We start from the raw sequence: 57,671 nt of genomic DNA on the forward strand, positions 1-57,671 counted from the left end.
ACATCTTGAATCCTCTTAAAGGGAAGTTGGTTCCGGTGGGCCTCGGTTCATCCGCGTGGCCGTTCTCAAGGGCTCGAATCAAGCTCCTATTTTATACCACTTTTGATTATATTTCAAAGCGTTAAATGTGACGAAGTAGAAGTAGTCGCCATCCGGGATCTTCTGCGGCGCCAGGCGCTTGGCGGCAAGGTCGGTCGGGAGCAGGCTGGTGCCCAAACCAGTCCCGGCCCAGGTGCCCAGGTCCGCGATGGTGGAGTACATGCCGCCGCCAGCCTGACCCCAGCTGACTGTCCAGTCGGAGACGTCCGTGCCGGGCGCGACGGTAGCCCCGATCGCCTCCATTTCCTTGGTGCCCGTGGCGGCCACATAGCCGCGTGAGGCGGGATCGGGCATCGTCGTGACGTCGGGCGCCTGGAGCGCGGACTGGGTCAGCCCGGCGCGCTTGGCGACATCGGTCACGATCTGATCGATGGGTTTGCCGGTGAGCTTCTCGAGCATCTTGCCCAGGATGATAGTGTTGGTCGTGGAGTAGCCGCCCGTGCCGGGGGCAGAGAGCGGCAGGGTCATCGCCGCGTCGATCAGGTCGTCCGCGGTCCAGACCTTGGTCGGGTCGGCGGCGACGCCCTTGATGGCGATGCCCGTGTTGCCATAGTCCTGGATGCCGCTGCGCATCCCCGCGAGCTGATCGACCCTGATGCCCGCGATCACGGGGTACTTGGTGGCGAGGTCCGGCAGGATCTCATCGATCCGGGACTCGAGCTTCAGCCGGCCCGCGGCGATCTGCTCCAGGACGGCGACGACCGTGAAAGTCTTGGTCACGCTGCCGATGCGGCCGTGGTCGCTGATCGTCGCCTTCGCGCCACCCTTGACCGCTTCGCCGTAGGCCTGCGTATAGAAGCCCTTGGCCGGCTCCCAGACCCCGATCCACAGGCCCGGCAGGTCCGGGCTCTGCGCCAGCGCGTTCTGCGCCAGCGTGTCGATCGCGGCGGCGTCCGCGGCACCCATGGGCGTGGTGGTGAGTCTGGGGCCGCTCCAAGATGCCGTCGCGCGCAGCGCGGGCGGGGACGGCTCGGCCGCGATAGCGGACGAAGCGGCGGTGGCGGCGAGGAGGCCGACGGCCATGGCGAGGGCGACGGCCCGCAAGGCTCGTGGTCTGCGCATCTTGTAGGTTCCCCAATTCCGAGATGGTGCTACGGCCAGCCAGGCTGGATCTGGCAAAAGCGTCTGAGAATTCTATCAAAAGACGGATCGCAGAATCCGAACGGCTATTTCCGTGAAGGGGAGTGGACGCGCGCCTTCCGCAGGTAGTTGCGCGGCCGGCCCAAAGCCCTTAGCCTGACACCCCTTGAAGCGGCAGCCACCCATCTCCCGGAGACCCTCAGCGTGGACCTAAACAGCAAGATCGCACGTTTCAACATGATCCAGCAGCAGATCCGCCCCTGGGATGTGCTCGACGATCGGGTGCTCGACGTCATGGGCGGGCTCCCGCGTGAGGGTTTTGTCCCGGACGCCTACCGCGGCCTGGCCTACGCCGATGTGGAGGTTCCGATCGGTGAGGGGCAGGCGATGCTGGCGCCGAAGGTGGTCGCCCGCCTGTTGCAGGCCCTGGATGTGCAACCCGGCGAACGCGTACTGGAGGTCGGCACCGGCAGCGGCTACCTGACCGCGTGCCTGCGCCGGCTGGGTGCCAGCGTGGTCAGCCTGGAACTCGACCCCGCCCTGGCCGCTGCCGCCCGGGAGCGTCTCGCCCGCTTGGGGCTCGACGAGATCGAGGTCCGCACCGCGGACGCCCTGGCCGGACCGGCCGCGGGTGGTCCGTTCGATGTCATCGCGGTGACGGGCTCGGTGCCCGGGACTGAGGTCCTGTGGGTGTTGGAGGATCAACTGGCCTTGGCCGGGCGCCTCTTCTGTGTGCTCGGCGAGCCGCCGCTCATGGAGGCCTGGCTGATGACCCGGGCGGCCGATGGGTCCATGCGCCGTACCGCGCTGTTCGAGACCAGTATCCCGGCGCTGGCCAATTGCCCCGAGCCGCGGGTCTTCGTGTTCTGAAGTCGCTGGGCCCCCGGCCTAAGCACAATAAAAGCTGAGTCAATCAGCAACAACAAAAATCGGAGGACATCCCTTGAGCATTCAACCAGTCCAGATGCCGCTGTGTCAGCGGGACTCTTCGCAGTTACTCATCATCGACGCCCAGGAGCGGCTGGCCAAGGCCATGCAGCCCCACGAGCTGGAGCAGATCGTCACCAACATCAACCGGCTGCTCGCGGCCGCCAAGGTCTTCGGTATCCCGGTGATCGCCACTCAGCACAACTCGCCGGGCTTGGGGCCGATCATCGCCTCGATCGCCCGGAATCTGCCGGCGGACACCCAGCCGACTGAAAAAACTGCCTATTCCTGCTGTACGGCCCCGGGGTTCGAGCGCAATATCTCGGCCCATCCGCAGCGGCGCCAATTGATCGTGGTCGGCATGGAGGCCCACATCTGCATCTCCCAGACGGTTTCCGGGCTCCAGCGCTGGGCTTATCAGGTTTTCGTCCCGGCCGATGCCATCATTTCGCGCAAGAGCGAGTGTAAGACCAACGTGTTGGACCGCATGCGCAACGGCGGGGTCCAGGTGTCGTGCACCGAGTCGGTCGCCTTCGAGTGGATCGGTGACTCGACCAACGAGCACTTCCGTGACGTGTGGTCCTTGTTCCGCAATCAGTGATCTGATGCGGGTGCTCCGGCGGCGCCGGTGGTGCTATAGCTGGCACCGCGAAACGCCGCTTCTGGTATCACTCAGGCCACCGGGTCGCCAGCAAGAAATTCGACAGGATTAACAGGATTTTTGGCTGTGACGTGCGGTAAGGATACATCCTGTAAATCCTGAAAAATCCTGTGAATCCTGTCCATTTTTTGATCTCACGCTGACTCCCGGATGATATCGGGATCTGTGCTTCGCTCTACTAAGCCCTGCGGCCGCCACTGCCGGTGGGGGGCGGCGGCCGATAAATTTGATCGAATCACGGTTGACGCATCGATCCCGATACACTACTTTTCTTCTTGTATCCATTGCGACTAGCATCCAGGGTTCCGATCGACCGACACGACCACACGCCAGCGCCCTCCGGCCTTCCCCCCAGGGGACTGTTTTCGGGACCCGAACCGTCTGCGCGCCCAGCTGACCACCTGCCCGGGTGGCGCTGCGCGGCTGTCGGCACCCTCCCGATCCATTCCCAGGCATGCAGCCGACCCTGGTCTGCGGCGGCTGGTCTCCTGTCGTTTGCGTACCCCGGATGTCACAGGTCAGGCGCTGCCAGACCCCGGCCGCACGTAGATTCTTTCCGGCGAGCGGACTTGTGTGTTGGTCGCTCGCTGGGCTCCCTACGATCAATACACAAGAGCGTGAGAGACAGCGATGAGGATCTACGTAGGCAACTTGACCTATAGCGTCACCGACGATGATTTGCGTGATATCTTCGGCGAGTATGGTGAACTCGCAAGCGCCGAGGTCATCAAAGACAAGTTTTCCGGACAATCCAAGGGCTTCGGGTTTGTGGACATGCCCGACAACGGCGCGGCCGACACCGCCATCAAGGAACTGAACGAGTCCGTGTTCAAGGGGCGCAAGCTGACCGTCAACGAGGCGCGCCCGCGTGACCAGCAAAGCCGTCCGCGTGGCGGTGGCGGTGGCGGTGGCGGTGGTGGTGGTTGGGGAGGGGGCGGCGGTCGCGACCGTGATCGCGACGGCGGCGGCCGGGAGGGCGGCGGCCGGTACTGATCCGGGGTCCGGTATAGACCGACCGGCGGCACGGGGGCACTTGCCCTCGCGCGGCCAGTCGATCCCGAATGCGGGGAGCCCTGTCCACCGGTGCGGCGTTGCCGTCGTGCCGTGCCGTGACGCCGCCCTATGCATCGGTCAGGGATGGCGCGAGAGCGGCTGTTGCTTGAGGATCACCCCAACCGCAGGGTCTTCTTGTAGAAGCGCGGGACCTCGTCGGGATCGCAGCTCATCAGGATATTGTCGAGCAGCCATCCGGGGGTGCGCCCAGCGCGGACCATGCGTTCGAGTTGGGTCTTGAGTCCTTCCCAGTAAAAGTCACCCCCCGAGCTGTCGAGGAAAACGACCGGGCTTGCCTCAATGACGCCGAGCTTCATGTCGGTGAGGGTGAGCCCGATCTCCTCCAGGGTGCCGACACCGCCGATCAGAAAGATGTGGAAACTGGCGATCTCGAACCAGCGCTGCCGCGATTGGCGGCTGCGCGCCTGAAAGGTCTGGTAGAAATCGGCGGTCTTGTTCTGCTCCTGGTCCATGGTCTCGATGAAGCTGGAGCCGACCAGCAGGCCGCGCCGGTGGGCGGTATCGGTGACCTGCTGCATAGACCCGGGGCCGCCGCCGGTGAGGATGGCGATATCGCTGCCGAACAGCCCCTGGAGGTTCTCGATCAGCCGTTCGGTGTCAACGATCTCTTGATTATTCAGCGGCTTGACCGAGCCATAGATGGCGAATACCAGGGCGGAGCGGAAGCGATCCACCGTGTCTGAGGTGGTGAAATAACCCCGCATGCCGCGCAAGACGTGCCGCACGATGTGGCCGCGGGCCTCGTTACACCAATACACCTCGAGCCCCAGACCCTCATAGTCGGCCAGGCGGGCATGGTCGCGCTCCGAGAGGAAGACCCCATGTTCGAAGGAGGTACGCCGGAAGCACAGGCGGGCGACCTTGCGGCGGAGCGCCGCGGCACAGATCTCCGCGTGTTCGATGAGATTGGGAAAGTAGCCGAGCAGCAGCGTCGCCGCGGCGTCGTCCGGGAGTTGGTCGAGTGGGGTGGGGCAGGCGCCGCCGTGGGGTGCGGGGTTCTGCGCGCTGGCATCCTCTTCGCTGTGGGGCGGCTCGGGGCTGTCCGGGCGGGCGCACAGCAGGTCCGGCGTGCCGCCGTGCAGCAGGGCCGCTGGGTCGGTCGTCGCGGCCATCAGCCGGTGACAGTCCTCGACCATGAGCGGCGAGGACTCCAGCCGGTCGAATACCTGGATCAGCGCGCGGTACTCGGACTCGGCCGCGCTCGCTTGGGGTTGCGGTCCGCCGTGCCAGTAGTGGTGCTGCGGTTCCCGGCGGGTGGCCGGATGGACGGTGGCGGCCACCGTGGGGTTGACGATGAGCTGATCGGAGCGGTTGATGAACTCCAGATAGATGTTGGTGCCGCGGGTGGACACAGGGTCGAGCACCGTGGCCTGGAGGTGCACGCCGAGTGCCTCGTCGAGGTTGCGCAGGACCACGCAGTGTCGGTGCAGGAACATCGAACAGGCGGTCACCAGGCCGTCCATCGGGGCCAGTTCGATATTGGCGACCTGGGTGCGGACCTGGAGTCGGTTGAGCAGCTCCTTCCCGTCCGCGTGGTAGGCGACCGCGTGGACCTCCTCATAGGTCAGTGGGGTGCGAAAGCGAAAGACCTGTTGTTCGGGCCGCAGGATCAGGTAACCGTGGGCGTCCAGTGAAAAACCGCTCGGCACCTGGATCTGGTTGTCGCGGATCAGCGCGTGGATCTCGGTGGAGCTCAGGCGCGTGTCCCGCGGGCAGAAGACCAACCGGCCGACCCGCATCCCGGCGACCACCAAGCGCTCCAGATGCTCGGCCATCCCGTAGGCACGGATGGCGGCGACCACCTCCAGGCGCAGGTCGCAGGAACAGGCGTCGAGGACCGGCTCGGCCAGCGCCGTGATGTTGATCCCGAGCCGCGCCAGCCGGCTGCGGGCCGCGAACAGCAGTTCGGACTCACGCCCCCGCACCAGTTCGCGGAAACCCAGCGGGAGCGCAAAGTGTGCATCCACCACCAAGGCCTCGCCTTGGCGCCCTTGCACGCGCGTGATCCAGCCGTCGTCGGTTTGGGGTGTCGCGTACATGGCGCTGACTTGAGGCATCCGCCCTCACAAGAGTTTTTCGATCGCCTCCGCCACCTTTTTGCTGTCCGGCGAGGTGAGACTCGCGAAATAGTCGACATAGTTGCCGTTGCGGTCGATCAGATATTTGTAGAAATTCCACTTGGGGTAGGGGGCGCCGGCGGCTGCGAGGCGCTCGAACAGCGGTGTGGCGCTGCCCTTGGTCACGCTGACCTTCTCGAACATCGGGAACTCGACCGAGTAGGTGAGTCGGCAGAACTTCGCAATCTCCTCCTCGCTGCCGGGTTCCTGCTTCAGGAAGTCATTGGACGGGAAGCCGAGCACCACCAGACCGCGGTCGCGATACTTGCGATAGAGCGCCTCCAGCCCCTCGTACTGCGGGGTGAAGCCGCACTTGCTGGCGGTGTTGACCACCAGGATCACCTGGCCGCGATAGGCTTCGCAGAGGTTGACGACCTCCTCCCCGGCCAGCCGACGAACGCTCAGATCGAGCAGCGGCGGGCAGGCCGTCGCCGGGTCGGCGGCGACGGCGCCGCTGATGGCGGTCAGACCGAGGGCGAACAGTGTGGATTTCACGATAGGTGCTCCGCAGTGGATAGTCATTTCTCTGAATGAACATGGTGCGCACCCCGGAAATTGCAATCGCGCGGCGTCCCCGGGGCGCCGCCGGGCACCGGGCGCTTTGAATGCGCCTTGGTCGGACCAATCTCCGCTTCACTCGGGGACTCGGGGACCGCTGCGGCCCCCAGTGCCCTATTTCGGAAATTCTTTTAAATCAGGAATAAGGCGATGGCGAGCGAATGGGTCAAAGGCACGGTGGTCGGCAAGCACACCTGGGCGGAGGGTCTCTACAGCATCCAAGTGGAGGCCCCGGTGGCCGACTTCAGGGCGGGCCAGTTCGTCAAGATCGCGCTGGATATCGCGGGCGAGCGGGTGGGGCGGCCCTACTCGCTGGTCAATCCGCCGTCCGAGCGCCCCCTGGAGTTCCTCTTCAACGAGATGCCGGGGGGGCCGCTCACCCCGAGTCTCTCGGTCCTCAACCCCGGTGACGCGGTGTGGGTCTCGGCCCAGGCCGGGGGCATCTTCACCCTGGAGGCGGTGGCGCCCGCCGCGAACCTGTGGCTGCTGGCCACCGGGACGGGCATCGGGGTCTATCTCTCCATCCTGCGCACCCCCGACCCCTGGGAGCGCTTTGAGCGGGTGATCCTGGTTCACGGTGTGCGCAGCGGCGCCGATCTGGTCTACGGCGAGACCATCGCCGCGCTGGCTGCGCGCTGGGGGGAGCGCTTTACCTTCGTCCCCGTGGTGAGTCGCGAATTCTGTCCCCAGGCCTTGGGCGGGCGCATCACCGATGCGCTCACCGGCGGTGAGTTGGAGGCGCGGGTGGGGGCGCGCATCGAGTCTGCCTTCAGTCATGTGATGTTGTGTGGTAACGCCTCCATGATCAAGGACGTCAAACAGATCCTGGAGGCCCGCGGGATGGTGCGCCATCGTCGCAATGCCCCGGGGCAATACAGCACCGAGCATTACCATTGAGTGCATGCAAATGATGCCGCGGGGCATTCGCGGCCATTGGAAAACCCGTTGTCAACGAACAGTGGAGAACTCCAGGTCGCCCCGCTGCCCGATCGCCCGAATGACGGCCCCCAGCGTCAGGCCCTGCACCACGATGGAGAAGACCACCACGATATAGGTCACTGAGACCAGCACGTCGCGGACCTCGCCGTGCGGCAGTGAGAGCGCCATCGCCACCGAGATGCCGCCGCGCAGTCCGCCCCAGGTCAGGATCGCGACCGCCCGCGGCGACCAGCTACGGAAACGGCGCAGCGCCGCCAGCGGCAGCCCCGTGCTGACCGCCCGGGCCAGCAGCACCAAGGGGATGGCCAGCAGGCCGGCGAGCAGTATGGCCCCACTGATGGTCAGCACGATCACCTCCAGCCCAATCAGCACGAACAGCACCGCGTTCAGGACCTCGTCGATCAACTCCCAGAAGGCGTCCACGTATCGCATCGTCTCGGCCGACCACACCCCTTCGCGGGCCAGGTTGCCGATCAAGAGCCCGGCGACGACAACGGTAATCGGCGCCGAGACCTGCCAATGCTCGGCCACGGCATAGGCGCCGCTTGCCACGGCCAGGGTAATCAGCACCTCCACTTGATAGTTATCGCTGCCGCGCATCATCAGATAGGCCAGGCCACCGCTGACGAGCCCCAAGGCCAAGCCGCCGAACGCCTCCGTCAGGAAGGCTTGCACGAACAGGCCGGGGTGGGCCACCTCGGCGCCAGTCGCGATCTTCGCCAGCACCAGGAAGAGCACCACGGCCGCCCCGTCGTTAAACAGGGATTCGCCCGTGATCTTGTTCTCCAGGCTCTTGGGCACGGCGGCTTGCTTCAGGATACTGAGCACCGCGATGGGGTCGGTCGGCGAGATCAGGGCGCCGAACAGCAGGCAGTAGATCAGCGGGACCTTGAGCCCGACCAGAAAAAACAGCAGCCAGGCGCCGCCGCCGACCAGCACGGCGGAGATCACCACGCCGACACTCGCCAGCAACAGGATCGACCACTTGTACCGGGCGAGATCGGCGACCCTCACATGCAGCGCCCCGGCGAAGAGCAGAAAGCCCAACAGGCCGTGCAGTACGGTCTCGTTGAAGTCGATGCCGGCGAGCAATCGCCGTATGTCATGTTCCAAGGGATCGTTGCCCGGGATCAGCAGCAGCGCCGTCAGCGAGGCGAGCAGTGCGATCAGCATCAACCCGATCGCGGTCGGCAGCTTCAGGAAGCGGTCGTTGAACCAACTGAACAGCGCCGACAGCGTGATCAGTGCGGCAATGATGTCGAACAGTCTCATGGCGTGGGTCGGTCCCGGGGCGGTGCGCGAAAGGGTCTTAGCGTAATGCTATCGCGAAAACCAGGAAACCGCCTGCGGGATTGTGCGGCAACGGCGCGACACGATGGCGCCATGGCACGGTTGCCCTGGGCCAGTGAACCCGTTAGCCTATTGGCACACAGACATGACGGGGATCGCGCTGATGGCAACTCCGACACCCAGGCGCGCGACCTGCTCTACCGCTTCGACACCGTCGGCCGCTTCCACGCGAGCCAAACCGAGGGCCGCGCGGCCGACCCGCGGCGCTTCATCTCATTCGAGGCCCTGGGGCGCGCACTGCTTCACGCCAAGTCCCAGGCGTATGGCCGCGACGACCTGCGCCTGCCCGATGCCGCGGTGGGGCACCCCGGCCGCCCGACGCGCACCGTGGTCCTGATCGACGAGATCGACAAGGCCCCGCGCGACGTGCCCAACGACCTGCTGGTGGAGATCGAGCGCCTGCGCTTCCCCATCCCGGAGCTGGCGAGCGACACCGACCCCCTGCCGACGGTGGAGCTGACGCTCGCCGAGCGTGCCTAGCGGCCCATCGTGGTGATCACCAGCAACTCCGAGAAGGCCCTGCCGGAACCCTTCCTGCGCCGGTGCGTTTACCATCATCTGGAACTGCCCCCCTTCGACCAGGACCTGGAGGGTCAGGACCGGGCCGGCGAGGTCACGATCGAGGACATCGTCAAGGCCCGTCTCGGTACCCGCTTCGTGGGCGGTACGCTCTTCGCTGACTTGCTGGACTTCTACCGCTTCCTGCGCCGGGACGCCCAGGGTCTGGGCCACAAGCCGTCGCTGACGGAGCTGCTCAACTGGCTCGACGCGCTGGTGCCCGAGGCCCGCCGCGGCGCACCCCCGGGCGGTGTCGCCGACCTGGACCCGGCGGACCTGCTCGCCAAGACCCGCGGACTGCTATTCAAGAACCAGTCCGATCAGGCCCAGGCCAAGGCCCTGCTGGACCGGTGGCGGGAGTCGCCGCGTCCGGGCCTGCGGGGCCGTTGAGAAACGCGTGACGCGCCGGTCATGAGCGTGCCCGAGCCCGCCCCGGCCCCCCTCGAGCCCGACTTGGGTCCCTGGTCCGAGCCCTGGTCCCGGCTGCGGGAGCTGGACCGGCTGCTGCAAGGCGCCGGCCTGCCCACCGGCCCCGACCGCTGGCAGAACGCCCAGGACCTGCTCGCCTCGCTCGCGGCCGGCCACCGCTTGCCGGCCGACCCACAACGGGTGCGTGCGCTTTTGGCGCCGCTCTTCTGCCGCTCCCCGGACGAGCAGCGGCGTTTTGCCCAGGTCTTCGACCAATGGTTGGGCCAGGCCGGCGCGCCCACGGCCGATGCCGCGCCCACGCCGGTGCGGCGCGCCGCGAAGCCCCGCAAACCACCGCCGCAGACCCGGCTGCGGCCCATCCTCCTGGGTCTCGGCGTGCTGGTCATGGCCCTGGCCTTCGGGCTCTACCGCTGGCTCCAGCCCGTGGCGGAGCCGCCGGGTCCCGGGCAGACGCCGCCCACGATCCAGCCGATCGACCCGGCACCCATCAAGGGCTCCAGCGACGGTTATCTGAAGCTGCCGCTTGAGCCGATCCGCCCCCGGACCCCGCCGGAGTCGTTGGGTCCGGGCCCGGACGCCCGCCGCTGGCTCGCGGTCGGCGACTGGCTGTTGCCGGCGCTGCCGGGGCTGGCCCTCCTCGCCTGGGTCGCCTGGCGCGCCTTGCGCCGCCGCGACGTGCTGCGCTATCGCAAGGGCGATGCGGATTCACCCCTGCGCCACCTCACCCTGGCCGGGGAGGACGACGAGCTCTTTACCGACCCCGCCCTGCGCAGCGCGCTGCGCCGGCTACACACCCCGGTGCGTGTGCCCACCACCCGCCTGGACGAGCGCGCCACCGTGGAGCGCACCGCCCGCCGTCAGGGGCTCTTCGCCCCTGTCTACCGCGACCTGCCGCGGGTGCCCGACCTGGTGGTCCTGGTGGACTTCCAGCACCGCGCCGACCACCTCGCGGGGCTCGCAGAAACGCTGGTGCTGCGCCTGCGCGAGGCCGGCATCGAGGTCCACCGCTACCCCTTCCAACGCCATCCCGCCCGGGTGCTGGGGCCGCGCGGGCAGGGGATCGGCCTCGCGGAACTGGCCGCCCGCCATGCCGGCGCCCGGCTCCTGATCGTCGGCGACCCCGCCGCCTTCGTCGACCCCTGGCGCGGGTCCGCTGCCGACTGGACCCAGGTCCTGGCCCTGTGGCCGCGGCGCGCACTGCTCGCCACCCGCGCCGTGCCGGACCCCTGGCGCGCCGCCCTTGAGGGCGCGGGGCTGGCGCTTGCCCCCTTCGGCGAGGCCGGGCTGATCCGTCTGGCCGGCCACCTGACCCAGGCCCCGGCCACGGCCGGCGGTCTGCCGGAGTCGACGCTGCCGGGCGCACTCGGGACCAGCGCCGCCGCCTTTGACCCGGCCCCGGACGTGTCGGACCGGCGCGCCCTCTTGGCGGACCTGGACGCCTGGCTCGGCCCCCACGGCGGCCTGCTGCTCGCTGCCGCGGCCGTCTACCCCGAGGTGCACCCGGGACTGACCCGGTTGCTGGACCAGGCACTGTTCCCGGCCGACCCCGCCGCGACCCGCGCCCAGCGCCTGCTGCGCCTGGCCCGGTTGCCCTGGCTGCGCGCCGGCCACCTGCCGGACTGGCTGCGCCTGGCCCTCTCCGACCGGACCGGGCGCGCCGAGGCCCGGCGCATCGGCGCCATTTACCGGGAGCTCCTGGCGCGCGCCAGCGTGGACGGCGATGAGGCCCTGCGCCTGCCGGTGGCGGTCTCCGGTTCACCTCGGTCCTGGCTGGCGCGTCTGCGTACCGCGTGGCGCGAGCGGGGCTGGCGCCTGGGGCGCTGGGTCCATGACCTGGCGGCGCTCGCCGGTCCGGACGCCCCGCTACAGGACCGCAACTTTCTGGATGCCGTGCTGCGCCCGCGTCTGCTCGACTTTCTGTTGCCGCGGCGGCTGGCCCGGCGGTTGCCCCGGCGGCCGGGCGGATTCAGCGGTTTCTTGGCAGCAACGGCCCTGGCCCTGTTGCTCGGGCTCGGGTTGCATCTGGCCTGGCGGGGGGGCGACGGGTTCGGTCAGCCGGGGCTGCGGGCCGTCGCCGCGCAGGCGGCGCAGGCCGCCGAGGCCCTGTCGCGCCGGGGAGTCCGGGTCGAGATCATCCACACACCGGGCACGGCCGGTTTGGCGGCGGGGTTGGCCGGGGTGCTGACGCAGGGCGGCTTCCCGGCGCCGGGACTCGTTGAGCTTTCCGCGCCGGCGGCGGACGCACCCGGTCCGGACCAGCCGGCCGCGGCGGTGCGTAGGGTCAATACCGTCCAGATCGGAGCCGCGGCGACGGTCGCGCCCGGTGCCTTCGCCGCCGCCCGGCTCCAGTACCTCGCCTGGGGCGACCCGTCTGTCATCGCCGACCGCCTGACCGACCCGCCCCCGGGCGCCGACGCCGCCCTGGCCGATACCCCGCCCGCCGGCAACCTGATCCGTGTCTGGCTCACCACTACCGGCCACGGTGCCGTCTTCGCCGATCCGTTGGCGCGGCCGCTGACCGACGCCGAGCGAGCCCGGTTCCAGAACCCCAAAGGGCTCGATCTCCCGGAGCCGACGTTGCCGCGGCCCAAGGTCTTCCGTGACCGGCTGAAGAACGGCACTGACGGTCCGGCCATGGTCGCACGACCCGGTGGGACCTTCCAGATGGGCTCGCCGGAGGATGAGCCTGAGCGCGCGGACGACGAGGGTCCACGCCATGAGGTCAGGGTCCAACCCGTTGCCATCGGCCAGACCGAGGTCAGCTTCGCCGACTACGATCGCTTCGCCGAGGCGACCGGCCGCAAGAAGCCGAATGATCAGGGCTGGGGCCGCGGCGACCGCCCGGTGATCAATGTCTCCTGGAATGACGCGACCACCTATGCCGCCTGGCTCGCCGAGCAGACCGGCCAACCCTACCGCCTGCCGACCGAGGCCGAATGGGAATACGCCGCCCGTGCTGGGACTGACACCCCCTTCTGGACCGGCAAATGCGTCAACACCGACCAGGCCAACTATGATGGAAAATACGACGACTACAACGACTGCGGGGCCAAGACCGGGGTCTATCGGGAGAAGACCGTCCCGGTCGGCAGCCTGCCCGCTAACCCCTGGGGGTTGCATGAGGTGGCTGGCAATGTTTGGGAGTGGACCTGTTCTATCTATGCCGCCCCATACGACGGGCAAGAGCAGAAATGCGAAAGCAATAATGATGTCAAAAGCGATGTCCGGCGCGTGGTTCGCGGCGGCGGCTGGAACTTCTTCCCGGGGAGGCTCCGGTCGGCCTACCGCAACTGGAACACCGCGGATGAAGCGGGCAGCTTCCTGGGTTTGCGCCTCGCCAGGACTCTTTAGCCCTTTGCCATCTGTCCTTTGTCCCTTTGCACTCAGGCCCTCAGCCCATCGTTAGGGTTGGGGCTTGTGATGGACTTGACGGCACGTCCCGCGAGGCTTCATCTGCACCGCGCCAGGTCCCAGCGGTACCGCTCAAGGGGCGCGCGGCGTCCCGCGGGGCCGGCGCGGCACCGCTCCAAAATCCAGGCGTGCCGCGCCAGGTTCCAGCGGTGCCGCTCAAGGGTCCAGCGGCGTCCCCCAAGGCTTCAGATGTGCGCCGCAAGTGTTGCGGCGCACGCCTGAAGGGATACGGCGTGTGGATGTGCGCCAACGCATTGTTCCTTTTAATTTTTTTGCATCACGCCTGAACCTTTGCGGCGCACATCTCAAGAGCTCAGGAACGCGCCGCAAGTCTTGAGATGTGCCAAACGCGATCTTAGCGACACCGCTCAAGTCCCCAGGCGTCCGCCTCCGGTTCAGCGGCGCACAGTTTCATTCTGTCTGGGGCCTGCCGCAGTCTCCAGGGGCGCGATTTAAGTCTGGCGCGGGCCCTCCCGGAACTCCGGCGGCGCGATTCTTTCTCGTTCCCACGCGGAAGTAGGGGAATGCCGGGCGGGCGCTCCGCGTCCCTGCGGATGAATGGACGCGGAGCGCCCGCGCGTGCTCCCACGCGGGAGCGTGGGAGCCAGAGTGCCTGCGTCCCGCGTGACTTCCGGCGCGGCCCTCGTGTAATATTCTAAGGTTTTGTTTTCACGATGACATCGAACATCGGGTCGGTGTCTTCAACGTATGGCTGGCCGCGGGCGCGATCCATCGGCAAGACGGCTGCATCGGCGGCCAGCCATCAGGTGACTGCACAGTGGGACATTTTTATTTCTTGCTCGGCTTGGGGGGCCTGCTCCTCCTGGCCCTGATTCTGAGCCTGCACCGGCGCTTCGGGCGCCGTGCACGGTGGCCTTATCTGGCGGATGAGGCGCTGTTCTCGCCGCCCCAGCGCGCCTTTCTGGCCGTGCTGGAACGCGCGCTGGGTCCCGACTACCGGGTCTACGGCCGGGTGCGGGTGGCGGAGGTGATCGGGGTGCGGCGACGGCTGGACCGTGCGGCGCGGCGCCGTGCCTTTGCGCGCTTGGGGGATCGCCAGTTCGACTTCCTGGTCTGCCGGGCGGGGAGCGGCGCCATTGCCTGCGCGGTGAATCTGGTCCCCCGCTCGCGCATGGGCCGTGCGGTGCGGCCGGATACCCTGGATCGGGTCTGTGTCGCCGCCGGCCTGCCCTTCGTGCGGCTGCGCGAGGCCGACGACTATCTTGAGGCGGAGTTGGTGCAGCGTATCCATGCGGCCATCGCCGCCCTGCGCCCGTCGGCCCGGGCGCCGGCGCCGCCGGCGGTCCCGCGCGCCGTGCCGGCAGGCCCGGCGGCGCAGGAGGTCCGGCACAGCCTCTCCGAGGTGTCGGTGGACGACGCGCGGGAGCCGCGGTTGCGGCCGGTGCGGGCGCGTCCCCGCGCGGTGGACCCGACCCCTACGCCGGTGCCGCCCGTCGCCGCCGCGCCGACCCCCACAGCGACCACGGCCCCGGCGTCTGCCCCGCGCATCGAACCGACCCTCTCGGCGGCGGGTGACCTGGACCCTGAGCCCACGTTTCATATCGATGAGGGGCTTGACCACGAGGACGACCGGCCGGCGCGGCGGCGGCGCTTCTGAGCGTGCGCGGCGCCTTGCTGCGCCGCAGCAATCGGGAGGATAATCCGCGGTCACCGATCTCCCGCCGACGAGGGGCTTACGACGAATGAGCGATGCACCACAACTCCTGAGCGGCGATGAGGCCATCGCCTTGGCCGCTCTTCATGCCGGGGTCCGCCTGGGTACCGGTTATCCGGGTACCCCATCCACGGAAATCCTGGAAACCTTTGACCGGCTCGGCGGGCGCGCCCAGTGGTCGCCGAACGAGAAGGTGGCATTGGAGGTCGGTTTGGGCGCCGCCTTCGGCGGGGCGCGCACCCTGGTGACCATGAAGCACGTGGGTGTCAACGTGGCGGCGGACCCCTTGTTCACCGCCGCTTACACGGACCTGGCCGCGGGTCTGGTTCTGGTCTCGGCGGACGACCCGGGCATGGCCTCCAGCCAGAACGAGCAGGACAATCGCCACTACGCCCGCGCCGCCAGCGTGCCCATGCTGGAGCCGATGGACTCTCAGGAGGCCTACGACTTCACACTGCTGGCCTTCGAGCTCTCCGAACGCTGGCATCTCCCGGTGCTGTTGCGCGTCACCACGCGGGTCTGCCATGCCAAGACGATCGTGTGGCCGCAGAATGGGTTCGCGGCCGGGTCGCCGGTCGCGCCTGAACCGGGCTTCAAGCGAGATATCCCGGCGCGGGTCATGATCCCCGCCTACGCCAAGCCGGCCCACCGGCGGCTGCGTCAGAAACTCGCCGAGATCGCCGCCTGGAACAATGCCGAGGGGCCGAATCGGGTCTTCGCGGGCGGCCCCCAGTTGGGTCTCATCGCCACCGGCATTGCCGCCATGCATGCTCGTGAGGCCGCACCGGAGGCATCACTACTCACCATCGGTCTCACCTATCCGCTGCCGCTGGAGACCATCCGCGCCTTTGCGCAGGGCTGTGAGCGTCTGCTGGTGCTGGAGGAGGGGGACCCGGTGCTGCTGGACGCGGTGCGCGCTGCCGGTATTCCGGCCGAGGGCAAGCCGGAGCAGTATCGCTTCGGGGAGCTCAACGTGGCGCGGGTGCGGCGCATCCTGGCCGGGGACCAGAGCGCCGAGCCGGTGCCGCCCAAGGGCAAGCCGCCGGAGTTGTGCCAAGGCTGTTCCCACCGGGGGGTCTTCGAGGTCTTACGCGATCTCAACTGTATCGTTGCCGGTGATATCGGCTGTTACACGCTCGGCGTGCTGCCGCCCTTCCAGGCCATGGACACCTGCGTCTGCATGGGTGCGAGCATCGGCGTCGGCCTGGGGCTGCGCCACGTCCTGCCGGAAGAAGAGGCGCGGCGGGTGGTGAGCGTGATCGGCGACTCCACCTTCGTCCACTCCGGGATCACCGGCCTGGCCGAGATGGTCTACAACCCGCCCGCCACCGGCCATGTCGTGATGATCCTGGACAACGGCACCACCGCGATGACCGGACAGCAGGAGCACCCGGGCACCGGCCGCACCCTGAGCCACGATCCCACCGGGCGCATCCACTTCGAGGACCTGGCCCGCGCCATGGGCGTGCAGAACGTCCATCTGGTGGATTCCCAGGCGCCGGAGGGCACCTTGGCGGCGCTGCTCAAGGACCTGTTGGCCAGGTCCGAGACCTCGCTGGTGGTGACCCGTCAGCCCTGCGTCCTGGCGGCCCCCAAGATCCGCTTCTATGAGAAGGCCGCGGCCGATCGGTCGGCGACCGCCCCCGCTCCAGTCGTCGATGATTGAGGTCGAGCCCATGAGTAAAGTTCATAACGTGGTCATTGCCGGGCTCGGCGGTCAGGGGGTCATCAAGGCCTCCGACATCCTGGCCGACGCCGCCTTTCGCGCCGGCTACGACGTCAAGAAGAGTGAACTGCATGGCATGAGCCAGCGCGGTGGCTCGGTGAGCAGCGATGTGCGCTTCGGGCCGCAGGTCTGGAGTCCCATGGTCCCCACGGGGGAGGCGGACGTGCTCGTGGTGCTGGAGGAGACGCAGGTGGAGGTCAATCGTGCCGTCTTGGGGCCGGACGGGGTGCTGATCAGCCCCGACCTGCTCGATGCGGAGGCGCTCAAGAACAAGAAGAGCCTGAATGTGACCCTGCTGGGGGCGCTGTCGGCGCAGCTGCCGATTGCGCAGGAGCACTGGCTCGCCGCCATCCATGCCAATCTGGCGCCCAAGCTCCACAAGCTCAACGAACAGTCATTCTCGCTCGGGCGTGCCGCCGCGGCCGCACGTGAGACCCCTGCTGCCTGAGGATAAAGAGACAGGATTAACAGGATGGCTGACGGCGTGGGTCATGATTTTCTCATCCTGTGAATCCTGAAAAATCTTGTTAGTCCTGTACAATTTTTGTCCGACAGGTACGGCTTTTCACCTCAATAGATGACGTTGACCGAGGGGGACACGATGCAGACAGAGTTGTGGAACGATGCGGCGGGGGGCTTTCATCCCGCCAGTGCACCGGATTTTCTGCCCGCCGAGCGCCTGAAGGAGGTGCAACTGCGCCGCCTGCGCGCGGTGGTCAGCCGCGCCTATGAGTATGTGCCACTGTTTCGCCAGCGCCTTGAGGCGCGTGGTCTGACCCCCGATGCCATCGGCGAGCTGGCGGACATCGCCAAGCTCCCGTTTACGATCAAGACCGACCTGCGCGATACCTATCCGTTCGGTCTCTTTGCGAGCCCGATGGGGGATATCGTGCGCCTGCACGCCTCCTCCGGGACCACCGGCAAGCCCATCGTGGTCGGCTATACCCGCGAGGACGTCGATGTGTGGGCCGAGGTGATGGCGCGCACCTTCGCCGCCTGCGGCCTGCACCGCGGGGATATCGTGCAGAATGCCTTCGGTTATGGGCTCTTCACCGGGGGCCTGGGCGCGCATTACGGGGCCGAGGCCTTGGGAGCCACGGTCATCCCGGTCTCCGGGGGTAATACCGAGCGTCAGCTCATGGTGTTGCGCGACTTCGGCGTCTCCGCGCTGTGCTGCACCCCGAGCTATTTCGTCCATTTGATCGAGCGCGCCAAGGAGGCGGGCGTGGATCTCAAGGGCTTGCCGCTGCGCGTGGGGGTCTTCGGCGCCGAGCCCTGGTCGGACGCGATGCGCGTACACATCGAGGCAAACACTGCGCTCAAGGCCTATGACATCTATGGGCTGTCGGAGATCACCGGCCCTGGGGTGGCCAGCGAGTGCGCCCAGCAAGACGGCCTGCATGTCTTCGAGGACCATTTCTACCCGGAGATCATCGACCCCGAGACCGGGGCCAGTCTGCCGGACGGGGCGGAGGGCGAGCTGGTGTTGACCACGCTGAGCAAGAAGGCGATGCCGATGATCCGCTATCGCACGCGCGATATCACCCGGATCATCGCCGCGCCCTGTGCCTGCGGGCGGACCCTGCGGCGCATCGAGCGTATCGGCCGCCGCTCCGATGACATGATCATCATCCGCGGGGTCAACGTCTTCCCGTCCCAGGTGGAGGCCGCACTGTTGCAGGTAGAGGGCGCTTTGCCCCATTACCGCATCATCCTTACACGCAAGAGCGGGCTGGATCAGATGGCGGTGGAGGTGGAGGTCACGCCCGAGGTCTTCAGCGACAAGGTTGGCGCACTGGAGGCGGTACGCGCCCGTCTGGCCCAGGCCATCGAGCAGATCTGCGGTATTCGCGTGGACCTGCGGTTGGTGGAGCCGCGCACCATCGAGCGCAGCGAGGGTAAGGCCAAGCGCGTCATCGACCAGCGCGCGATTTGACAGACCGATTTTTGGCCTTGATCGTCGTTCCGGTCGCGAGTAGACCGGAGGTCGAGGCTTTAGCCGGTCGGCATTGCATCTTAGCGGCGCTGGTCCGGCTGAAGCCTCGACCTCCAGTTTGGGGCACCGGGCGGCGGCCGGAACGATGATCGAGATCGCCCGCTAGTTGTCACACACCAGGGGAGTCATAGACCATGAAATTGCAGCAACTCTCACTCTTTCTCGAGAACCGTCCCGGGCGCCTGGGCGCCCCGCTGGAGGCGATCGCCGCGGCGGGCATCAATCTGATGACCCTGTCGCTGGCGGACACTGCCCAGTTCGGCATCCTGCGCCTGATCGTGCGTGAGTGGGAGCAGGCCCGGCAGGTCCTGGAGGATGCCGGTTGGGTGGTCAATCTTACCGAGGTGGTGGCGGTGGACCTGCTCGATCGCCCCGGCGGTTTGGCCCAGGCACTGAAGGTCCTGGAGAGCGCGGGGCTCAATATCGAGTATCTGTATGCCTTCTCACTGCGCCGCGGCGACAAGGCGATCCTGATCTTCCGCTTCGACGACCCGGATCAGGCCATCACCGTGCTGAAGGCCGCCGGCCTGCATGTGGTGGATGCCGAGGAACTCTTCAGCCACGTTGCGTGAGTAGTGACCTATGCCGGCTTCCGGATTTGCCATCGAGAACCGTGTCTTCGATCCCGCGGAGACCCTGCCGCGCGCCGCTCTGGAGGCCCTGCAACTGGAGCGCCTGCGCGATCTGGTCGCGCGGGTCTCCGAGGTCCCGTTCTATCGCGACTACTTCACCCTGCATGACATCACCCGGCGCAGTATCCGCTCTCTGGACGATGTCCGGCGCCTGCCCTTCACTACCAAGGATGATCTGCGTCGCCATCAGCCGCTGGGCTTCCTGGCGGTGCCCCGCCGGGAGGTGGCGCGCATCCACGGCTCATCCGGGACCACCGGTCGGCCGACCTTCGTTGCCTACACCGCGCAGGATCTCAAGACCTGGTCGGGACTCTGCGCCCGCTTCCTGGTAGCCGGGGGGCTGAGACCCGAACACACGGTGCAGATTGCCTTCGGTTACGGGCTCTTCACCGGGGGCTTCGGGCTCCACTATGGGGTGGAGCAGGTCGGCGCGGCCGTGATTCCCGCCGCCTCCGGCAACACCCGCCGGCAACTCGACATCATTCACGACCTCGCCCCCGAGGTGCTGATCTGCACCCCGAGCTATGCGCTGACCATCGCCGACGGCGCCCGCGAGTTGGGCATGGACCCGCGCTCCTTGCCCCTGCGCTTTGGTCATTTCGGCGGTGAGCCCTGGACCGAGGACATGCGCCGGGAGATCGAGGAGCAACTCGACATTCTGGCATTCAACAACTACGGACTGTCCGAGGTCATGGGCCCTGGTGTCAGCGGCGAATGCGCGGCCCGCAACGGGATGCACCTGCAGGAAGATCACTTTCTGGTGGAGTGCCTCGACCCGGAGACCCTGGCGCCGGTTCCGGAGGGGGAGCCCGGGGAGTTGGTCATTACCACCCTGACCCGCGAGGCAGTGCCGATGATCCGCTATCGCACCCGCGATATCGCGCGGCTCTATCGTGAGCCCTGCGCCTGCGGGCGCCACATGACCCGTATGAGCCGGGTGGCCGGGCGCAGCGACGACATGCTGATCATCCGCGGGGTCAACGTCTTCCCGTCCCAGATCGAGGAGGCCCTGCTGCGGGTGGAGGGCACGACGCCTCATTATCTGATCGAGGTGGACCGCCCGGGGACCCTGGATCAGGTGACGGTGAAGGTGGAGATCCGTGCCGAGATGTTCTCCGACCGCATGGACCGGATGCAGGGCCTGCGTGAGCGCATTGCGCGCGAGATCCACACCGTGGCCGGCATCCGGGCGGAGGTGGACCTGGTGGAACCGCGCCGCATTGAGCGTTTCGCCGGCAAGGCTAAGCGGGTGCTGGACAAGCGGAGCTTATCGGACGGCTGACCCTCTCATCCTCGTGACACGGCCGATTGCGTGACACCGCCGAGCTCTCGTGACACCGCTCCAGCGGTGTCACGCGTGTGTTTGGCGCTCCGCGCCAAGTCCGCCGCCGGCTGGAATGATGATCCTAGAAAGGGCGGTCATCACGCCAAGGCGCCAATCGACGAAAACACAATATCCTAATGATCAATCGATCGTTCTCAGGATTTCTGTGGCGTGTTAGCCTTCGCGTTTCATCTTGTAAGCCCGAGGCCACCCGCGATGACTGCCCCACGACGCTCCCTGATCAGTTCCAGGCTCGGTTCCAGGCTCGGCTCCGCCCTCGGCGCCTTGGCCCTTGTCACGCTATCGCTATCTGCCCTGGCCGAGACCACGCTGCTCAATGCCTCCTACGATCTGACGCGGGAGCTCTATAAGGACATCAACCCGGCCTTTATTGCCGCGTACAAGAAGGACACCGGCCAGGACATCGGCGTGAACCAATCCCATGGCGGCTCCAGCAAACAGGCGCTGGCGGTCGCGGCCGGCCTGCAGGCCGACGTGGTCACGATGAACCAGACGCCCGACATCGACCTCTTGGTCGAGCGCGGCGGTCTGGTGGCGAAAGATTGGCGCGACCGCTTCCCCCATGGCGCCTCACCCTACACCACCACCTCGGTGTTCCTCGTGCGCAAGGGCAATCCCAAGGGCGTCAAGGAATGGGCCGACCTCGCCCGCCCCGGGTTGTCCGTCGTCGTGCCCAACCCCAAGACTTCCGGGAACGGCCGCTATGCCTATCTCGCCGCCTGGGGTAGCGTCATCGCCGCGGGCGGCAGCGAGACTCAGGCACGGCAATTCGTGCAAAAGGTGTTTGCCAACGTCCCGGTCTTCGATGGCGGCGGGCGGGGGGCCACCACCACCTTCACCCAACGCGAGATCGGCGACGTGCTGGTCACTTTCGAGAACGAGGCGGCGCTGATTGCGCGCGAGCTGGGCGCGGACCAGTTCGACGCGGTCTATCCCTCGCTCAGCATCGATGCCAGCGCCCCGGTGGCCGTCGTCGAAACCGTCGTCGCCAGACACGGCACGGCCGCCGCAGCCAAGGCGTATCTCGACTTTCTGTTTACCGATGCCGGTCAGCGTCTGGTCGCGAAACACTATTTCCGCCCGCGCTCGGCTGCGGTACTGGCCGAGAACGCGGAGCGCTTCCCGCCGATCAAAACCTTCGAGGTCGAGCAACTGCTCGGTCCCTGGGCCGAGGTCCAACAGAAACACTTCGCCGAAGGCGGCATCTTCGACCAGATCGTGGTGAATCGATGAGTGATTCCCCGGTCCTTCGCTCGCTCCCAGGTCAGCGCTGGGAAGGGATCGACCTGCTGGACTATAAACCCAGCGGCAGCGCACCCTTCAAGTCCATCTCCCGCCAGGTGCTGATCGGTGACGACACCCTCGCCTGCGAACTGCGCTATTTCGAGATTGCCGCGGGCGGGCACTCCACCCTGGAGCGGCACGAGCACGCCCACGGTGTATTGGTGCTGAGCGGGCGGGGTGCCTGCCTGGTGGGCCGAGACGTTGCGCCGATCGGCGTACAGGACTTGGTGCGTATCCCGCCCTGGACCTGGCACCAATTCCGCGCCGACCCGGATTCGGCCCTCGGTTTTCTGTGTATGGTCAACCGCGAACGCGACCGGCCGGTATTGCCCACCGAGTCGGACCTGGAGGCGCTGCGCGCGGACCCGGCGATAGCCGCATTTGTTCGGCCTTGATCATCGGTGAGGAACCACCTCAGTCCCGAGGGCGCGCCAGCCACTTCAATAGCGTTGCGAATAGCGTATCCGGTTCAATCGGTTTGCTGACATAATCGTTCATCCCGGCAGCGAAACACTTCGCCTTGTCCTGCGCAAAGGCATTCGCCGTCATTGCAAGAATGGGAACCCGGGAGCCGTCCGGCTGCTGGCGTATCCGCCGAGTGGCTTCGAGCCCGTCCATGTTGGGCATCTGTATGTCCATCAGAATCACGTCGTAGGCCTGTCGACCGGCCAGCCCCACCGCTTCGGCACCATCTGCGGCCACATCCACCACCAAGCCGGCGGCCTCCAGCAGCTCGCGTGAAACCTCCATGTTGATCGGTTCGTCTTCAACCAGCAGGATACGGCAACCAAAATAGTCGCGCGTCAGCGTGGCCTCGCTGGCATCGGCAGCCGGGGAGATTGCTGTCGCCGTGGCCGACTTGCCGATCTTGATCCGTGCCGTAAACCAGAAGGTGCTGCCGGCGCCGAGGGTGCTCTGCGCCCCGGCCTCCCCGCCCATCGACTGGGCCAGGCGGCGGGTGATGGCGAGGCCCAGCCCGGTGCCGCCATATTGTCGCGTGAAGGAGTTGTCCGCCTGCTCGAAGGCCGAGAATAGCCTGGGCAGGGTTTGCGGCGCGATGCCGATGCCCGTATCCTGGACTTCAAAGCGCACCAGGATGCTGTCTGCTTCTTCCAACGCGGCGGCGGCACGCAACGTCACGGTACCGCGTTCCATAAACTTGACCGCATTGCTCGCGTAGTTCAACAGCGCCTGCTGGAGCCGCGTGGGATCACCCAGTAGCCGGTAGGGCATGGGCGGCACCTCGACCAGCAGTCGGATATTCTTGGTCTGCGCCTGACTCGCGAGCATGGCCACCACATTGGCTGCGATGGCACTCAGGTTGACCTCTACCTCCTCGAGAACCAACCTGCCCGCCTCGATCTTCGAGAGGTCGAGAACGGCATTGACGATTTCCAGCAGGTGTTGGCTGGCGGCCTCGATCTTGTCGAGCCGTTCGGTTTGCTTCGGGGCCACGCCGTCGCGTTTCATCAGATAGGCCATGCCGGTAATCGCATTGAGCGGCGTGCGTATTTCGTGCGACATATTGGCGAGGAAGGCGCTCTTGGCCACGTTGGCGGCCTCGGCGGCGTCCTTGGCGGCGGCCAGTTGTTCAGTGCGTTTCTCTACGAGTTGTTCGAGCTGCGCGCGATATTGGGCGAGCTCCGCCGCGGCGGCTTTAGCGGCGGTGATATCGGTCAACAGGGCGAGCGAACCGGCATACTCACCCTGTTCATCCGTAAGCGCAGTCGCACTGACGAGACACCAGCAGGCACGACCGTCTTTGCAACGGAAACAGCGCTCGTCGTGGGAATCCACCTTGCCGGCATGCCCTTCCTGAATGCGCGGCTGCTGGTCCGCCACGTGTTGCTCGAACAGGAACGATTCGACGGTGCGTCCCATCATCTCTGCGGGCAGATAACCCAGTATCCGGCACATCGCGGCATTGACAAAGCTCGTGCGGTCGGCGGCATCCGTGGCCCAGACGCCTTCGTTGGCCGACTCGACGAACCGGCGGTACTTCTCTTCGCTGGCGTAGAGCGATTCTTCGGCCAACAGCCGTTCCAATTCCCCGGCGGAGCGCACCGCCACCAGTTTCAATGCGGTTTCGGCGAACTGGCGGTTCTGCAACGGTTGCCGCCCGATCACCGCAATCAGGCCGATCGGCCGGCCATCATGGCTCCACAGCGTCGTGCCGATGTAGCTTTCCGCCTGCAAGTCCTGGAGCACCTGGTCACGTGGGAAGCACTCGCAGACGCTGGTGGCAAAGCAGCAGACCTGTTTGCCGACGACATCGCCGCACGGCGTGTCCCTCAGGGCATAGCAGACGTTGTCCTCGAAGTGTCCGTCGCACCACACCGCAAGGGTGCGGGCCGTCAGCCCATCCCCTTCCAGGCGGTCGATGCAGACATAGAACATATCCAGGGTTTCGGCGAGGTAGCGCGCCAGCACATGGAAGAATGTCTCTCCCGGAGAGCGACCGCTGGTGCGCGCCAGAAAGGCCTGAACGTCGGTGGCCTGTTTGTGCTCGGTAATGTCCAGGTTGACGCCGATATATTTGACAATCGTGCCGGTGTCGTCGCGTTGTGGCGTAGCCAGCCCGCGCACCCAGGTAATGACCCCACCCGGCGTTCGGAAGCGGTAGTCCTGGTCCCAACTTCCACCGGACTCGACCGTCCGTTGCCAGTCCGAGGCAACGGATGCGCGATCCTCAGGATGCAGTGCCGCTAACCAACCGTCCCCGAGCGCCGCCGTCGGGGCCATCCCCGCCATGCCGCACCAGCGTTTGTTGGCATACAGGCAACCGCCGTCGGGCGAGGTGAGGTAAATGCCGACCGGCGCCAGTTCCGCCAAGGTCCGGAACGTTTCCTCGCTATCGCGTAATGCCGCCTCCGCCTGCTTGCGCGCGCTAATGTCGATGCAAATGCCGGTCATGCGCAGGGGCTGACCCTGCGCATCGTAAGTCGTGTCGCCGGTTGCGTAGATCCAGCGGACCTGTCCCGATCCCAGAATGATGCGATATTCGTTGATCAGTGGGACATGGGCACGCATGGCGTCACCGATACGTGCTTCAGCCGCCAACCGGTCTTCCGGGTGCAGCGCGGACCGCCAGGTGCTGAAGCTCGCTTGCGTCTTGGCCGGATCGACATCGAAGAGATGAAAAAATTCATCCGACCATGACAGCGTGCCACTGGCGATGTCCCAATCCCAAACGCCCGCACGGGCGGTGCTTTGCGCCAAGGCCAGACGGGCGTTGGACGCCAGCAGGGCAATCTCCTGCTGCTTGCGCTGAGTGATGTCATGGATGATGGAAAACAGCAGCGGCCTGCCACCGACGTCGACCGGCGTCGAAAAGACCTCGACATCGCGCACTTCGCCGTTCGCGATGCGGTGCCGAAAATTGAAATAGTTGCGCTCCTCGTGCAGCGCCCGTTGCCGCTCCAGCGCGACCTCGTCGGGGGGCAGGGTGTTGATCGCGCTGATGAGCATGCCGACCGGGCCGGGCCGCGGGTAGCCGTAATAGGTGACCGCGGCCTGATTGGCGGCCATGATTTCACCGCTGGCCGGATCGATGAGCAACATCACCGAGGTATTCTTCTCAAAGAAATGGCGGAAGCGTGTCTCGCTCACTCTCAGACGTTCACGGCTTTGGCGCAACGTCCACGCCCAACTCCCGAACAACAGCAACGCCAATCCCAGTCCCCCGCTCGCCCAGACAAGCATCGCGTCTGCGTCGGCATACGGCGGGAAGCCGCTCTCGGAACCGACCAGGATCGGGCGAGGCGACGCGCTTCTCGCGCCAGGTGCAACCAGCAGGCAGAGCACTGCAACACCCCAGGCCGCGATTGCCAGGATGATACTGCGGTACCTTCCGAGAATTACCAACATGCGGGGAGGAAACCCAACCGTCTAAGTGCGAGACTGGGGTCGAGGGTAGTCCGGATGCGGCTTGGAATGCAAGGCCGACGGAAACGCCGTGCGGCGCTTGCGGCCGAAGGCAGGGTCTGACAATCTTCGGAACGATTATGCACGTTTTTCCGCAGCCGTTGAGGGGAGTTAGAGACCCCGAGCCCGTTGGGAGCGAGAACGGCTAAACTCAGCTGACCGGCACCGCCGACTGGACCCCCATGACCGCCCCCGAACCCGAGACCCGACCAACGCTGCCGCTGACCGTCTTTCTGGTCACCGCGGCCTTGTTGCTGCTGGTCGCACTGGCCGTCTTCCATGGCCTGCGCTCCGACCGCCAAGCCGGCGTCGAGGCCGCCTTGCAGGCGGTGGCTGAACTGAAGATCGGTCAGCTCGAGACCTGGTTGAGCGAACGCTCCACGGATGTCGACTTTTTCGGCTTGGGCTCGCAATTGGCGGTCGATTTCGATCGCTGGCTGAGCCAGGGCGGGCAGGATGAGGCGACACTGGCAGTGATTCAGGCGCGTCTCGCGGCGATGAGACAGAATGAGCCCTATGACACGATTGCGCTCTTCGACCCCGCGGGCAATGAACGCATTCGTAGCGAAGGTATTGCCTCCCAAGCGGAATTCGGGCCGCAGGCCAGCGCGGCGATGCGCCAGGACCGACCCCAACTGGTTGACTTTCACCGGCAGCCGGGCCAGCCGATCCAGATCGGCATGGTCGGACCCATCAAACGCATCACGGCATCGGGCACCCAAGTCGTTGGCGCCATCTATCTGGGCGCGCCCGCGCAGCGGCAGGTCTTCCCGCTGCTGTTACGCTGGCCGCTGCCCTCCCAGACCGGCGAGACCGTGTTGGCCAGACCCGAGGGCGAGAGCATCTTGAATATCGTCACGCGCAAGGCGCCGCCGATGACCATCCGGGTCCCGATCGACCAGCCGGGACTGCTCTCGGCCCGTGCCGTGCGCGGTGAGACCGGCATCCAGCGCGGCGCCCGCGACTATGCCGGCGACCCGGTGCTCGGCTACGCCGCCCGGGTCCCAGGGACACCCTGGATCCTGGTCGCCAAGCAGGACACGCGCGAGGTCGATGCCCCGCTGCGGCAATGGGCGTTGTGGTTGGCGCTGGTCACCTTGTTGCAGTTGTGCGGAGTGGGTGGGGTGAACTGGTTCTGGTGGCGCTCCCAGTCGAGTCACTGGCGGGCGCACATCCTCCAACAGGCGTTGGATCAGGCCGTGGCGGCTCAGCAGGCCACCGCGGCCCTGTTCGCCAGCGAGGAGGTCAACCGCGTCACCTTCGAGCAGGCCGCCATCGGGATCGCCCATGTCGGCGTCGATGGGCGCTGGCTGCGTGTCAACCACAAGCTGTGCGAGATCCTCGGCTACCCCATCGAGGAATTGCCGCGCATCGCCCTCCAGGACATCGAGCATCCGGACGACCGACAATCCGATACCGAGGCGATGCACAAGCTCTTGGCGGGGGAGCGGCCAGTCGATTCGGTGGAGCGGCGCTATGTCCGCAAGGATCGCTCGCTGGTCTGGATCAACCGGACCATCTCGCTGGTGCGGGGCACCGACGGCGAGGCGCTGCATTTCATCTTTCTGGTCGAGGACATCGCGGCGCGCAAGCAGTTAGAGGCGGCAGGCAGTGCCTATCAGGGTCGCCTTGAGGCCGACGTGGCACGCCGGACCCAGGAGCTGGAAACCGCCAACGCGGACCTGGAGAGTTTCAGCTACTCGGTCTCGCACGACCTGCGCGCGCCGCTGCGCGCCATCGACGGTTTCAGCGCCATCTTGCGGGAAGACTATGCGCCCCAACTGGATGCAGAAGGGCTGCGTCTGTTCGGCGTGGTCAGCGATAACGCGCGTAAGATGGCACAATTGATCGACGACATCCTGGCCCTGTCCCGTGCCGGGCGGATGGACCTGGAACTGGCGCCGCTGGATATGAATGGCCTGGTCGACGCGGTCTGGGCGGGGCTCGCGCAACAGCGTACCGGGCGGCCGGTCGAGTTCCAGCGGGCCGACTTGCCGTCGGTCTGTGCCGATCGGCGTGCCTTACAGCAGGTCTGGCAGAATCTGCTCGACAACGCCCTGAAGTTCAGCCGCCACCGTGACCCGGCGCGCATCGAGGTCAGCGCGGAAAGCCAGCATGACCTGATCTGGTTTGAGGTCAAGGACAACGGGGTCGGCTTCAATGCGGACTACCGGGACAAGCTGTTCGGCCTGTTCCAGCGGCTCCACGGCATGGACGAATTCGCCGGTACCGGCGTCGGCCTGGCCATCGTCAAGCGCTTCGTCCAAAAACACGGCGGACAGGTGGCGGCCGAAGGTGCCGTCAATGTCGGGGCCAAGTTCCGCTTCGGGCTTCCGGTCAGGCCGGATCAGGCCCTGTCCGAGAAGGAGTGAATCATGAGCATGACCGATTCGGTGGTCGATATCCTGCTGGTGGAGGATAACCCCAACGATGCTGAGCTCGCACTGCGCGCACTGAAGAAACACAACCTGGCCAACCGGGTCATCTGGGTCAAGGACGGCGAGGCCGCGCTGGATTATCTGTTCCATCGCGGCCAATACGCGGGGCCTATTGACCTGCCACGCGTGGTGCTGCTCGATCTGCGCCTGCCCAAGGTCGACGGCATCGAGGTGCTGACGCAGATACGCGCCAATGCGCAGACCCACGAGCTGCCGGTGGTCGTGCTCACCTCGTCGAAGGAGGAACGCGACTTGGTCTCCACCTACAAGCTCGGGGTGAACAGCTTCGTGGCCAAACCGGTCGCATTCGACGAATTCGCCAAAGTGGTGGCCGATCTCGGTATGTATTGGGTGCTGCTCAATCGTGTGCCGCCCGATATCCGGTCGCCGTCGTGAACCGCCCCTTGCGCATCCTGCTGCTGGAAGACAATCCGGCCGACGCTGAGCTCAACGAGCGCAGTCTGTGTAAGGCCGGTATCGACTTCGAGTCGCGACGGGTCGAGCACGAGGCGGACTTCGTCGCGGCGCTGGAGACCTTCCGCCCGGACCTGGTCCTGGCGGACTATCACCTGCCGGACTTCGACGGCGGCCTTGCACTGGCCCTGGTCCGGGCGCGGGACCCCGAGCTGCCGTTCATCTTCGTCAGCGGCGCCATGGGTGAGGACCTGGCGGTGGCGGCCCTGCACCAGGGCGCCAGCGACTATCTGCTGAAGGATCGGCTCTCCCGCTTGCCGGCGGCAGTCACGCGGGCCCTGGCGGAGGCCGAACAAAAGGCCAATCTGCGTGACTCGGAACAGTCACTGCGCGCGAGTGAAGAGTGCTATCGGATGGCGACGCAGAGCATGCACGACGCCTTTATCCTCATGGACGACGCGGGCTGCGTCATCGAATGGAACCCGGCCGCCGAGCGGATGTTCGGCTATACGCGAGAGGAGATCCTCGGCCGCAACCTGCACGAGACCCTGGTACCGCAGCGCTTTCGCGGCGCCTATCGACACGCCTGGCCGCGTTTTCGTCAGACCGGCGAAGGTGAGGCCATCGGCCGGACCCTCGAGTTGGTGGCGCTGCGCCGCGACGGTCAGGAGTTTCCCATTGAGCTGTCGCTGTCCTGCATGGACGTGAACGGCCGCCGGCAGGCGGTGGGACTGATCCGCGACATCGGCGAGCGCAAACGGCTGGAGGCGGCCCTCGAAGGCTATCGGCAGCACCTCGAACAAGTGGTCGCGGAGCGTACCGCAGAATTGGTGGAGGCCCGCGACCAGGCCGAGGCGGCCACGCGTGCCAAGAGTGCCTTCCTGGCCAATATGAGCCACGAGATCCGCACCCCCATCAATGCCATCGTCGGTCTGACCTATCTGTTGCGCAAGCGGCTCACCGACCCGCAGTCCATCGCACAACTGGCCAAGGTGGGTGAGGCCAGCCAGCACCTTTTGTGCATCATCAACGACATACTGGACCTGTCCAAGATCGAGGCCGATCAACTGGGCTTGGAGACGATCCCGTTCGTCTTGGCCGAGGTGGTCGATCATACACTCGGCATCCTGGGTGAACGGGCACTCGCCAAGGGCCTGACGATCGAGCGGGACATCGACCCCGCGGTCCCCGCGGCGGTGCGCGGTGACCCCCTGCGCCTGGGACAGATCTTGCTCAACTATATTGGCAATGCCATCAAGTTCGCCGAGCGGGGTCGGGTCCAGGTGCGTATCCGGGTGGCGGAGGATCAGGGGGAAACCCTGCTGCTGCGTCTGGAGGTGGAGGATCAGGGGATCGGATTGACGGCGGACCAACAGGCGCGGTTGTTCGAGGCGTTCGCCCAGGCCGACGACTCGACCACCCGTCGCTTCGGTGGTACGGGTTTGGGGCTGATCATCTGCCGCCGCCTGGCGAACCTGATGGGCGGTGACGTGGGCGTGACGAGTACCCCGGGGCAGGGCAGCACCTTCTGGGCGACGGCCCGGCTGACCCGGGTCGCGGTGCCGGAGGCCGCGCCAGCGGGCGCCGGGATGGGGCCGGGTGCGGAGCCCCCGGAGTTGGTCCTGGCGCGCGATTACCGGGGCGTGCACCTGCTCCTGGCGGAGGACGATCCGGTCAATCAGGAGGTGGCGCGCGAGATCTTGAGCGGTCTGGGTCTGGTCGTGGAGGTGGTCGCAACGGGTCACGCGGCGGTCGAGCGCGTGCTGGCGAGGGAGTACGCGCTGGTGCTGATGGACGTGCAAATGCCGGAGATGGACGGGCTGGAGGCGACCCGCCGCATCCGCGCGCATCCGCGCGCAACCGGGACATGCCCACTTGCCCATCTTGGCCATGACCGCCAATGCCTTTGCGGAGGATCGCCAGCGCTGTCTGGATGCCGGCATGGACGACCACATCGGCAAACCGGTGGAACCCGAACGGCTCTATGCGACCCTGTTGCGCTGGCTGCCGCGACCCGCCGCGCCGGGGCTGGCCGACGCGACCGCACCGGCCGCGCAGTCCGAGGACGAGGCCTTACGACAGACCTTGGACGGCATCGGCGGAATCGACCTGGAGGCCGGGTTACGCTGCGTGCGCGGCAAACTGACGAGTTACGTGCGATTATTGACCCTGTTCGCGCAGGGCCACGCCGACGACGTGGCCGCACTGCGTCGGCACCTGGCGACCGGTGCGCCAGGCGAGGCGCAGCGGTTGGCTCACGCCCTCAAAGGCGCCGCCGCTACCCTCGGCGCCGTGGCCCTGTGCCGGCGGGCGCAGGAACTTGAAGCGGCGCTCGATGCACAGGCCCCACGGGCGGACATCGAGGCGCGCATCGCTGCCTTGGACGCCGATCTCGCCCCCCTGCTGTTAACGCTTGCGGGTTTCGGGCACGCGCCGCCGCCCGCGGTGCCCGTACCGTGCGAGTCGGATCAGGTCCGGGAGACCCTGGCCTGATTGGAGCCATAATGACCAGCGCACAGCAACGTATCGTCATCATTGCGGCAAGCGCGGTAGCGGCGTCGATCGCCATCGTCGCCGTCTGGCTGAGCCGGCCGCCGCCGCCCGCCCCCGAACCCCTGACGATCGCAGTCTCCAACAGTTTTATCGGCGTACCGCTGTGGGTGGCAGACCAGCAGGGGTTCTTCGCCGCCGAGGGCCTGACGGTAACCCTGACGCGCTGGCCGACCGGCAAGCTCGCCGTGGAGACCATGCTGCGCGGCGAGGCGCAGGTCGCCACGGTCGCCGAGACCCCGCTCGTGTTCGCTGCCCTCGCCGGGAAACCGTTGCGCGTCATCGCCACCTATGCCGGCAGCGGCGAGCACGCCATCGTGGCCCGCGCCGACCGGGGCATCAGCCGGGTGGCGGACCTGCGCGGCCGGCGCGTTGGGGTCATCGCCGGCACCTCGGCCCAGTACTTCCTGCACGTCATGCTGATCGACCAGGGGCTTAGCGAGACGGACATCACCCTGGTCGATCTGCCGGCCAAGGAGCAGGCGGCGGCCCTGGCGGCTGGCCGCGTCGAGGCGGTCGCCACCTTCGCCCCCTTTACGGCCCAGTGCCGGCGTGCGTTGGGCGAGACCGCCCGCACCTTCCCCATGGGACTGCGCTATCGGGGCTATACGAGCCTGGCGGTGGCGCCGGACCTGCCGGAGCGCCGGCCGGAGGCGATCCGGCGCCTGCTGCGGGCGCTCGAGCGGGCTATCGGCTGGATGCGCATGCACCCGCGCGAGGCCATGCAGGTCGCGACGACTGAACTGAACGTCGAAGGCGCGGTCGTTGAAGAGACCTGGCCGCGGCTTGGATTCAATCTGGCCGTCGACCAGGGGTTCGTCATGCTCCTGCAGTCGGAGGCCCAGTGGGCCATCGCCAGTGGGTTCACTCCGGGTCGGACGGTGCCCGATTTTCCTGCCATGATCGATGCCGCCATCCTGGCGCGGCTGCGCCCGGGGTCCGTCACCATCACCCGGCAACCATGAACCTGCGCACCCGCGTCCGCCTGCTCGTCTTGGTATCCGCCCTGATCGCCCTGTGGTTGCTCGGGGTCTTTCTGGCTGCCTACCTGGAGAAGGCCCGCGCCGAGCAGGACCTGGCGCTGAGCGAGTCTCTGACCGTTGCGACCTTGCAGCTGCGCACCGTGATCTTCGGCCATCTGGTGTCCCCGCACACCCAACCCCAATCCCAGGTCGAGGCGCAGTTCAAGATCTTCGCCGACCTGCTGGAGCCCGGGACCCGGTCCAGCGCCGCGTCAGACGTACAGGATGCGGATACCCGGTACGCCTGGGAAGGCGCAAGGCGCATGCTGAGCGATCTGCGGGCACTCCTCGCCGACCTGGACGCCGCCGGGACCGCCCCGCGCCTGAGCGCGCGCGACCGGCAGACCACCGAGCTGATCCTGATGGACAGCGATGCACTGATCCTGTTCGTCAGCCAGATCCGCGATCGCGCCCTTGATGGTATTTTCCAGGCGAGCACGCGGGAGAAGCAGTCCTTGGGCCTGCTGCTCGCGGGGCTGGCGGCCATTGGGCTGGGACTGCTCCTACTGGTGGAGCGGAGCCTGTTGTTGCCGATCGACCGGTTGCGCCAGGCCGTTATACAGCTCGGCGGCGGCGCCACGGCGGTGCGCCTCAAGTCGCACCGCCGCGACGAATTGGGCCAACTGGCCGACGCCTTCGATCACCTGCTGGACCAGATCCAGGAGACCACGGTCTCGCGCGATCGACTGCAGGTCGAGGTGGACGAGCGCGTGCGGGCGCAGACACGCTTTCAGTGCCTGACGGACGCCAACGTGATCGGCGTCGTCGTGGCCGATGCCGCGGGCGAGATCCTGGAGGCCAATGACTACTATCTGAACCTCGTGGGCTGCACCAGGGCGGACCTGGCCGCGGGCACGGTGGACTGGCGCAAGTTGACGCCGCCCGAATGGCTACCGGCCGATGAACAGGCACTCGCGCAATTGCATGAGCACGGGTTCTGCACGCCCTACGAAAAGGACTATGTCCGCGCGGACGGCGCGCGCGTCACGGTCTTGATCGCCTCCAGCATGGTGCCCGGTTCGGAGCAACACATCCTGGCGCTGGTCACCGACATCACCGAACGCAAGCGGGCCGAGCTGGCGCTCGAACGGCAGCGCGTCATCCTGCAACAGGCCGTGCATCTGGCGCGGATCGGGGCCTGGGAGTGGGATATCGCGCAGGACCGGCTGCACTTCTCCGCGGAGTTTCTCCGCGTGCATGGATTGCAGGAGGCCGCGCCGCTGACTCTCGATGAACTCTTGCCACTGGCCCATCCGCAGGACCTCGATGCGGTACAGCGGGCCTTCCAGGACGCGCTCGACGGCAAGCAGCCCTACGACATCGAACACCGGATCATCCGCCGGGACGATGGCAGCATCCGCTTTGTTCATGCCAAGGCCGAGGTCAGCCGCAACGTGCGGGGCGAGCCGATCAAGATGATCGGTGTCTCCCAGGACATCACCGAGCGGACGCAGGCGGCGGAGGCCCTGCGGCAGAGCGAAGAACGATTCCGCACCCTGGCCGATGCCGTGCCACAAATCGTCTGGATGACCAGACCAGACGGTTGGAACATCTATTTCAATCAGCAATGGGTGGATTACACCGGCTTGACGCTGGAAGAGAGCTATGGCGATGGCTGGAACATCCCCTTCCACCCCGATGACCGGCAGCGCGCCTGGGACGCCTGGCAGCAGGCCGTCCAAACCGATGGCGTCTACGCGCTCGAATGTCAGTTGCGCCGCGCCGACGGGGTCTACCGCTGGTGGCTGGTCCGCGGTGCATCGCTGCACGATGCCGACGGCCAGGTCGTCCATTGGTTCGGCACCTGCACCGACATCCAGGACCTCAAGGAGTCCGAGGCCCAGTTGGAGCGCAGCGCGCACTACGACGCGCTGACCGGACTGCCCAACCGCGTGCTGCTGGCCGATCGCCTCCACCAGGCGATGGTTCAGGCGCAACGGCATGCGCGCCCAGTGGCCGTGGTCTTGCTCGACCTGGATGGCTTCAAGACGATCAACGACAGCCATGGGCATGAGGCTGGGGACCAGTTCCTGATCGCCGCGGCGGCCCACCTGCAGCAAATGCTGCGCGCGGGCGACACCTTCGCCCGTCTGGGCGGTGATGAATTCGTCGCGGTGCTGCCGGACTTGGCCGACACCCAGGTCAGCTTGCCGCTGCTCACCCGTCTGCTCGAGGGCGCGGCCCAGCCGATTGCGGCCGGCGACCGGGTGCTCCAGGTGTCGGCCAGTCTCGGCGTCACCTTCTATCCGCAGGCGCAGGACATCGATGCGGAGCAACTGCTGCGCCAGGCCGATCAGGCGATGTATCAGGCCAAGCTCGCCGGCAAGAATTGCTACCACGTGTTCGATGCCGAGCACGATCGCGCCTTGCGTGGTCATCACGAGGGACTGGAGCGTATCCGGCGTGCCCTGGTTGCCCATGAATTCGTGCTGTATTACCAGCCCAAGGTGAATATGCGCACGGGGGCGATCATCGGTGCCGAGGCCCTGATCCGTTGGCAACACCCGGAACGGGGCCTCCTGCCGCCGGCGGCGTTCCTGCCCGTGATCGAGGATCATCCGCTGGCCATCGCGGTCGGCGAGTGGGTCATCGACACTGCTTTGACCCAGATGGAGTGCTGGCAGGCCACCGGGCGGGAGCTCCCGGTCAGCGTGAATGTGGGGGCCCATCAGTTGCAGCAGACGAACTTCGTCGAACGCCTGCGCGCGATCCTGGCGGCGCATCCGCAGGTCCGACCGGGCGATCTGGAACTGGAGGTGCTGGAGACCAGCGCGTTGGAACTGACCGGGGCCTCCCGGGTCCTCGACGCGTGCCGGGGGTTCGGGGTGCTGTTTGCCCTGGATGACTTTGGCACGGGTTTCTCATCGCTCACCTATCTGCGGCGTCTGCCGGTCGCCCAGCTCAAGATCGACCAGAGCTTCGTGCGCGACATGCTCGAGGATCCGGATGACCTGGCCATTATCGAGGCTGTACTCGGCCTGGCCAGCGCCTTCCACCGTCAAGTCATCGCCGAAGGGGTGGAGACCGTCGCCCAAGGCGAACTGCTGTTGCGGCTTGGCTGCGAACTGGCGCAGGGCTACGCCATTGCCCGCCCCATGCCGGCCGCCGACCTCCCGGACTGGTCGGCCGCCTGGCATCCCGATCCGGCCTGGGCCGACCTGCCGACGGTGAGCCGCGACGATCTGCCGCTGCTCTTTGCGGGCGTCGAACACCACGCCTGGATGATGGCCCTGGAAAACCACCTCAAGGGCGAACGTGAAACCCCGCCGCCGCTGGATCACCACGGGTGCCGCTTTGGCAATTGGCTGGATGCCGATGGCCTGGCCCCTTATGGTGCGCAGCCGGCTACCGCGGCCATCAGGCCCTTGCACCAACAAATACACGCGTTGGCAGCAGCCTTGTGTGACCTCCATACCCAAGACAGGGCACCCGAAGCATTGGTGATGCTGGGTGAACTGCATGACCTGCGGGACGCCCTGCTCGAACATTTAAAGTCACTGGTCCGGGACCGGTCGCACCCGTCCGGCTGAGGTATACCCCAGCCTGATGTCAGGCTCGCGGCCGAAAATTCGGCAGGCTTGGAGCACAGCCGCCACGCGCCTTGCTGATCCCGGGGTCTGGGTGGCGGTAACGCCACCTGCCTACCCGACCCGCAGCGTGTCAGACCCCGCCATCGCCACGCCGTGCTTGCCGTGAATCTTGACCGCGTACATCGCCTCATCCGCACAACGCAACAGTGTGGCGCCGTCTGGCCCGTGCTCCGGGAACCAACTCACGCCGATACTGGCCCCGATCCCGGCCGGTCCGTCGGCAAGCTCCATGGGCTTGCTGACCGCGGCCAGTATGCGCTGGCCCAGATCGAGGGCCGCGGGGCAGCCCGACACGTCGCGCAGCAGGACAGCGAACTCGTCCCCACCGAGCCTTGCCACGGTATCCGGGGGCCGTACCACCCCCTGCACGCGCGTGGCTACCTGGCACAGCACCTGATCGCCGGCCGCGTGTCCCCAGGTGTCGTTGATCCCCTTGAAGCCGTCGAGATCCACGAACATGACCGCCAGGTGCTCGCCGGTGCTACCCGCCGTGCTAACCGCCTCGTTCAGGATGTCTTCAAACAAGCGCCGGTTGGCGAGTCCGGTGAGGCTGTCGTGATGGGCAAGCGCTCCGTAGCGTGTCACTTGGTTTCGCAGGCGCTGGGCTTCCAACTCCCGGGCAGTCACGTCTTGCAGTCGCAGAATCAGGCCGAAGTTGATGCCATCCAGCCCGCGCAACGCCAGCGCGTGCATCTCCGCATAGACCTCACCCGCGGCGGGATGCACGCCGCGCAACAGCAGGTCCAGCTGGGTGTCGGAGTCGGCCACCTGGGTGCGGATGCGCGTGACGATGGCCTGCGCGTCCGACTCCCCGGAGGCCGGTTCGGTAACCCCCTGCGCGAGCCGCAAGGGCGCGCCGACCGTCGCCTCCGCCACCAGGGGGAATCGGCTGGCGTCACGGTTGATCCAGCGCACGATCCCCTCGCGGTCGCACACCAGTGTTGGGTCCGGGATGGCATCGACCAGGCACTGAAAGAAGGCGTGGTCCTGGCGCAAGCGGCGCTCCGCATCGGCCGCCTCCACCAATTGCTGCAACCGGTTGCGCAGCACGGCCCAGCGGATGGGCTTGTTGACGTATTCGGTGGCCCCGGCGGCGAAGGCCCGGTCCACGGAATCCTCGTCCTCGTAGCTGGTGATCATGATTACCGGGACGCGGCGTCCGGCCGGGAGTGCCCGGATCGCCTCGCAGGCGGCGAACCCGTTCATCACCGGCATCGCCGCATCGAGCAGGACGATGTCCGCCCCCTGTGCCTCGAAGAGGGCGAGCGCGCGGCTACCATTGTCCGTACTCTGGACCTCGAACCCGAGCCGGGCGATGAACCGGTGCATGGCGGTACGCAGCACGTCATCGTCATCCACCACGAGGGCGCGATAAGGCCGGTCGCGCTGGGCAATCAACATTAGATACCATCCGCCGGGGGTACCCCGGTGTCAGCCTTCAGTAACCCGGCAAGCGCCAGGAGAAACCGCCCGGTCTCGGTTTCCAACGCGACCAGCAGTTCCGGCGCCGCGCCCAATTCTCCCGAGGTTCCCAGTGCCTCCAGGCGGCGGGCCAACCGGACCATCTCACGCCCCCCCAGGTTGCCGACCGACCCGGCTAGCGTGTGGGCCGCGGTGCGAATGTGCTCCCCATCGCCCCGCTCAACGCCCAACCGCAGGTCGGCGACGCGTCTCGGCACATCCCCCAGTGCGACCTCGATCACCGTGGCGATCTCGCCGATGGCTTCGCGCAGGTCCTTGATCGCCCGGGGGTCGATGGGGGGGGGCCAGGGGACCTCGGGTGGTACTTGGGGCACCGTCGCGCTGGCGGGTCCGGGACTCACAGCGCCCGGTCCCGATGCCTTAAGCTGGGGGCGTGTCCACCAGCGGTCCAGGGTGGCCAGCAGGTCCGGGGCGCGGATCGGCTTGGGCAGGTAGTCGTCCATGCCGGCGGCGAGGCAGCGGTCGCGCTCAGCCGCATAGGCGTGGGCGGTCAGGGCAACGACGATCTGGTGTCGGTGGCCTTGCGCTTGCTCGCGTTGGCGCAGCATCCGGGTGGCGGAGAGGCCGTCGAGCACCGGCATCTCACAGTCCATGAGGACCACGTCGAACGACTCGAATGACTCGGCGGCCAGTGTATCCAGGGCCTCCTGTCCGTTGTTGGCGATCCGGATGACGCACCCGGCACGTTGCAGGATACCGTTCAAGACTATCTGATTGACGTGGTTATCCTCGACCGCCAGGACGCGGCAGCCGTCCAGTCGTATGCGCGTGGGAGTGCGTGCGACCTCCGCCGGGTCCGCGTGGCCGCCGCCGAACAGCAGTGACAGGGTCTCCAGCAATTGGGTGCGACGGATGGGTTTGACCAGGGCCTCGTCGGCACCCTGCTCGCGCGCCTTGCGGCCCTCTCCCACCTCGTCCATGGAGGTCTGCAGGACAACCCGTACGGCGCGCCATTGCGGGTCGGCCCGCAGGTGCTTGAGCACCTCGAAGCCATCCATTCCTGGCATCATCCGGTCGAGCAAGATCAGATCGAAGGGGCGGCCCGTCGCCTGGCACTCCTCGATCAGCCGGATCGCCGTGGGTCCGTCCTGCGCCTCGGTGCACTCCATCGACCAGGCACGGCATAGTCGCTGGAGGTAGAGCCGGTTGGTGGCGTTGTCGTCCACGATCAAGACCGACCGCCCCTTGAGCACGCTCAGGTCGCTGATCCGCCAGGGGGGCGCGGCGGGATCGGCGCTGGCCTCCAGGTTGATCGTGAAGCTGAAGGTACTGCCGACACCGGGCGTGCTTGCCAGCTCCAGGGTTCCGCCCATCATCTGCACCAACTGGTTGCTGATGGCGAGCCCCAGTCCGGTGCCGCCGAAGCGCCGGGTGGTGGTATTGTCCGCCTGGCGGAAGGCCTCGAAGATATGCTCGCGCGCCTCGGGGCTAACCCCCATGCCGGTGTCACAGACCGCGAAACCGAGCGCCGGGCGCGCGGATGCGGCCTCATCCAGCCAGACCCGCAGCCCCACCTCGCCGCATTGCGTGAACTTGATGGCGTTGCCGATCAGGTTGATCAGCACCTGGCGCAGCCGGGTGGGGTCGCCGACGACGTCGGTGGGGACCTCGGGCTCCACATTGCAGATGACCTCCAAGCCCTTGCTGAGCGCCTTGCCGGCGAACATCTGCATGGTCTCCTCGACCAGGTCCGGGAGGTTGAAGGCGACGTGCTCCAGTTCCAGGCGGCCGGCGTCGATCTTGGAGAAGTCCAGGATATCGCCGATCACCCCCAGCAGGCCCTCGGCGGAGGCGATGCCAGTGTCCACGTAGTGGCCCTGTTCCTGGGTCAGCTCAGTGCCCTTGAGCAGTTCCAGCATCCCCAGTACGCCGTTCAAGGGTGTGCGGATCTCGTGGCTCATGCTGGCCAGGAATTGGCTCTTGATATTGGCCAGTTCCACCGCGCGGTCGCGCGCCTGCTCCAGGATCTCTGCCTGATCGGCGGTCACGGTCACGTCCTGGACCAGCACCACCCGGTCCCCGGACTCCCCATCGACGGTCTGCACATTAAAGGCGCGTCGTCGCCCGTCCCGGTCCTCGCAGCGATGGGGCAGGGCGTGGATGCCCTGGGGGTCGAAACGCTGAAGCCCGCCGCACTCCAGGGCGAAGCGGTCCATGGTGGCGTTGAAGGCCTTGAAGCCATCACCGGTGGCGGACATGACACCGATGTCCAGGGCTTGGGTGGCGGCGAACAGGATGTCCAGGTCGCGCGCCTGACGGTTGGCGCGCAGGGTGCGCATGATGGAGGCGATGCGCATCAGGAAGATGTTGATCGGGTCGTCTTTCCAAATCAGGTCGATCGCCCCGGCGTCCAGGGCGTGTTCGATCACGTCCTTGCGCTGGGAGTGCATCACCACCGTGATATCGCGGGTGCGGTCGTCGGCGAGCAGTGCGCGGCACAGCTCATCGCCGTTGCCGCCGGGCATAAAGAAGTCGACCACCGCGAGTTGGGGCTTATGGTGCTGTGCGACCTCCAGGGCCTCGCCCATTGAATTGGCGATCAGCACCGCGTAGCCGTTGTTGCGTAGCAGGTCGCCATACTTGGCACAGACCGTCGGGGAGTCATCGACGAACAGGATGGACCCGCCCACCTGCTCGCGGTTACGCAGGAGTTGGCGGGCGCGCCAGTCGCCCATGCCGCCCACCTCGCTGTAAGTCGTCAGGAACTTACGCATCCGGTAGGGTAGGAGCGTCAGGTCTTCCTTGAGCTGGATGTCGTTGTTCGGGCGGCGACTGGCGAGCTGGTAGGCGCGATCATCCGGCTGCTCGGTGAAGATCATCACCGCCAATGGGTCCAGGCGCCGCTGGTCGCCGATACGCTCCAGCAGTTCCCAGCCGTTCATGCTGGGCATCAGCCAGTCGAGCAGGAGTCCGTCGAACGGCTGGCCGTCGTCCAGGGCCGCCAGCAACAAGCGGTAGCCATCCTCCGCGTTGCTGGCGGCGGTACAGGTCATCCCGGCGGCGGTCAGCGATTGGCTGCAGACCGCCCGCATGGTCGGCGAGTCGTCGACGATCAGGACGCGGAAACGGGTCTGTTCAAGCATAGTCAGGACCGGGGCCGATCAGCCGGCGGCAAGTGAAATTGAGCGTGAGAATCGCTGTTTCCTTGAGTATGGCACTACGAGGGCGTCTGCGGGGGATGCAGTAACCCGAGGCTGGGGTGCCGTGGGGCGCGCCGCTGCACCTCCCGCAGGTAGCCCTGGGCCAGGTCTTTCAGCCCCTTCTGGTGGAGCAGCAGGGCGACCAGGACCAATGCCTCCACATAGTCCGGCGGACTCAGGCGCAGTTCACCCGCGTCGGTCGCATGGAGCAGGGCCTCGGCCACCTCCAATGCCTCGAAGTCCTCCCCGCAGTCCGCCAGAACGCGTGCCTTACCGAGCCGGGCACGGGCGTCCGCGGGACGGCTGGTGAGGACGGCATCGAAGGAGCAAAGCGCTGCGGCGAAACGCTTGGCCTGGTAATGGGCCTCGGCCTGGGCGAGACGCGGGTCAACGCCCAGGGGGGCTGATGCGGGCGCGGGGCAGGCCGCAGCAAGTGCCGCCAGGCGTCGGGGGGTGGTCGTCCCGGTCTGACGCATCGACGGGAGCGGCGTCGCTGCACCGGGGGGCCGCCCCGTGCCGTGCGGCACGCTCGTCGCGCCCGGGACGATGTCCCCACGGGAATGGTCGGCACGGGCGGGCACGACCGCCCCCCGGGGGCGAAAACCGACACACCCGTCCAATTCCTGCATGTGGAAGCGCTCCCCCGGGATGTTCCACTCCGCATGATCGACGAACAGCCAGCCGTCAGGCTCCAGCAGCCGACCGATCACAGCCAGGGCCCGGGCGGCGGTCTCGGAGTCGAAATAGATCAGCAGGTTTTCGCAGAAGATCACGTCGAAGCGTCGCCCGAGCACCGCCTCCGCATCCTCCAACAGGTTGATCTGATGAAAGTTAACCCGCCGCAGCAGGGCCGGCTCCAATTGATAGGTTCGTGCGTCCTGGGGGCTGAACCAGCGCTGGACCGTTGTGGGGTCGGTACGCCGCAAGGCGAGCGCTCCATAGATACCGCGACGGGCCGCTGCGAGACAGGTGGCGGAGATGTCGCCGGCATCGATCTCCACCGCCTGGGGCGGGATGCGCTGCTCCTCGCACAGGATCGCCAGGCTGTACGGCTCCTCTCCCCGGGCGCAGGGTAAGGACAGGAGGCGTGCCGGTTGACCGGGGCGGCGGCGCATCAGGTCTGGGATCAGGCGCGTGACGGTCACCCGCATCTGGTCCTGGGCACGGAAGAAATAGGACTCGTTAGTGGTGATGGCGTCGATGAATGCCTGGGGTGGCAGGACCCCGCCCAGCAGCCGGGCCAGGTAGTTCGCCGGGTCCAGTGCGTGCCGCTGCGCCTCCAGCCGCAGCGCCAGTTCCACCGGGGCCTGATTCTGCTCGGTGATATTGATCCCGGTGCGGGCACGAATCCAGGCCCGCAGGGGCCCGCTGACCACGCTGCCAGGGTGCGTGTCGTTCATTGCCCTTCCCCCACCCAGCGCCCGATCAGCCGCGCCAGCTCGGGGAGCGGCTGGCCCTGCGCGACGATGCCGCGCCGGATGGGTGCCCCCGGCATCCCGTCCACCACCGCGGTGGCCGGGTCTTGCACCAGCACCTTGCCCCCGCCGGACTTGATGAGCGCCAGACCCTCGGCCCCATCGTCCCCCAGGCCGGTCAGGACCACCCCGCAGGCGCGCTTGCCAGCCTGGGCGGCGACGCTCTCGAACATCCGATTAATGTTAGGGGCATAGACTGACTCACCGGCGGACTCGTACTGGAGCCGCCCGCCGGGGGTCAGTAGCAGATTACGTCGCCCACCCTCCGCCAGATAGACCCGACCGGCGACCGGCACCTCCCCGGGCCTGCCCACGGCCACCGGGTGCCCGGTCTCTTGTTCCAACCACAGGGCCAATCCGTCGCTGAACTCGCGGTCGATATGCTGACTGATCAGATAGCTGGCATCGAGCCCCCGGGTCAGGTGGCCGAACAGGGTGGCGAGCGCGGTGGGGCCGCCGGTGGAACTGCCCACGGCGACAATGCGCATCCCGGCCGCATGAGTCGATGGGGTTGGCGGCAGTCTGGATTGCGGCGCAACCGGTGCCCGGGGCGCCCCCAAACCGGCGCCGCTACTGGTGGGATTCAGGGCCAAGACGGTGCGCATCTTGCGCAGCAGCTCTTCACCCGCGGCGAGCAAGACCTCGCGGGTGACGCTCTCCCCGGGGCGCGCCCGCAGCGCGGGGGTTCGGGTGTAGTCAACGGCGCCGGCCTTGAGTGCATCGAAAACATAGGTGGTGTTGCGTCGGATGGTCGCGCTGGAGATCAGGATGCGCGTGGGGCACACCGCCATGATGCGCCGGGTGACCTCTACCCCGTTGATATCCGGCATGTGCATGTCGAGTAGCACCAATTGCGGGCGTAGCCGCTGCGCCGCCGCCACCCCATCGGTTCCGCAGGTCGCCTGACCGAGCAGCCGGAAACCACCGTCCGCTTGGATCACCGCGGCGGTCACCGCACGGGCGACCGCCGAATCATTGATGATCAGGACACCCGGGGTGGATAAGGCGCGTTGCAACGGTGGTTGTGCCTCGATCATCCGCCGATCCGCGCCGGGCTGTTTGCCAGAAGTTGGGCGACCATCGCCAGCATGGCGTCGGTGTCGAATTCAGACTTGGTGACATAACGGTCAGCGCCGGCCTCCATCGCCTTGTTCCGGTCCTCGGCCCGGTCCTTATAGGACACCACGATGATCGGCAGTTGCCGGAAGCGGTCCATGCCGCGCAGGGTGCGGATCAGCTCGATGCCGTTCATGCGCGGCATGTCGATGTCGGTGATCAGGATGCGGTGGTCGCCCGCCTTGGCCTTGTTGAGCCCGTCCATCCCGTTGACCGCGGTGGTGACCTGGTAGCCGGCCTGTTCCAAAAAATGCCGCTCGACCTCACGTACGGTCACCGAGTCCTCGACCACCAGGACTTGGGCAGGCGCCGCGGCCTCCTCTGCCGAGTCCGTTGCGGCCTGGAGCCCGGCGGGCGCCAGATAGCCGGCACCCTCGCGCAGGCGCTGAAGCAGGTCGGGTACGTCCATGATCAGGGCGACCCCACCGTCGTCCAGGAGCGTGAGCCCGGCAATCTCCGCGACCTTACCCAGGCGTTCGTCCAGCGGGCGGGCCACCATATCCAGTTCGTCCACGACCGCCTCCACCAGGAGCCCGAAGCGACCCCCGCCCTCATCCAAGACCAGCAGGTGTTTGCGTTGCAGGTCCTGGTGGATGGGCGCCAAGCCCAGCAGGGTGTGGAGTTGAAACAGTGGCAGGGTCTCACCGTCCAGGTGGACCGCCAGGCGCCCCTCGAGCTCGCGCAGTTCATCCTGGACAAGTCGCCGGACCCGCGCTACCTCGGTCATGGGGAAGGCGTAGCGCTGGTCGCCGAACAGGGGGTGCCGGCCACCGACCACCAGCAGGCAGCGGGTGAGCGACAGGCTGAGCGGGACGTGCAACTCGAAGCAGGTGCCACGGCCAGGCTCCCCGTAGACCGCCACGCTGCCGCCGCTGGACTCGATCCCGGCCTTGACGATGTCGAGCCCGAAGCCGCGGCCCGAGGTGGTGGAGAGGCTTGCAGCGGTCGTTAAGCCTGGCAGGAACAGGAACGCGGTGCGCTCCTCGCTCCCCAGTTGGGCCCAGAGCGCCGGGGTGGTGTGCCCGGCGGCGACCACCGCGGCCTGAAGGCGCCCCAGATCGATGCCGGCCCCGTCATCGCTGACCCGCAGGCGCATCCGGGCACCCACCCGATGCGCCTCCAGGGTCAGGCGTCCGACCGCCGGCTTACCCTGGGATTCGCGCACCGCGGGTGACTCGATACCATGATCCAGGGCGTTGCGCAGCAGATGCAGCAGGGGGTTGCGCAACTGCTCCAGCACGGCGCGATCGATGCGGTTGTCCTGCCCTTCCACATGCAGTTCCACCCACTTGCCCAATTCTTGGGCCAAGTCCCGAACCATCCGCGGATAGTCGTCGAAGAGGTCCGACAGGGGCAGCAGGCGTGCCTGGGTGACCTCGTCCGCCAGGCCGTCGGCCAGGTGGTGGAGGCGGCCCTCCATCCGGTCGTGGGTATCGGTGAGTCCGTCTAACCCCCCGGCGGTGGTGGCGAGCCGCTGAGCCACCTGGCGCAGCGACTCATGCAGGGCCTCCCGGTCCAGGTCATCGGTCAAGTTGCCGGCCACCAGCCGGCCCAAGTGCTGACCCGCGCGGGTCAGTTCCCGCGTCAGGCCGCGCAGTTGATTGCGCTGCCCGGCGAGCGAGGCCACGGCGACCGTCAGTTCCCCGGAGAGGCGATGCAGGCGGTCGAGTTGCTCATAGGCGAGCCGGGTGCGTTGGCCGCCGGCGGACCGGTTGGCGGGGCCATTGGCGGGCGCAGTGGACACGACCGGCAGGGGTGGGCCAGTCGGCGCGGACGCTACCGGACGGGTCGGAGTGACCGGCGGTTCGGCGGCTGGACCCTCGAGTGCGGGGCGCGCCTCGGCGGCCAGCACCGGTGGCGAACAGGGTGTAAATTGACCGGTCTCACGCTGGCGGGCGAGCTGTTCGAGCAGGGGGGTAAGCGACGGCGCCTCGGCCCCTCGCCGCAGGATGGCCAGCAGTGACTCGATCCAGCGCAGGCCGCAGTCCACGGCCAGCGGAAGGCTGGCGAACGGCGCCGGATTGCCAGCCGTCCCGGACTCATGCAGCAGGTCCTCCAGCGCCCCGGCGACCGTGCGAATGGGGTCGCAGCCGATGGCCCGGGCCGCGCCTTTCAGGGTGTGGAAGACCCGCCGCAGGTCCTCTGCGTTGCTCGCCCCGGTACCCACCGCCAGCAGCGCGCGGGCCTCAGCCAGCTGGCCGACGACCTCCTCGGCAAAGATCCCCATGAGATCCAAGCCGAAGCCCCCATCGGTACCTCTGTCCATGGGCGGCGCCGGCGTCGGTGCCGGTGGGGGCTCCGGGAGGCCCGCCCGATAGGCATCGACCCGCGCTGCGAACCCCGCCATGTCCGGCCAGGGGGCGCCGGCCAGTCGCGCGGCCAGGGTATCGTGCAGCAGGTCCACGCCCATCAGGCACAGGTCCACCGTGGCGGGTCGCCATGGTCCACTGCCGTCGAGTTGGTCGTGCAGGACGTCCTCCAGGCGGTGCGCGATGTCCAGCTCCTGGTCGCACTGGACCGCCCGTGCAGCCCCCTTGAGGGTGTGGAAGACCCGCATCAGGGCCTCAGTGCCGGCCCGATCCGGGGGGGCGTGCTCAAACTCGAGGGTGAGGCGGGTTCCCTCTTTCAGGTTAGCCTCCACCTCCTCCCGGAAGATTTCGAGCAAATCGTTCACGCGGCCGACCCCGGCACCAAGTCCCGCAGCAGGCCCAGTTCCGCCGGCGTGAGCAGGTCCGGCAGGCAGATCTCCTGGGTAATGCCGCCGTCGATCAGCCACAGGTCGGCACAGCCTCTCGCGGCGCGCTCGCTCAGGATCGGGGGGCGCCGCTGCTCATCGCCCAGCGTACTGATCCCGGTCACGGCGTCGACGACCAGCCCCAGCGGGCGCCCGGCGGCGGTAAAGCACAGGACGCGATTGCCGTGCCGCCAATCCGACGGGGGCCTGCCGCCCAGGCGCTCGGCGAGGGTGAGCACGGGCAGGGCCTCGCCGCGCAAGTTGAGCAGCCCGGCGATGAAGTCCGGGGCACCGGGCAATCGGCTCAGGCGCGCCGGCATCAGGATCTCGTCGAGCGCCGTCAGGCGGGTCAGGAACCGCCCGCCGTTAGCCGTGAAGAGCAGGGCCTCCATCGGGTTGGCTCAAACCCGGAAGACTGAGACGGCGCTGGCCAGTTGGGTCGCCATCGCATTGAGTTCATAGGTGACCGAGCGGGTCTGGCTCGCCGCCTTGGCGACCATGTTGGCGGATGAGAGCATTTCGGTGGAGGTGGTCTGCACCATGCGGGCGGCGTCCGCTTGGGCGCGGACCGACTCCAGGATCATGCTCATCTGCTCCTGGATCCGGTCCATGGCCGCGTTGATGGCGACCAGGGCCGTACTCGTCTCACCCACTAGGGCGACGCCGTGGTGGATCTCCTCGGAGGATTTGTCCATGGCGAGCGCCGAGGACTCCGTGGCACGTTGGATGTCGCGCACCATGCCACTGATGTTGCCGGCGGAGTCGATGGAGCGGTCCGACAGCCGGCGAATTTCCTGGGCGACCACCGAGAACCCCTTGCCCATCTCCCCTGCCTTGTTGGCCTCGATGGAGGCGTTGAGCGACAACAGGGTGGTCTGGTCCGCAACCATGGAGATGGTCGCCACCGCCTCGTTGATATCGTCCATCTTGTCGTTCAGGGCCTTGATGCGCTCGGCCGTCTGGCGGGTCGACAGCCCGATGGCGTCCATGGAGGACATCATCTGGGTGGACTTGTGGTTGCTGTCGGTGACGATGCCGGCGATCTCGTCCACGTTGCGCCCGACGGTCTCGGACGACGAGACCAGGGTGACGGCACTCTGCGACATCTCGTTCAACGAGGCGGAGAGCTCATTGACCGCGCTCGCCTGCTCGGTGGCGGACGCCGCCTGCTCGGTGGCCGCTGCCTGGATCTCGTTGATGGACGAGGACAGTTGCACGCTCGCCCGCTGGATGCGTTGGACCAGGTTGAGCAGGTTCTCGCGCATCTGGTTGAATGAGTCTGCCAGGGCGCCCAGCTCGTCGCGGCTGCGCACATCCACCGCATAGGTCAGGTTGCCGCGGGCAATCTGGTGGGCGCCGGCCATCAGGGCCTCGACGGCCGCGACGATGGGTCGCGGCACCGTCAGTAGCACCAGGAGCCCCACCGCCAGACCCAGCAGGGCGGTACCGCCCACCAGCCACAGGGCCTGGACGCCGCTGTCCTCCAGACCCCTGCTCTCGGTGTCGATGTCACGCCAGGCGCTGGATGCCAAGTCCTCGGCCAAGGTCAGGATGCGTTCCCCAGCGGTAGTCAGTGACTGCTCCTGCACGGCGATCTGCGTCTGGGTCTGGGCCGCCGCGTTGGTGTTTTGGGCCATCTTGGCCCCGACTTCACGCAGTTGCGCGGTGTACCCGGCGAGGGCCTTCTTGAGGTCGGCAAGCCCGGCGGCGAGCCCGGCGGCGGCGGCGTCCGCGCGCAATGCATCGAGTTGGGCGGCCAGTTCCGCCGCGCTGGTGCGCGCGGCATCGTTCAGCGCCGGGCTGTGGGAGGCGAAGAAGGTCTCAAGCTGGACGCGTTCGACCAGCAGGTTCCGGTTCAACCGTTCCAGGGTCCGCCCCAGTGCGACCTGGGCGGGACTGCCGACGCCCTGCTCGGGCCAGGCGGCAGCGGTCAGGTCGCGGGCGGCCACGATGACCGCGTCCAACCGGCTGGCCAGGTCCTTCTCGCCGGTCGCCATGGCGGTCTCCCGGTCGGCCTGCCCCTTGTGCAGGGCGACGACCTCCTTGACCTCGGCGGTGAAGCGGGCCTCATAGTCGTCCAATGCCTCCGTCAGTGCGCGGTGTTGGGCGGTCACGTTGGTCCCCGCGGAACTGGCGATCTTCCCGGCCAGGGGGTTCAACTGGTTGATCTGTTCACGCACCCGGGTAGCGAGCCGCAAGACTTTATCCGCGGCGCTCTGCTCATCGACCAGCAGATAGTCGCTCTGGGCCGTCATGGTGCGGAAGACCGCCGTCTTGATATCCTCACTGACCTGGGCCAGGTCCGCGTGATGCCCCAGTTCCGGGATCCCCTCCGCGGTGAGCCCGTGCAGGGTATTCACCGAGACCAGCCCGAGCACCAGGATCACCAGCGTGAGCAGCCCAAGGGAGAGGTTCAGTTTGCGCTTGAGGCTTAAGCCACGCGCGGCGGCGCGCCCGCCGTAGCCCGACCCCGTCATCAGGCCCCCGGCCGACTCCCGGCGAGCGCTCGGCCGCGCCCCCTGGTCGCCATCGTCCGGCCCGTGGAAGGGCATACCGCTCTGGACCCCGTCGGGCTCCGGGACGACGAAGTCGCCGGCATGCTCGGCCTGGTGGGCCTGGCTCGGGTCGTGGGCATGATCGCCCGTCTGGTCGGCGTGCATCCGATGGTCCTCGATCTGGCCCGGGGTCTCGTCCGGGTCTCAAAAATGGTTGAAGCCCGCGGCAAGTAGCGGGCTCACATCGAGCAGGGTGAGCGAACGACCCTTGTGCTCACCCACGCCGATGCGGCGGATCGGCGCGTTGGTCGCCACCCCGCCCTGGGCCTGGAAGCTATCTGCATCCAATGCCACGACAGACTCTACCGCATCCACCGGCAATCCGGCACGGCGACTGCGCGCATCGCGGACCACCAGGGTCCGGTTGGCCGCCCCCAGCCGGTAGCTACTGTTGATCCCGAGCAAGGCGCCGGTATTGAGCAGGGGCACCAGCTCGCCGCGGACGTTGGCCAATCCGAGCACCAAGGCGCTGACATGTGGCAACGCGATCCCGGTCGTGACACTCGCCACCTCATCCAGTGCCTGCATGGGCAAGGCGAAGCGCTCACCCGCGACCCGCACGATCACAAAGACGCTCCCCGTCAAGTCCCCCAATGGATCGACTGTTTGGGCATAGCGCTTGGTCCAATGCTCGAGTTCGGCCGCGGGGAGCGGCGCGGCGCAGGGGGCGAGTTCGGTTGGATCGGACATTTGCCTCAAGGACGGGAGGTGTTCAGTCAACGTGAGGTTGTAGGCAGACGGTTCTGAAACGGCGCAGACGCCAACGCGCCCTCAGCATACCTCACGCGAACCGTTACGAGCGACAAACATCGCGATCTTCGCGCCCCTGGCGGCGCAGCGGTTGTCCTCCCTGGCCGGGATGCTAAGACGCACGCTAAGGACGGTTGGCGGGGTTACGACGCCAATCGTCAAGAGCGCTTCAATGCCTGATCGATATCCCATAGGATATCGTCGATATGCTCGCAGCCCACCGACAGCCGGATCATATCCGGCCGTACCCCCGCCGCGGCCTGCTGAGCCGCGTCGAGCTGGCGGTGGGTGGTGGATGCCGGATGGATGATCAGGGTACGGGTGTCGCCGATATTGGCCAGGTGGCTCATGAATTGCGCCGCTTCGATGAAACGCACGCCAGCCTCGATCCCGCCCTTCACACCGAAGGCGAGCAGGCCGGAGGCGCCGGGCGCACCCTCCACCTGGCGCATCTGCCGCTCGATGAGCCCGTATTGGGGGTGGTCGGGCAGACCCGGGTAGTCGACCCAACTGACCTGCGGGTGGGCGCGCAGGAACTCAGCGACCGCGCGGGCATTGCGGCAGTGCCGCTCCATGCGCAGGGGCAGGGTCTCCACCCCTTGCAGAATCTGCCAGGCGCTGGTCGGTGCCAGCGCGGCGCCATAGACCCGCAGTGTTTCCATGCGGCAACGCATGGTGAAGCCGCAGTCACCGAAGGTCTCGTAGAACTTCACGCCGTGGTAGCCGGGGGAGGGCTCGGTCATGCCCGGGAACTTGCCGTTGTCCCAGGGGAACAGGCCACTCTCGACCACCAGGCCGGCGAGCGTGGTGCCGTGACCGCCCAGGTACTTGGTTGCTGAGTGCACGACGATGTCGGCCCCCAGGGCGATGGGGTTGCACAGAAAGGGGGAGGGCACCGTGTTGTCCACGATCAGCGGTATGCCGTGGGCGTGCGCCACTGCGGCCACCGCGGCGATGTCGAGTACCGCGAGGCTGGGGTTGCCCAGGCTCTCGGCGAAGATGGCGCGGGTGTTGGGGCGCAGCGCGGCGGCGAAGGCCTCGGGGTTCGCGGCATCGACGAAGCTGGTCTCGATGCCGAGCTTGGCCAGATTGACCGCCAGCATGGTCACGGTCCCGCCATAGAGCGCGCCGCCGGCCACCAGGTGGTCGCCCGCTTGCAGCAGCGTCATCAGGGCCATCGCCTCGGCGGCCATGCCGCTGGCGGACGCGACCGCCGCCCGCCCGCCCTCCAGTGCGGCCAGCCGCTCCTCCAGCGCGGCCACCGTCGGATTGGAGATCCGCGAGTAGACATTGCCGAAGGTCTGTAGATTGAACAGTGAGGCGGCGTGCCCGGCGTTGTCGAAGACGAAGCTGGTCGTCTGGTAGATCGGCAGGGCGCGGGCGCCGGTGGTGCTGTCCGGGATCTGCCCGGCGTGGATCGCCAGGGTCTCGGGTTGGAACTGGTGGTCGGCCATGGGTGTCGGTCGCCTTCAGATGGGACGTTTGGCTGAAATGACGCCGGTGTTGACGCCGACCCAATGCAGACCGCCGAAGAGGCGCGCATGTTCGATCTTCACGCAGCGGTCCATCACCGTCGTGAGCCCCGCGTCGCGCGCCAGCTGGTCGGCCTCCAGGTTCTTCACTCCCAGTTGCTGCCATAGGCACCGGGCGCCGATCGCCACGGCGGAGCGGGCGATCGGCAGCAGGTCCGCGGCGCGGCGGAAGCAGTCCACCATGTCCACGGGCTCGGGGATGTCCTCAAGCCTGGCAAAACAGCGCTCGCCCAGGATCTCCGGGTAGCGGGGGTTGACCGGGATGATCCGATAACCGTGCCCCTGCATGTACTTGGCCGCGAAAAAACTCGGCCGGTGCCACTCGGCCGAGAGGCCCACCACTGCAATGGTGTGGTTGGCCTTCAGGATGCGGCGCAGGGAGGCGATGTCTTCGTCTGGTCTGGTCATGGCGTAACGGATCGGTGGCAGGCTCAACGGCCGGTACCATCATAGTCCGGTAACCCGGCAATGCGATAGGCCTGCCGACACCGACGCTTCCCATCCCGAGGCCGAGTTTCATCCAGGACTGGACCGCGCCGGGCAAGCAGGACGCGCAGCTGTTGGAAGTTCCTATCAGGCCGCCGCGTGCTGGAAAACCCCCGGTGGCGCGGGTACCAGCGGAACTTGCTCACCCCGGGTTAGCGCGCGCCGTTTCGGCGGCAAGGTAACGTCGTAATCGCTTGGCTGCGCTCCGGCAGGACGTGTTTGCGGATCCCCGCCTTCTTTCCAGACGCGCCTATGCCGGACCTTCCCGGCTCGCTCGGTATGGCAACGTGACACCAGGCGGGCGGAAAATGACCCGGACCCTGATTCGGCGAAAGGAATCCTGCTAACCAAATCGAAAATAAATGGTTCCTGAATGTCTTGGGAAGCCATACGCTGTTAATTCGAAAAGAGTGCCATGAGGCCCGATAACGTCGGCGCCGTCGGCATTGACGTTCGACCATGCCCATCCGCAAACACACCACTGCCAGAGTGAGGAATCCATGATTCATTTTGTCGTGCACGGTCCCCGTGATTCGACCGGCGTGGTCGTGGTCGAGGGCGTGCGCGCCGGTGATGCCTTGGACGGCTGGGTGATGGATGGGGATCACAGCCTCACCATCACGGCCGTGGAGGACATCCCCATCGGCCATAAACTCGCCCTGCACGCCATCGCCAGCGGCGATACGATCATCAAGTATGGCCATGACATCGGTCGCGCCATCGCCGACATCCAGGCCGGCGCACATCTGCATGTTCACAATGTCAAGACCAAAAGGTGGTAATCAGTGGGGCTCCCGACTTTCTTCGGCTATCACCGTGAAAACGGCCGCGTCGGCGTGCGCAATCATGTTGTCATCCTGCCGGTGGATGACCTGTCCAACGCCGCCAGCGAGGCGGTAGCAAACAATATCAAGGGGGTGTTGGCGCTGCCGCACCCTTACGGCCGATTGCAATTCGGGGCTGACCTGGAGCTGCACTTTCGCACCCTCATTGGTACCGGCGCCAATCCCAATGTCGCGGCCGTGGTGGTCATCGGCATCGAGCCGGGCTGGACGCAACGGGTGGTGGAGGGCATTGCCGCCACCGGCAAGCCGGTCAGCGGCTTTGCCATCGAGCTCAACGGCGACATCAATACCATCGCGAACGCCTCGCGGGCGGCGCAGCAGTATCTCCAGTGGGCGTCCGAATTGCGCCGGACCGAACATGCCATTGAAGCGCTCTGGGTTTCAACCAAGTGCGGCGAATCCGATACCACCTCGGGTTGCGGTGCCAACCCCACCGTGGGCAACGCTTTCGACAAGCTCTATGGGGCGGGCACGACGCTATTGTTCGGTGAGACCTCTGAGATCACCGGTGCCGAGCACCTGGTGGCGGAGCGCGCCGGCACCCCGGAGATCGGCCGGCAATTCCTGAAGACCTGGAACGACTACAACGATTTCATCCTGGCCAATAAGACCGACGACCTCTCCGATTCCCAGCCGACCAAGGGCAACATCATCGGCGGCCTGACCACCATCGAGGAGAAGGCGCTCGGCAATATCCAGAAGATCGGCCAGCACTGCCTGCTCGATGGTGTGCTAGAACCCGCCCAGACGCCGACGGGTCCGGGCCTCTGGTTCATGGATTCCAGTTCGGCCGCGGCCGAAATGGTGACCCTGGCGGCGGCCGGTGGCTTCGTGGTGCATTTCTTCCCCACCGGTCAGGGCAATGTGATCGGCAATCCCATCCTGCCGGTCATCAAACTGACCGCCAATCCGCGCACGGTGCGCACCATGGGCGAGCACGTCGACGTGGATTGCTCCGGTCTGCTGCAACGCGAGCTGACCCTGGACGGCGCGGGCGATGCCTTGCTGGACATGATGTATCGCACCGCCAACGGCCGCCTGACCGCGGCCGAGGCACTGGGTCACCGCGAGTTCGTGCTGACCAAGCTGTACCGCAGTGCCTGAGATGGGCGGCACCGGCACCAGCGACACCATCGCTGTACGGGTGTGGCGCGGGGAACGGCACGGCGGCTTCCAGTCCTTCGCCGTGCCACGCCTGGCGAATCAGACGGTGCTCGACGTACTGCGCTTCATCCAGCGTCGCCTGGATCCGGGGCTCGCCTTTCGCCACGCCTGCCGGGTCGGCGTCTGCGGCTCCTGTGCCGTGCGTGTCAATGGGATCGCCCGCTGGGCCTGTCGGACCCATCTGGATCGGGTCGTGCGGGACGACGCGCTGGAACTGGCGCCGCTCGATCACCTGCCTGCGGTTCGCGACTTGGTCTGCGATCTGGCCCCGTTCTTCGACCAATGGACGGCGGCAGGGGGCTATTTCGTCCCAAGGCCGGACGCGGATGGCTTTGCCGCCATCGCCCCGGAATCGCCCGCGCGCCGGGCGGTCGAGGCCGGCATCGAGTGCATCGGTTGCGGCATCTGTTACAGCGAGTGCGACACCGTCGGCGACCGCCCCGAATATCTCGGACCGGCGGCCCTGAACCGTGCCTGGACCTTGCAGAACGACACGCGCGACGGCGCCCGCGCGGCACGGCTGCACGCCGTTTCGGGCGATGCCGGTTGCCATGCCTGCCACTCGCGTTTCGCGTGCAGCGAGCGTTGCCCCAAAGGGCTCTCACCCGCCGCGTCAATTGCCGCACTCAAGCGCCAGGGCGTTGCGGCCCTGCTCGGCGGTACCCGGTGACGGCCATGGCCAGCCAGTCCCGCGATCAGCTCTGGGAGCCCCGGCTCTGGCTGCTGCAACGCGTCACCGCGGTCGCGCTGGCGCTCTGGGTCGGCGTGCACCTGATCACGATCCTCGCGGTCGGCGGCGCCGGGCTCTCCGCGGAGCAGATCCTGGGCCGCACTCGCCATAGCGCGGTGGTCGCCCTGTTCTATGGCAGCTTCGTGCTCCTGGCGGCCATCCATGGGGCCCTGGGCGTACGGGTCCTGATTGCCGAGTGGACCCCGTGGCGCGGCACCCGACGCGACGGCGCGGCGGTGCTGGTCGCGGTCCTGCTGGTGGCCTTGGGCGGGAGGGCCTTATGGGCGGTCGTTACCTGAACCAGACCCCGGCCGGGTGGGCCTTTCGCCTGCACCGCCTCTCCGGGCTCGCGCTGACGTTGTTCCTCCCGGTCCATTTCTGCTTGCTCAGCCTGGCGCTCACGGGGCCAGAGGGCCTGGAGGCGGGCCTTGCCTGGACCCATACGCCCCTGGTGCGCATCGCTGAACTGGTGCTGATCGCGCTTCTGAGCCTGCATCTCGCGGGCGGCCTGCGGCTCTTGGCCATCGAGTTTCTGGGCGCCGCATCCCGCCAACTGTTGTTGTTGATCCTCGCTTGGCTCTCTTGCGGCGTCGTGGTGCTGCTCGCGGCCTGGCGCCTGACCTGAAGCGCACCGATTCCACCTGCTCAATCCACGGAGAAGCCTTGATGAAGAACCGCCGTCATTTCCTGCAGACCCTGACCAGCCTGGTAGTCGCCAGCCTGTGTGCCGCCGCACCGGCGCTCGCCCCAGCCACGCCGACCGCCGCCAAGGAGGTCGCGCAGGTTCGTCTGGCCCAACAGTACGGTATCGGCTACCTGCCGCTGATCGTGGTGGAGCAGAACAAACTCATCGAGAAACACGCCAAAGCGGCCGGCCTGGGCGATGTGGAGGTGTCCTGGACCAAGTTCGCGGGCGGCAACGTCATGAACGACGCCTTGCTCTCGGGGAGCCTGGATTTCGCCTCGGGCGGGATTGCCCCGGCCGTCACCCTGTGGGCCAAGACCCGGGGCACCAAGGGTGAGGTCAAGCTGGTATCGGCCCTGGATTCCATGCCGCTCCTGCTCAACACCCGCAATCCCGCGGTCAGGACGATCAAGGACTTCACCGAGAAGGACAAGATCGCCCTGCCGGCCGCCAAGGTCTCGATCCAGGCGGTGACGCTGCAAATGGCCGCCGAAAAGGCCTTTGGCGAAGGCCAGCAGGAACGCCTGGACCCGCTCACCGTCTCGCTCTCACACCCCGACGGGCAGACCGCGCTGCTCTCGGGCGCCGGTGAGATCAGCGCCCAGTTCTCCGCGCCGCCCTTCCAGTATCAGCAATTGGAGAAACCCGAGATCCACACGGTGCTCAATTCCTATGACGTCCTCGGCGGCCCGTCTTCATTCAATGTCGTCTGGACCACCGCGGCCTTCCGCGAGGCCAATCCCAAGCTCTATGCGGCGGTCTTTCAGGCGCTCGCAGAGGCGGAGCAGATCATCAATCAAGACAAGGCGGCAGCCTCAGCGCTGTATCTGCGCGCCTCCAAGGACAAGGGCACGGTGGCGGACGTGGAGAAGATCGTCACAGATCCCCAGGTGGAATTCACCCTGACCCCGCGCAACGTCACCAAGTACAGCGATTTCCTCTATAAGATCGGTTCGATCAAGCAGAAGCCGGACACCTGGAAGGACCTCTTCTTCCCCGAGGTGCATGGCCTGGCGGGGAGTTGAGGGGCCGTGAGCGCCACCGACCCCGCCGTGCCCCTGCTCGATGTCAGGGGGGTCACCCTGCGCTATGCCACCGAGCGGCGCCTGGTCACCGCGACCTGGCGGGTCAGCTTCCGGGTGCAGCAGGGTGACCGCTATGTCCTGCTGGGACCCTCCGGCTGCGGTAAGTCCTCCCTGCTCAAGGCGGTGGGGGGCTATCTCAGCCCGGTCGAAGGCGCCATCCATCTCAAAGGGCGCGCCATCGAGCGGCCGGGACCGGACCGGATGATGGTGTTCCAGGAGTTCGACCAACTCCTGCCGTGGAAAACGGTGCTGCAGAACGTCGTCTTCGCGCTGATCGAGGGCCAGCGTCTGACCAAGGCCGAGGCAACGGCGCGGGCACGGCACTACATCGGCAAGGTGAACCTGACCAAGTTCGCCGACAGCTATCCCCATACCCTGTCGGGCGGTATGAAGCAGCGGGTGGCGATTGCCCGCGGGATGGCGATGGAGCCCGATATCCTGCTGATGGACGAACCCTTCGCGGCGCTTGATGCACTGACCCGCCGTCACATGCAGGACGAGTTGCTGCGACTGTGGGAGGACACCCGCTTCACGGTCCTGTTCGTGACCCATTCGATCCCCGAGGCGGTGAAGCTCGGTACCCGCATCCTGCTGTTGTCGCCGCATCCGGGACGGGTCCGCGGCGAGCTTGAGAGCGATGGCCGGGACCGCACCGATGAGACCGGCCGCACCCTCTCGGAGCGCATCCACGAGGCGCTCTTCGCTACCCCAGACCAGGCCGCCGAGGTGATCCATGCATGAGTTGACCGCGCCCCCCGATCGGTCCCTGGCCTTGCGCGAGCCGGTGGAGCGGCCATTGCCGCTGGGCGAGCGGCTGGCCGCCATCGGCGCCCTGCGCAAGGGGCTGATCCTGGCACTGCTGGCCGCCCTCTGGCAGGCCTATGCGGTCTGGCTCGACAACCCGCTGATCTTCCCGACCTTCAGTGAGACCCTGAGGGTGCTGATCACGGACACCGCGAGCGGCACCCTGTTGCTGCGCGCCGCGTTCTCGCTGAAGGTACTCCTCACCGGCTATGTCATCGGGGTGGTCCTGGCGGGCCTGTTCACGGCGCTCGCCATCCGTACCCGCCCGGGCCAGGACCTGCTCGAGACCCTGACCGCCATGTTCAATCCACTACCGGCCATCGCGCTGCTGCCGCTGGCGTTGATGTGGTTCGGCCTGGGCAACGGCAGCCTGATCTTCGTCCTGGTGCATTCGGTGCTCTGGCCGGTGGCGCTCAACATCCACAGCGGCTTCAAGGCCGTCTCCCCGACCCTGCGCATGGTGGGCCGCAACTACGACCTACGCGGCCTGGGCTTTGTCGCCAAGATCCTGATCCCGGCCGCCTTCCCCTGCATCCTCTCGGGGCTCAAAATCGGCTGGGCCTTCGCCTGGCGTACCCTCATTGCTGCCGAACTGGTCTTCGGCATCAGTTCCGGGTCCGGAGGGCTCGGCTGGTACATCTACGAAAACAAGAATCGGCTCGAGATATCCTCGGTCTTCGCCGGACTGCTGATGGTCATTCTCATCGGCCTCTTGGTGGAGAACCTGGTCTTTCGCACCATTGAGGCGCGCACCCTGCGCCGCTGGGGGATGCATGCCTGAGGTACTGCGGGTCTCACCGGACCTGATCGAGGAGGTCGCCCGCGACCTTTACCTGCGCGCACTCAAGGTGCTCCCCGCCGACATCCAGGCCGGCATCGCGCACCTGGCCGCCGTTGAGACGCATGAGCGCGGACACGCCGTGCTCGCTACCCTGCAACACAACATCGTGGTCGCCGCGCAGACCGACGGCCTGCTCTGCCAGGACACCGGACTGCCGCTCTACCGGATCACCATCGGCCGTGATGTCCAGGTGGACGGCTTGGCCATGAAGGAGGCCATTCGTGCGGGCTGCGCCCGGGCGACGCGTGAGCATCCCTTCCGCTCGTCGGTCGTGCACCCGCTGAGCCGTCACAATGGGCAGGACTCCTGCGGTATCCGTATCCCGGCCATCGATATCGACTTCGATGAGCGTGTGGGGGTGCTCGATATCCTGATGATCCCCAAGGGCAGCGGCTCGGAAAACCAGTCCTGGCTCAAGATGGCCCTGCCGGCCGACGGGGTGGCGGCC

General features: G+C 66.9%; 44 protein-coding genes and 1 pseudogene (1 of these 45 running past the window's edge). 30 read left to right on the forward strand and 15 right to left on the reverse strand.

Annotated elements, in window-relative coordinates; translation table 11 throughout:
- Window positions 1-78: 78 nt before the first annotated feature.
- On the reverse strand, window positions 79-1,161 hold the full coding sequence (locus QZY44_RS15520) for a serine hydrolase domain-containing protein (RefSeq protein ID WP_295447879.1): 1,083 nt from the start codon (window positions 1,159-1,161) through the stop codon (window positions 79-81).
- A gap of 222 nt (window positions 1,162-1,383) precedes the next feature.
- Between QZY44_RS15520 and QZY44_RS15525 the strand changes: the two genes are divergently transcribed.
- The 3 genes from QZY44_RS15525 (at window position 1,384) to QZY44_RS15535 (ending at window position 3,760) form a co-directional block, all read left to right on the forward strand.
- Window positions 1,384-2,049 (forward strand): protein-L-isoaspartate O-methyltransferase, encoded by a 666-nt coding sequence (locus QZY44_RS15525; RefSeq protein ID WP_295447882.1) that lies wholly within the window; start codon window positions 1,384-1,386, stop codon window positions 2,047-2,049.
- 73 nt (window positions 2,050-2,122) lie between these two features.
- Entirely contained in the window at window positions 2,123-2,707 is a 585-nt protein-coding gene (locus QZY44_RS15530; protein ID WP_295447885.1) for an isochorismatase family protein, read from the forward strand.
- A 690-nt stretch (window positions 2,708-3,397) separates the two neighbouring features.
- Complete coding sequence (locus QZY44_RS15535) at window positions 3,398-3,760, forward strand: RNA-binding protein (RefSeq protein WP_295447888.1); 363 nt, start codon at window positions 3,398-3,400, stop codon at window positions 3,758-3,760.
- Between the two features lie 173 nt (window positions 3,761-3,933).
- On the opposite strand, the gene QZY44_RS15540 is transcribed toward QZY44_RS15535, so the two are convergent.
- Window positions 3,934-5,898: an LOG family protein gene (locus QZY44_RS15540; RefSeq protein WP_365304514.1), complete on the reverse strand. Its 1,965-nt coding sequence runs from the start codon at window positions 5,896-5,898 to the stop codon at window positions 3,934-3,936.
- Window positions 5,899-5,904: 6 nt separating this feature from the next.
- On the reverse strand, window positions 5,905-6,453 hold the full coding sequence (locus QZY44_RS15545; RefSeq protein ID WP_295447891.1) for a glutathione peroxidase: 549 nt from the start codon (window positions 6,451-6,453) through the stop codon (window positions 5,905-5,907).
- Between the two features lie 213 nt (window positions 6,454-6,666).
- Between QZY44_RS15545 and QZY44_RS15550 the strand changes: the two genes are divergently transcribed.
- Window positions 6,667-7,413 (forward strand): ferredoxin--NADP reductase, encoded by a 747-nt coding sequence (locus QZY44_RS15550; RefSeq protein ID WP_295447894.1) that lies wholly within the window; start codon window positions 6,667-6,669, stop codon window positions 7,411-7,413.
- A gap of 51 nt (window positions 7,414-7,464) precedes the next feature.
- Here QZY44_RS15550 and QZY44_RS15555 read toward each other — a convergent pair whose 3' ends face one another.
- Window positions 7,465-8,727 (reverse strand): sodium:proton antiporter, encoded by a 1,263-nt coding sequence (locus QZY44_RS15555; RefSeq protein ID WP_295447897.1) that lies wholly within the window; start codon window positions 8,725-8,727, stop codon window positions 7,465-7,467.
- Window positions 8,728-8,877: 150 nt separating this feature from the next.
- Between QZY44_RS15555 and QZY44_RS15560 the strand changes: the two genes are divergently transcribed.
- From QZY44_RS15560 to QZY44_RS15610, 11 genes are all read left to right on the forward strand, one after another.
- Window positions 8,878-9,285: a hypothetical protein gene (locus tag QZY44_RS15560; RefSeq protein ID WP_295447899.1), complete on the forward strand. Its 408-nt coding sequence runs from the start codon at window positions 8,878-8,880 to the stop codon at window positions 9,283-9,285.
- A gap of 12 nt (window positions 9,286-9,297) precedes the next feature.
- Complete coding sequence (locus tag QZY44_RS15565; protein ID WP_295447902.1) at window positions 9,298-9,753, forward strand: hypothetical protein; 456 nt, start codon at window positions 9,298-9,300, stop codon at window positions 9,751-9,753.
- Between the two features lie 21 nt (window positions 9,754-9,774).
- The gene (locus QZY44_RS15570) at window positions 9,775-13,143 is read left to right on the forward strand and encodes an SUMF1/EgtB/PvdO family nonheme iron enzyme (protein ID WP_295447905.1); all 3,369 of its coding nucleotides are present in this window, start codon (window positions 9,775-9,777) and stop codon (window positions 13,141-13,143) included.
- 838 nt (window positions 13,144-13,981) lie between these two features.
- Window positions 13,982-14,821 (forward strand): DUF2726 domain-containing protein, encoded by an 840-nt coding sequence (locus QZY44_RS15575; protein WP_295447908.1) that lies wholly within the window; start codon window positions 13,982-13,984, stop codon window positions 14,819-14,821.
- A gap of 85 nt (window positions 14,822-14,906) precedes the next feature.
- The gene (locus tag QZY44_RS15580) at window positions 14,907-16,544 is read left to right on the forward strand and encodes a thiamine pyrophosphate-dependent enzyme (RefSeq protein WP_295447912.1); all 1,638 of its coding nucleotides are present in this window, start codon (window positions 14,907-14,909) and stop codon (window positions 16,542-16,544) included.
- A gap of 10 nt (window positions 16,545-16,554) precedes the next feature.
- The gene (locus QZY44_RS15585) at window positions 16,555-17,052 is read left to right on the forward strand and encodes an indolepyruvate oxidoreductase subunit beta (protein ID WP_295447916.1); all 498 of its coding nucleotides are present in this window, start codon (window positions 16,555-16,557) and stop codon (window positions 17,050-17,052) included.
- A gap of 153 nt (window positions 17,053-17,205) precedes the next feature.
- Complete coding sequence (locus QZY44_RS15590) at window positions 17,206-18,540, forward strand: phenylacetate--CoA ligase (protein WP_295447920.1); 1,335 nt, start codon at window positions 17,206-17,208, stop codon at window positions 18,538-18,540.
- A gap of 194 nt (window positions 18,541-18,734) precedes the next feature.
- Complete coding sequence (locus tag QZY44_RS15595; RefSeq protein ID WP_295447923.1) at window positions 18,735-19,172, forward strand: amino acid-binding protein; 438 nt, start codon at window positions 18,735-18,737, stop codon at window positions 19,170-19,172.
- A 10-nt stretch (window positions 19,173-19,182) separates the two neighbouring features.
- Window positions 19,183-20,514: a phenylacetate--CoA ligase gene (locus QZY44_RS15600; RefSeq protein WP_295447928.1), complete on the forward strand. Its 1,332-nt coding sequence runs from the start codon at window positions 19,183-19,185 to the stop codon at window positions 20,512-20,514.
- A gap of 258 nt (window positions 20,515-20,772) precedes the next feature.
- Window positions 20,773-21,810, forward strand: coding sequence for a sulfate ABC transporter substrate-binding protein (locus QZY44_RS15605; protein ID WP_295447931.1), 1,038 nt, complete (start codon window positions 20,773-20,775; stop codon window positions 21,808-21,810).
- Window positions 21,807-22,256: a cupin domain-containing protein gene (locus QZY44_RS15610; protein WP_295447934.1), complete on the forward strand. Its 450-nt coding sequence runs from the start codon at window positions 21,807-21,809 to the stop codon at window positions 22,254-22,256. Before QZY44_RS15605 ends, QZY44_RS15610 begins: the two co-directional genes overlap by 4 nt.
- Window positions 22,257-22,275: 19 nt before the next feature.
- Here QZY44_RS15610 and QZY44_RS15615 read toward each other — a convergent pair whose 3' ends face one another.
- The gene (locus QZY44_RS15615; protein ID WP_295447937.1) at window positions 22,276-25,470 is read right to left on the reverse strand and encodes a PAS domain S-box protein; all 3,195 of its coding nucleotides are present in this window, start codon (window positions 25,468-25,470) and stop codon (window positions 22,276-22,278) included.
- Window positions 25,471-25,967: 497 nt separating this feature from the next.
- Here QZY44_RS15615 and QZY44_RS15620 point away from each other — a divergent pair, with 497 nt between their 5' ends.
- The 6 genes and pseudogenes from QZY44_RS15620 to QZY44_RS15645 all read left to right on the forward strand — a co-directional run bounded on the left by QZY44_RS15620 (window position 25,968) and on the right by QZY44_RS15645 (window position 35,739).
- Complete coding sequence (locus QZY44_RS15620) at window positions 25,968-28,157, forward strand: ATP-binding protein (RefSeq protein ID WP_295447940.1); 2,190 nt, start codon at window positions 25,968-25,970, stop codon at window positions 28,155-28,157.
- A gap of 3 nt (window positions 28,158-28,160) precedes the next feature.
- Entirely contained in the window at window positions 28,161-28,619 is a 459-nt protein-coding gene (locus tag QZY44_RS15625) for a response regulator (protein ID WP_295447942.1), read from the forward strand.
- Window positions 28,616-30,457: pseudogene (locus tag QZY44_RS15630) on the forward strand (ATP-binding protein); the annotation flags it as partial. The gene QZY44_RS15625 and the pseudogene QZY44_RS15630, both read left to right, overlap by 4 nt.
- Before the next feature lie 70 nt (window positions 30,458-30,527).
- Window positions 30,528-31,130, forward strand: a complete 603-nt coding sequence (locus QZY44_RS35810; RefSeq protein ID WP_365304542.1) for an Hpt domain-containing protein — start codon at window positions 30,528-30,530, stop codon at window positions 31,128-31,130.
- A gap of 11 nt (window positions 31,131-31,141) precedes the next feature.
- Window positions 31,142-32,152 (forward strand): NrtA/SsuA/CpmA family ABC transporter substrate-binding protein, encoded by a 1,011-nt coding sequence (locus QZY44_RS15640; protein ID WP_295447947.1) that lies wholly within the window; start codon window positions 31,142-31,144, stop codon window positions 32,150-32,152.
- Window positions 32,149-35,739, forward strand: a complete 3,591-nt coding sequence (locus QZY44_RS15645; RefSeq protein WP_295447949.1) for an EAL domain-containing protein — start codon at window positions 32,149-32,151, stop codon at window positions 35,737-35,739. The genes QZY44_RS15640 and QZY44_RS15645 overlap by 4 nt, the downstream gene beginning before the upstream one ends.
- 111 nt (window positions 35,740-35,850) lie before the next feature.
- Here the strand turns inward: QZY44_RS15645 and QZY44_RS15650 are convergent, their stop codons facing one another.
- The 10 genes from QZY44_RS15650 to QZY44_RS15695 all read right to left on the reverse strand — a co-directional run bounded on the left by QZY44_RS15650 (window position 35,851) and on the right by QZY44_RS15695 (window position 50,991).
- Window positions 35,851-37,200 carry a diguanylate cyclase gene (locus tag QZY44_RS15650; RefSeq protein WP_295447952.1) on the reverse strand — a complete coding sequence of 450 codons (1,350 nt, stop codon included), beginning with the start codon at window positions 37,198-37,200 and terminating at the stop codon, window positions 35,851-35,853.
- Complete coding sequence (locus QZY44_RS15655; protein WP_295447955.1) at window positions 37,200-40,364, reverse strand: response regulator; 3,165 nt, start codon at window positions 40,362-40,364, stop codon at window positions 37,200-37,202. The genes QZY44_RS15650 and QZY44_RS15655 overlap by 1 nt, the downstream gene beginning before the upstream one ends.
- Before the next feature lie 74 nt (window positions 40,365-40,438).
- On the reverse strand, window positions 40,439-41,821 hold the full coding sequence (locus tag QZY44_RS15660; RefSeq protein ID WP_295447958.1) for a protein-glutamate O-methyltransferase CheR: 1,383 nt from the start codon (window positions 41,819-41,821) through the stop codon (window positions 40,439-40,441).
- Window positions 41,818-42,933 carry a chemotaxis protein CheB gene (locus tag QZY44_RS15665; RefSeq protein ID WP_295447961.1) on the reverse strand — a complete coding sequence of 372 codons (1,116 nt, stop codon included), beginning with the start codon at window positions 42,931-42,933 and terminating at the stop codon, window positions 41,818-41,820. The genes QZY44_RS15660 and QZY44_RS15665 overlap by 4 nt, the downstream gene beginning before the upstream one ends.
- Window positions 42,930-45,686, reverse strand: a complete 2,757-nt coding sequence (locus QZY44_RS15670; protein ID WP_295447964.1) for a hybrid sensor histidine kinase/response regulator — start codon at window positions 45,684-45,686, stop codon at window positions 42,930-42,932. The genes QZY44_RS15665 and QZY44_RS15670 overlap by 4 nt, the downstream gene beginning before the upstream one ends.
- Entirely contained in the window at window positions 45,683-46,138 is a 456-nt protein-coding gene (locus QZY44_RS15675; RefSeq protein WP_295447967.1) for a chemotaxis protein CheW, read from the reverse strand. Before QZY44_RS15675 ends, QZY44_RS15670 begins: the two co-directional genes overlap by 4 nt.
- 9 nt (window positions 46,139-46,147) lie before the next feature.
- Window positions 46,148-48,406 (reverse strand): methyl-accepting chemotaxis protein, encoded by a 2,259-nt coding sequence (locus QZY44_RS15680; RefSeq protein ID WP_295447971.1) that lies wholly within the window; start codon window positions 48,404-48,406, stop codon window positions 46,148-46,150.
- 39 nt (window positions 48,407-48,445) lie between these two features.
- Window positions 48,446-48,991, reverse strand: a complete 546-nt coding sequence (locus tag QZY44_RS15685) for a chemotaxis protein CheW (RefSeq protein ID WP_295447974.1) — start codon at window positions 48,989-48,991, stop codon at window positions 48,446-48,448.
- Between the two features lie 218 nt (window positions 48,992-49,209).
- A complete protein-coding gene (locus tag QZY44_RS15690; protein ID WP_295447977.1) occupies window positions 49,210-50,505 on the reverse strand; it encodes an O-acetylhomoserine aminocarboxypropyltransferase/cysteine synthase family protein in 1,296 nt (431 codons plus the stop codon).
- Window positions 50,506-50,520: 15 nt separating this feature from the next.
- Window positions 50,521-50,991 (reverse strand): CoA-binding protein, encoded by a 471-nt coding sequence (locus tag QZY44_RS15695; RefSeq protein ID WP_295447980.1) that lies wholly within the window; start codon window positions 50,989-50,991, stop codon window positions 50,521-50,523.
- A 578-nt stretch (window positions 50,992-51,569) separates the two neighbouring features.
- Between QZY44_RS15695 and QZY44_RS15700 the strand changes: the two genes are divergently transcribed.
- The 9 genes in view from QZY44_RS15700 to QZY44_RS15740 are tightly spaced (at most 41 nt apart) and all read left to right on the forward strand, a layout consistent with a single transcriptional unit that may run on beyond the window.
- Entirely contained in the window at window positions 51,570-51,851 is a 282-nt protein-coding gene (locus QZY44_RS15700) for a UxaA family hydrolase (protein WP_295447984.1), read from the forward strand.
- A gap of 3 nt (window positions 51,852-51,854) precedes the next feature.
- Complete coding sequence (locus tag QZY44_RS15705; RefSeq protein ID WP_295447986.1) at window positions 51,855-53,018, forward strand: UxaA family hydrolase; 1,164 nt, start codon at window positions 51,855-51,857, stop codon at window positions 53,016-53,018.
- 1 nt (window position 53,019) lies between these two features.
- A complete protein-coding gene (locus QZY44_RS15710; RefSeq protein ID WP_295447989.1) occupies window positions 53,020-53,748 on the forward strand; it encodes a 2Fe-2S iron-sulfur cluster-binding protein in 729 nt (242 codons plus the stop codon).
- A gap of 5 nt (window positions 53,749-53,753) precedes the next feature.
- Window positions 53,754-54,107, forward strand: a complete 354-nt coding sequence (locus QZY44_RS15715) for a hypothetical protein (RefSeq protein WP_295447991.1) — start codon at window positions 53,754-53,756, stop codon at window positions 54,105-54,107.
- Complete coding sequence (locus QZY44_RS15720) at window positions 54,089-54,433, forward strand: succinate dehydrogenase (protein ID WP_295447994.1); 345 nt, start codon at window positions 54,089-54,091, stop codon at window positions 54,431-54,433. Before QZY44_RS15715 ends, QZY44_RS15720 begins: the two co-directional genes overlap by 19 nt.
- Window positions 54,434-54,474: 41 nt before the next feature.
- Entirely contained in the window at window positions 54,475-55,518 is a 1,044-nt protein-coding gene (locus QZY44_RS15725; RefSeq protein ID WP_295447997.1) for an ABC transporter substrate-binding protein, read from the forward strand.
- Window positions 55,519-55,524: 6 nt separating this feature from the next.
- Window positions 55,525-56,319: an ABC transporter ATP-binding protein gene (locus QZY44_RS15730; RefSeq protein WP_295448000.1), complete on the forward strand. Its 795-nt coding sequence runs from the start codon at window positions 55,525-55,527 to the stop codon at window positions 56,317-56,319.
- The gene (locus tag QZY44_RS15735; protein WP_295448003.1) at window positions 56,312-57,163 is read left to right on the forward strand and encodes an ABC transporter permease; all 852 of its coding nucleotides are present in this window, start codon (window positions 56,312-56,314) and stop codon (window positions 57,161-57,163) included. Before QZY44_RS15730 ends, QZY44_RS15735 begins: the two co-directional genes overlap by 8 nt.
- A protein-coding gene (locus QZY44_RS15740) for a fumarate hydratase (RefSeq protein WP_295448006.1) crosses the window boundary here: on the forward strand, window positions 57,156-57,671 show its 5' portion. Its footprint extends 372 nt past the window's final position; only the first 516 of its 888 coding nucleotides appear in the window; its start codon is at window positions 57,156-57,158; the stop codon falls past the right edge of the window. The genes QZY44_RS15735 and QZY44_RS15740 overlap by 8 nt, the downstream gene beginning before the upstream one ends.

It is taken from the genome of uncultured Thiodictyon sp. (assembly GCA_903837595.1).
Lineage (GTDB): Bacteria > Pseudomonadota > Gammaproteobacteria > Chromatiales > Chromatiaceae > Thiodictyon.

Excerpts from the sequence above, each read along its gene's own strand:
- QZY44_RS15535 (WP_295447888.1), top strand. The coding sequence starts at position 3,398 with ATGAGGATCTACGTAGGCAACTTGACCTATAGCGTCACCGACGATGAT.
- QZY44_RS15655 (WP_295447955.1), bottom strand. The coding sequence starts at position 40,364 with ATGCTTGAACAGACCCGTTTCCGCGTCCTGATCGTCGACGACTCGCCG.
- QZY44_RS15600 (WP_295447928.1), top strand. The coding sequence starts at position 19,183 with ATGCCGGCTTCCGGATTTGCCATCGAGAACCGTGTCTTCGATCCCGCG.
- QZY44_RS15580 (WP_295447912.1), top strand. The coding sequence starts at position 14,907 with ATGAGCGATGCACCACAACTCCTGAGCGGCGATGAGGCCATCGCCTTG.
- QZY44_RS15675 (WP_295447967.1), bottom strand. The coding sequence starts at position 46,138 with ATGGAGGCCCTGCTCTTCACGGCTAACGGCGGGCGGTTCCTGACCCGC.
- QZY44_RS15570 (WP_295447905.1), top strand. The coding sequence starts at position 9,775 with ATGAGCGTGCCCGAGCCCGCCCCGGCCCCCCTCGAGCCCGACTTGGGT.
- QZY44_RS15620 (WP_295447940.1), top strand. The coding sequence starts at position 25,968 with ATGACCGCCCCCGAACCCGAGACCCGACCAACGCTGCCGCTGACCGTC.
- QZY44_RS15695 (WP_295447980.1), bottom strand. The coding sequence starts at position 50,991 with ATGACCAGACCAGACGAAGACATCGCCTCCCTGCGCCGCATCCTGAAG.
- QZY44_RS15610 (WP_295447934.1), top strand. The coding sequence starts at position 21,807 with ATGAGTGATTCCCCGGTCCTTCGCTCGCTCCCAGGTCAGCGCTGGGAA.
- QZY44_RS15640 (WP_295447947.1), top strand. The coding sequence starts at position 31,142 with ATGACCAGCGCACAGCAACGTATCGTCATCATTGCGGCAAGCGCGGTA.
- QZY44_RS15520 (WP_295447879.1), bottom strand. The coding sequence starts at position 1,161 with ATGCGCAGACCACGAGCCTTGCGGGCCGTCGCCCTCGCCATGGCCGTC.
- QZY44_RS15680 (WP_295447971.1), bottom strand. The coding sequence starts at position 48,406 with ATGCACGCCGACCAGACGGGCGATCATGCCCACGACCCGAGCCAGGCC.
- QZY44_RS15660 (WP_295447958.1), bottom strand. The coding sequence starts at position 41,821 with ATGAACGACACGCACCCTGGCAGCGTGGTCAGCGGGCCCCTGCGGGCC.
- QZY44_RS15625 (WP_295447942.1), top strand. The coding sequence starts at position 28,161 with ATGAGCATGACCGATTCGGTGGTCGATATCCTGCTGGTGGAGGATAAC.
- QZY44_RS15685 (WP_295447974.1), bottom strand. The coding sequence starts at position 48,991 with ATGTCCGATCCAACCGAACTCGCCCCCTGCGCCGCGCCGCTCCCCGCG.
- QZY44_RS15550 (WP_295447894.1), top strand. The coding sequence starts at position 6,667 with ATGGCGAGCGAATGGGTCAAAGGCACGGTGGTCGGCAAGCACACCTGG.
- QZY44_RS15700 (WP_295447984.1), top strand. The coding sequence starts at position 51,570 with ATGATTCATTTTGTCGTGCACGGTCCCCGTGATTCGACCGGCGTGGTC.
- QZY44_RS15555 (WP_295447897.1), bottom strand. The coding sequence starts at position 8,727 with ATGAGACTGTTCGACATCATTGCCGCACTGATCACGCTGTCGGCGCTG.
- QZY44_RS15540 (WP_365304514.1), bottom strand. The coding sequence starts at position 5,898 with ATGCCTCAAGTCAGCGCCATGTACGCGACACCCCAAACCGACGACGGC.
- QZY44_RS15735 (WP_295448003.1), top strand. The coding sequence starts at position 56,312 with ATGCATGAGTTGACCGCGCCCCCCGATCGGTCCCTGGCCTTGCGCGAG.
- QZY44_RS15650 (WP_295447952.1), bottom strand. The coding sequence starts at position 37,200 with ATGTTGATTGCCCAGCGCGACCGGCCTTATCGCGCCCTCGTGGTGGAT.
- QZY44_RS15585 (WP_295447916.1), top strand. The coding sequence starts at position 16,555 with ATGAGTAAAGTTCATAACGTGGTCATTGCCGGGCTCGGCGGTCAGGGG.
- QZY44_RS15715 (WP_295447991.1), top strand. The coding sequence starts at position 53,754 with ATGGCCAGCCAGTCCCGCGATCAGCTCTGGGAGCCCCGGCTCTGGCTG.
- QZY44_RS15595 (WP_295447923.1), top strand. The coding sequence starts at position 18,735 with ATGAAATTGCAGCAACTCTCACTCTTTCTCGAGAACCGTCCCGGGCGC.
- QZY44_RS15690 (WP_295447977.1), bottom strand. The coding sequence starts at position 50,505 with ATGGCCGACCACCAGTTCCAACCCGAGACCCTGGCGATCCACGCCGGG.
- QZY44_RS15720 (WP_295447994.1), top strand. The coding sequence starts at position 54,089 with ATGGGCGGTCGTTACCTGAACCAGACCCCGGCCGGGTGGGCCTTTCGC.
- QZY44_RS15590 (WP_295447920.1), top strand. The coding sequence starts at position 17,206 with ATGCAGACAGAGTTGTGGAACGATGCGGCGGGGGGCTTTCATCCCGCC.
- QZY44_RS15605 (WP_295447931.1), top strand. The coding sequence starts at position 20,773 with ATGACTGCCCCACGACGCTCCCTGATCAGTTCCAGGCTCGGTTCCAGG.
- QZY44_RS15725 (WP_295447997.1), top strand. The coding sequence starts at position 54,475 with ATGAAGAACCGCCGTCATTTCCTGCAGACCCTGACCAGCCTGGTAGTC.
- QZY44_RS15710 (WP_295447989.1), top strand. The coding sequence starts at position 53,020 with ATGGGCGGCACCGGCACCAGCGACACCATCGCTGTACGGGTGTGGCGC.
- QZY44_RS15665 (WP_295447961.1), bottom strand. The coding sequence starts at position 42,933 with ATGATCGAGGCACAACCACCGTTGCAACGCGCCTTATCCACCCCGGGT.
- QZY44_RS15645 (WP_295447949.1), top strand. The coding sequence starts at position 32,149 with ATGAACCTGCGCACCCGCGTCCGCCTGCTCGTCTTGGTATCCGCCCTG.
- QZY44_RS35810 (WP_365304542.1), top strand. The coding sequence starts at position 30,528 with ATGACCGCCAATGCCTTTGCGGAGGATCGCCAGCGCTGTCTGGATGCC.